Annotated in this window: 47 protein-coding genes and 2 pseudogenes (1 of these 49 running past the window's edge); 47 read left to right on the top strand and 2 right to left on the bottom strand. The window is 40.9% G+C overall.

Annotation, left to right across the window (positions count from 1 at the left end; translation table 11 throughout):
* From cas8c to CLHUN_RS07355, 11 genes are all read left to right on the top strand, one after another.
* Nucleotides 1-1,409, top strand: the 3' portion of a protein-coding gene (gene cas8c / locus CLHUN_RS07410) for a type I-C CRISPR-associated protein Cas8c/Csd1 (RefSeq protein ID WP_080063951.1). Its footprint begins 361 nt before the window's first position; the window shows 1,409 of its 1,770 coding nt (coding positions 362-1,770); its start codon lies beyond the left edge, outside the window; it ends in the stop codon at nucleotides 1,407-1,409.
* A 14-nt stretch (nucleotides 1,410-1,423) separates the two neighbouring features.
* Nucleotides 1,424-2,308: a type I-C CRISPR-associated protein Cas7/Csd2 gene (cas7c, locus tag CLHUN_RS07405; RefSeq protein ID WP_080063950.1), complete on the top strand. Its 885-nt coding sequence runs from the start codon at nucleotides 1,424-1,426 to the stop codon at nucleotides 2,306-2,308.
* Nucleotides 2,305-2,973 carry a CRISPR-associated protein Cas4 gene (gene cas4 / locus CLHUN_RS07400; RefSeq protein ID WP_080063949.1) on the top strand — a complete coding sequence of 223 codons (669 nt, stop codon included), beginning with the start codon at nucleotides 2,305-2,307 and terminating at the stop codon, nucleotides 2,971-2,973. The genes cas7c and cas4 overlap by 4 nt, the downstream gene beginning before the upstream one ends.
* Entirely contained in the window at nucleotides 2,970-4,001 is a 1,032-nt protein-coding gene (cas1c, locus tag CLHUN_RS07395) for a type I-C CRISPR-associated endonuclease Cas1c (RefSeq protein WP_080063948.1), read from the top strand. The genes cas4 and cas1c overlap by 4 nt, the downstream gene beginning before the upstream one ends.
* A gap of 8 nt (nucleotides 4,002-4,009) precedes the next feature.
* A complete protein-coding gene (cas2, locus tag CLHUN_RS07390) occupies nucleotides 4,010-4,300 on the top strand; it encodes a CRISPR-associated endonuclease Cas2 (RefSeq protein WP_080063947.1) in 291 nt (96 codons plus the stop codon).
* A 589-nt stretch (nucleotides 4,301-4,889) separates the two neighbouring features.
* A complete protein-coding gene (locus CLHUN_RS07385) occupies nucleotides 4,890-5,687 on the top strand; it encodes a toll/interleukin-1 receptor domain-containing protein (protein WP_080063946.1) in 798 nt (265 codons plus the stop codon).
* Between the two features lie 666 nt (nucleotides 5,688-6,353).
* Nucleotides 6,354-6,908: a hypothetical protein gene (locus CLHUN_RS07375; RefSeq protein ID WP_080063944.1), complete on the top strand. Its 555-nt coding sequence runs from the start codon at nucleotides 6,354-6,356 to the stop codon at nucleotides 6,906-6,908.
* A gap of 327 nt (nucleotides 6,909-7,235) precedes the next feature.
* A complete protein-coding gene (locus CLHUN_RS07370; protein ID WP_080063943.1) occupies nucleotides 7,236-7,649 on the top strand; it encodes a nucleoside deaminase in 414 nt (137 codons plus the stop codon).
* Nucleotides 7,650-8,086: 437 nt separating this feature from the next.
* A complete protein-coding gene (locus CLHUN_RS07365) occupies nucleotides 8,087-8,638 on the top strand; it encodes a GNAT family N-acetyltransferase (protein WP_080063942.1) in 552 nt (183 codons plus the stop codon).
* 179 nt (nucleotides 8,639-8,817) lie between these two features.
* Complete coding sequence (locus tag CLHUN_RS07360; RefSeq protein ID WP_080063941.1) at nucleotides 8,818-10,476, top strand: peptidoglycan D,D-transpeptidase FtsI family protein; 1,659 nt, start codon at nucleotides 8,818-8,820, stop codon at nucleotides 10,474-10,476.
* Nucleotides 10,477-10,595: 119 nt separating this feature from the next.
* Complete coding sequence (locus CLHUN_RS07355; RefSeq protein WP_080063940.1) at nucleotides 10,596-11,024, top strand: zinc ribbon domain-containing protein; 429 nt, start codon at nucleotides 10,596-10,598, stop codon at nucleotides 11,022-11,024.
* A 528-nt stretch (nucleotides 11,025-11,552) separates the two neighbouring features.
* Here the strand turns inward: CLHUN_RS07355 and CLHUN_RS22105 are convergent.
* Nucleotides 11,553-11,699, bottom strand: a complete 147-nt coding sequence (locus tag CLHUN_RS22105) for a hypothetical protein (protein WP_165755696.1) — start codon at nucleotides 11,697-11,699, stop codon at nucleotides 11,553-11,555.
* Between the two features lie 222 nt (nucleotides 11,700-11,921).
* On the opposite strand from CLHUN_RS22105, the gene CLHUN_RS07350 reads away from it, so the two are divergent.
* The 36 genes and pseudogenes from CLHUN_RS07350 to tnpA all read left to right on the top strand — a co-directional run.
* Entirely contained in the window at nucleotides 11,922-12,671 is a 750-nt protein-coding gene (locus tag CLHUN_RS07350; RefSeq protein WP_080063939.1) for a threonine/serine exporter family protein, read from the top strand.
* 47 nt (nucleotides 12,672-12,718) lie between these two features.
* Nucleotides 12,719-13,177 (top strand): threonine/serine exporter family protein, encoded by a 459-nt coding sequence (locus CLHUN_RS07345; RefSeq protein WP_242656466.1) that lies wholly within the window; start codon nucleotides 12,719-12,721, stop codon nucleotides 13,175-13,177.
* Nucleotides 13,178-13,266: 89 nt separating this feature from the next.
* Nucleotides 13,267-14,043, top strand: coding sequence for an ABC transporter ATP-binding protein (locus tag CLHUN_RS07340; RefSeq protein WP_080063937.1), 777 nt, complete (start codon nucleotides 13,267-13,269; stop codon nucleotides 14,041-14,043).
* Between the two features lie 115 nt (nucleotides 14,044-14,158).
* Nucleotides 14,159-15,823 carry a hypothetical protein gene (locus CLHUN_RS07335; RefSeq protein ID WP_080063936.1) on the top strand — a complete coding sequence of 555 codons (1,665 nt, stop codon included), beginning with the start codon at nucleotides 14,159-14,161 and terminating at the stop codon, nucleotides 15,821-15,823.
* Between the two features lie 174 nt (nucleotides 15,824-15,997).
* The gene (gene thiS, locus CLHUN_RS07330) at nucleotides 15,998-16,192 is read left to right on the top strand and encodes a sulfur carrier protein ThiS (protein ID WP_080063935.1); all 195 of its coding nucleotides are present in this window, start codon (nucleotides 15,998-16,000) and stop codon (nucleotides 16,190-16,192) included.
* 3 nt (nucleotides 16,193-16,195) lie between these two features.
* Nucleotides 16,196-16,999 (top strand): sulfur carrier protein ThiS adenylyltransferase ThiF, encoded by an 804-nt coding sequence (gene thiF, locus CLHUN_RS07325; protein ID WP_080063934.1) that lies wholly within the window; start codon nucleotides 16,196-16,198, stop codon nucleotides 16,997-16,999.
* Between the two features lie 67 nt (nucleotides 17,000-17,066).
* On the top strand, nucleotides 17,067-17,834 hold the full coding sequence (locus tag CLHUN_RS07320) for a thiazole synthase (protein WP_080063933.1): 768 nt from the start codon (nucleotides 17,067-17,069) through the stop codon (nucleotides 17,832-17,834).
* A 65-nt stretch (nucleotides 17,835-17,899) separates the two neighbouring features.
* Complete coding sequence (thiH, locus tag CLHUN_RS07315) at nucleotides 17,900-19,045, top strand: 2-iminoacetate synthase ThiH (protein ID WP_080063932.1); 1,146 nt, start codon at nucleotides 17,900-17,902, stop codon at nucleotides 19,043-19,045.
* Between the two features lie 218 nt (nucleotides 19,046-19,263).
* Nucleotides 19,264-19,860, top strand: a complete 597-nt coding sequence (locus CLHUN_RS07310; RefSeq protein ID WP_080063931.1) for a thiamine phosphate synthase — start codon at nucleotides 19,264-19,266, stop codon at nucleotides 19,858-19,860.
* A gap of 151 nt (nucleotides 19,861-20,011) precedes the next feature.
* Nucleotides 20,012-22,399 carry a hypothetical protein gene (locus tag CLHUN_RS07305; RefSeq protein ID WP_080063930.1) on the top strand — a complete coding sequence of 796 codons (2,388 nt, stop codon included), beginning with the start codon at nucleotides 20,012-20,014 and terminating at the stop codon, nucleotides 22,397-22,399.
* Nucleotides 22,399-23,334 (top strand): ABC transporter ATP-binding protein, encoded by a 936-nt coding sequence (locus tag CLHUN_RS07300; protein ID WP_080063929.1) that lies wholly within the window; start codon nucleotides 22,399-22,401, stop codon nucleotides 23,332-23,334. Before CLHUN_RS07305 ends, CLHUN_RS07300 begins: the two co-directional genes overlap by 1 nt.
* Complete coding sequence (locus CLHUN_RS07295; protein WP_080063928.1) at nucleotides 23,331-24,227, top strand: ABC transporter permease; 897 nt, start codon at nucleotides 23,331-23,333, stop codon at nucleotides 24,225-24,227. The genes CLHUN_RS07300 and CLHUN_RS07295 overlap by 4 nt, the downstream gene beginning before the upstream one ends.
* Entirely contained in the window at nucleotides 24,224-25,834 is a 1,611-nt protein-coding gene (locus CLHUN_RS07290; protein WP_080063927.1) for a hypothetical protein, read from the top strand. The genes CLHUN_RS07295 and CLHUN_RS07290 overlap by 4 nt, the downstream gene beginning before the upstream one ends.
* Nucleotides 25,835-26,160: 326 nt before the next feature.
* The gene (locus tag CLHUN_RS07285; protein ID WP_080063926.1) at nucleotides 26,161-27,150 is read left to right on the top strand and encodes an AAA family ATPase; all 990 of its coding nucleotides are present in this window, start codon (nucleotides 26,161-26,163) and stop codon (nucleotides 27,148-27,150) included.
* A 30-nt stretch (nucleotides 27,151-27,180) separates the two neighbouring features.
* Complete coding sequence (locus tag CLHUN_RS07280) at nucleotides 27,181-28,065, top strand: DUF58 domain-containing protein (protein WP_242656465.1); 885 nt, start codon at nucleotides 27,181-27,183, stop codon at nucleotides 28,063-28,065.
* A complete protein-coding gene (locus tag CLHUN_RS07275) occupies nucleotides 28,034-29,929 on the top strand; it encodes a vWA domain-containing protein (protein WP_080063925.1) in 1,896 nt (631 codons plus the stop codon). Before CLHUN_RS07280 ends, CLHUN_RS07275 begins: the two co-directional genes overlap by 32 nt.
* Nucleotides 29,930-30,016: 87 nt before the next feature.
* The gene (locus tag CLHUN_RS07270) at nucleotides 30,017-32,878 is read left to right on the top strand and encodes a VWA domain-containing protein (RefSeq protein ID WP_080063924.1); all 2,862 of its coding nucleotides are present in this window, start codon (nucleotides 30,017-30,019) and stop codon (nucleotides 32,876-32,878) included.
* A gap of 178 nt (nucleotides 32,879-33,056) precedes the next feature.
* A complete protein-coding gene (locus CLHUN_RS07265) occupies nucleotides 33,057-35,453 on the top strand; it encodes a DUF5050 domain-containing protein (RefSeq protein WP_080063923.1) in 2,397 nt (798 codons plus the stop codon).
* A gap of 220 nt (nucleotides 35,454-35,673) precedes the next feature.
* Nucleotides 35,674-36,465 carry an alpha/beta hydrolase gene (locus CLHUN_RS07260; protein WP_080063922.1) on the top strand — a complete coding sequence of 264 codons (792 nt, stop codon included), beginning with the start codon at nucleotides 35,674-35,676 and terminating at the stop codon, nucleotides 36,463-36,465.
* A gap of 397 nt (nucleotides 36,466-36,862) precedes the next feature.
* Nucleotides 36,863-37,912, top strand: coding sequence for a CobW family GTP-binding protein (locus CLHUN_RS07255; protein ID WP_080063921.1), 1,050 nt, complete (start codon nucleotides 36,863-36,865; stop codon nucleotides 37,910-37,912).
* A gap of 64 nt (nucleotides 37,913-37,976) precedes the next feature.
* On the top strand, nucleotides 37,977-39,596 hold the full coding sequence (locus tag CLHUN_RS07250) for a permease (protein WP_242656464.1): 1,620 nt from the start codon (nucleotides 37,977-37,979) through the stop codon (nucleotides 39,594-39,596).
* A 58-nt stretch (nucleotides 39,597-39,654) separates the two neighbouring features.
* On the top strand, nucleotides 39,655-40,497 hold the full coding sequence (locus tag CLHUN_RS07245) for a TIGR03943 family putative permease subunit (RefSeq protein WP_080063920.1): 843 nt from the start codon (nucleotides 39,655-39,657) through the stop codon (nucleotides 40,495-40,497).
* A gap of 396 nt (nucleotides 40,498-40,893) precedes the next feature.
* Nucleotides 40,894-43,476 carry a glycoside hydrolase family 44 protein gene (locus CLHUN_RS07240; protein ID WP_080064066.1) on the top strand — a complete coding sequence of 861 codons (2,583 nt, stop codon included), beginning with the start codon at nucleotides 40,894-40,896 and terminating at the stop codon, nucleotides 43,474-43,476.
* Nucleotides 43,477-43,978: 502 nt separating this feature from the next.
* Complete coding sequence (locus tag CLHUN_RS07235; RefSeq protein WP_080063919.1) at nucleotides 43,979-46,594, top strand: dockerin type I domain-containing protein; 2,616 nt, start codon at nucleotides 43,979-43,981, stop codon at nucleotides 46,592-46,594.
* 1,145 nt (nucleotides 46,595-47,739) lie between these two features.
* The gene (locus tag CLHUN_RS07225; protein ID WP_080063917.1) at nucleotides 47,740-48,075 is read left to right on the top strand and encodes a hypothetical protein; all 336 of its coding nucleotides are present in this window, start codon (nucleotides 47,740-47,742) and stop codon (nucleotides 48,073-48,075) included.
* Nucleotides 48,072-48,422, top strand: coding sequence for a hypothetical protein (locus CLHUN_RS07220; RefSeq protein ID WP_080063916.1), 351 nt, complete (start codon nucleotides 48,072-48,074; stop codon nucleotides 48,420-48,422). Before CLHUN_RS07225 ends, CLHUN_RS07220 begins: the two co-directional genes overlap by 4 nt.
* A gap of 271 nt (nucleotides 48,423-48,693) precedes the next feature.
* On the top strand, nucleotides 48,694-49,227 hold the full coding sequence (locus tag CLHUN_RS07215; RefSeq protein ID WP_080063915.1) for a phosphotransferase-like protein: 534 nt from the start codon (nucleotides 48,694-48,696) through the stop codon (nucleotides 49,225-49,227).
* Between the two features lie 336 nt (nucleotides 49,228-49,563).
* Entirely contained in the window at nucleotides 49,564-50,622 is a 1,059-nt protein-coding gene (locus tag CLHUN_RS07210) for an Ig-like domain-containing protein (RefSeq protein WP_080063914.1), read from the top strand.
* A gap of 873 nt (nucleotides 50,623-51,495) precedes the next feature.
* Nucleotides 51,496-51,648 (top strand): hypothetical protein, encoded by a 153-nt coding sequence (locus CLHUN_RS22100; protein WP_165755695.1) that lies wholly within the window; start codon nucleotides 51,496-51,498, stop codon nucleotides 51,646-51,648.
* A 540-nt stretch (nucleotides 51,649-52,188) separates the two neighbouring features.
* Nucleotides 52,189-52,326 carry a hypothetical protein gene (locus CLHUN_RS22095; RefSeq protein WP_165755694.1) on the top strand — a complete coding sequence of 46 codons (138 nt, stop codon included), beginning with the start codon at nucleotides 52,189-52,191 and terminating at the stop codon, nucleotides 52,324-52,326.
* A gap of 190 nt (nucleotides 52,327-52,516) precedes the next feature.
* Nucleotides 52,517-53,296: a Fic family protein gene (locus CLHUN_RS07205; protein WP_080063913.1), complete on the top strand. Its 780-nt coding sequence runs from the start codon at nucleotides 52,517-52,519 to the stop codon at nucleotides 53,294-53,296.
* Between the two features lie 113 nt (nucleotides 53,297-53,409).
* The gene (locus tag CLHUN_RS07200) at nucleotides 53,410-53,871 is read left to right on the top strand and encodes a hypothetical protein (RefSeq protein WP_080063912.1); all 462 of its coding nucleotides are present in this window, start codon (nucleotides 53,410-53,412) and stop codon (nucleotides 53,869-53,871) included.
* Between the two features lie 93 nt (nucleotides 53,872-53,964).
* Nucleotides 53,965-55,221 (top strand): pentapeptide repeat-containing protein, encoded by a 1,257-nt coding sequence (locus CLHUN_RS07195; protein ID WP_080063911.1) that lies wholly within the window; start codon nucleotides 53,965-53,967, stop codon nucleotides 55,219-55,221.
* Nucleotides 55,222-55,559: 338 nt separating this feature from the next.
* Nucleotides 55,560-55,790: a hypothetical protein gene (locus tag CLHUN_RS22090; protein ID WP_165755693.1), complete on the top strand. Its 231-nt coding sequence runs from the start codon at nucleotides 55,560-55,562 to the stop codon at nucleotides 55,788-55,790.
* 242 nt (nucleotides 55,791-56,032) lie between these two features.
* A complete protein-coding gene (locus tag CLHUN_RS07185; RefSeq protein WP_133051097.1) occupies nucleotides 56,033-56,491 on the top strand; it encodes a hypothetical protein in 459 nt (152 codons plus the stop codon).
* A gap of 195 nt (nucleotides 56,492-56,686) precedes the next feature.
* Nucleotides 56,687-57,068: pseudogene (gene tnpA, locus CLHUN_RS07180) on the top strand (IS200/IS605 family transposase); the annotation flags it as partial.
* A 447-nt stretch (nucleotides 57,069-57,515) separates the two neighbouring features.
* Here the strand turns inward: tnpA and CLHUN_RS22500 are convergent.
* Nucleotides 57,516-57,671: pseudogene (locus tag CLHUN_RS22500) on the bottom strand (IS256 family transposase); the annotation flags it as partial.

Genomic DNA, 57,671 nt, shown 5'->3' with positions numbered 1-57,671 from the left:
CCGAAGCAAAGTCTCTTTTGAATTTTATAAATAAATGGGATATTGATAATGCTGCAAGTCATGTTGAATTAAAGGACTATTTGGAAGACATTTATACTGGGGCAAATATTGTATTCAGACTTGACGGAGGAGGATACATTCACCAGAATAAAACTATTTTAAAGGCATGGGAAGAATACAAGAATAATTCCGAAGGCTCCAAAAGGATGCAGTGTCTGGATAGCGGCGAATATGCAAATGTAGCCAGGCTTCATCCCAATATTAAAGGTGTCAGAGGTGCTCAAAGCGTTGGTGCGGCAATAGTATCCTTTAATGATAGAGCCTATGAATCCTATGGCAGGGAAAAAGAACAAGGGCTGAATTCTCCTGTAAGTGAATATGCTGCATTTGCCTATACCACTGTTTTAAACAATATGCTTTCAGATAACGCACATAAGCAATATCTGGGAGATACCACCGTGGTTTTTTGGGCCGAAAGTCCCAAGAGATATTATCAGGACTTTGCATCTATGTTTATTGACCCTGATGAGTTCAAAGACGGTGATAATTCCAAGTTTGAAAGAGATAAGGGTGCGGCGGCAGAAGTAAAATTAATTTTTGAAAAAATATCCAATGGAGCAGCCAGAGGTGATTATTTAAGCGGTTTTGACAAGAATGTGAAATTTTATATTTTAGGTCTTGCGCCAAATGCCGCCAGATTGTCCATACGATTTTTTATTATGGACAGCTTTGGGGGCTTCATCGAGAAAATAGCCAGACATTATGAAGATTTGTGTATGGAAAAGCAGTTTCAGGATGAACAGGATTTATTTTCATTGTGGAGGCTGTTGAATGAAACTGTTTCTCCCAAATCAAATGATAAAGCTGCGTCTCCGATACTTTCAGGGGCTGTTCTCAGAGCAATTTTGACAGGCTCACCCTACCCCGCGGCATTATTTAATTCGGTAATGGTCAGAATTCGAGCGGAACATTCTATTAATCATTATAAGGCTGCTATCATCAAAGCATATCTTTTAAGAAATTCAAACAAATATAAGGAGGTTTTGACAGTGTCATTAAATGAACAAAGTAATAACAGGGCGTATGTGCTGGGCAGACTTTTTGCTGTTTTGGAGAAAGCACAGCAGGATGCCAGCGACGGGCAATTAAAAGCAACAATTAAGGACAGGTATTTTACATCTGCCTGTGCAACACCAGCAAGCGTTTTTCCTATTTTATTACGCCTCTCGCAGCATCATATATCGAAAGCTGAATATGGTAAAGCCAACGATATAAAGGTTTCTAGAATTCTAGATATGCTGGATATTGAGCAGAATCCAATTCCCGCCCACCTGTCACTTGAGCAACAGGGAGTTTTCGTTTTAGGTTACTATCATCAAAAAAATGCACTTTATAAGAAAAATAATTAAAAGGAGATTTGAAAATGAGTGAAGTTATTAAAAACAGGTATGAATTCACAGTTTTATTTGAGGTAAAGAACGGCAACCCCAATGGAGACCCGGATGCGGGAAATATGCCAAGAATTGATCCTGAAACCGGATACGGAATAGTGACTGATGTGTGCTTGAAAAGAAAAATAAGAAACTACATCGAAACAGTTAAAGAAGATTGTACAGGCTACCGGATATACATAAAGGACGGGGTTCCTTTGGAAAGAAGCGATAGAGAAGCTTTTACCTACTTAGGTGTATCCGATGAAAAAGAAGCCCAGTCCAGAAAGGAAGAAATTGATGTCAAGATAAGAGATTTTATGTGTAAAAATTTCTTTGACATCAGAACCTTTGGGGCGGTAATGACTACCTTTGTAAAAGCAAAACTGAACTGCGGGCAGGTCAGGGGACCTGTGCAAATAGGCTTTGCAAGAAGTGTTGACCGGGTAGTACAGCAGGAAATAGCCATAACCAGAGTTGTTGCAACTACGGAGAAAGATGCCGCTAAAAAAGAAACCGAAATGGGAAGAAAGTACATAATACCATATGCTCTCTACAGGGTTGATGGATATATATCTTCAAACCTGGCAAAAAAGACTACAGGATTCAGCGAAGATGATTTGGAATTGTTTTGGAATGCTGTCATAAATATGTTTGAGCATGAGCATTCGGCAGCAAGAGGAAATATGGCTGTTAGAGATTTGATTGTTTTCAAGCATGACAGCGAATTTGGAAACTGTCCTGCATATAAGCTCTTTGAGACTGTTTCAGTGTCCAGAAAGGATGAAAGCAATCCTCCAAGGAGTTTTAACGATTATATTGTCACTATTGAAGAAAAAGCTATTCCTGCAGGAGTAGAGTTGATCAGAAAAATATGATGGAATATAACGAAGAAGACTTCCTGCTCTTATCCGGCATTCAGCACTTTGCCTTTTGCAGGAGACAGTGGGCGCTGATACATATCGAGCAGCAGTGGCAGGAAAATCTGCGGACGGTTGAAGGCAACATACTTCATGAGAAGGCACATGACGACGGCTTTTCTGAAAAGAGAGGAGACATTATTATTTCCAGGGGTATGGCTGTTTTCTCAAGAACACTGGGAGTCAGCGGGGTATGTGATATTGTGGAGCTGCACAAATGCGCCGACGGTGTGAGTATATTTGGAAGAGAAGGCTTGTACAAACCTGTACCTGTTGAGTATAAGCGGGGAAAGCCAAAGGAAAACGAAGCTGATATATTGCAATTGTGCGGACAGGCAATGTGCCTTGAGGAAATGCTTTTGTGTGAGATAAAGGAAGCATATATGTTTTACGGTGAAACCAGGCACAGGCTGAAAGTCATACTGGATGAGGATTTGCGCCGGAGTGTAAAGGACACTGTACAGGAAATGCATGATTTGTACAGCAGGAGGTATACCCCTGTGGTAAAGCCCTCCAAGAGCTGCAAGGCATGTTCCCTGGAGGATATTTGTATGCCGAGGCTGTGCAAGCAGCCCTCTGTGTCCAAATATATTAAAGACAGTCTTAAAGAGGTAGACATATGAGGAAACTGTTAAACACTGTTTACATAACCTCACCGGACAGCTACCTGTCGCTGGACGGGGAAAACCTTGTTGTACTGAAGGGAGAAAATGAGGCCGCACGGCTTCCGCTGCACAATCTGGAGAGCATCATTGCCTTTGGCTATACCGGCGCCAGCCCGGCCTTGATGGGCGCATGCGCAAAACGCAATATTTCATTGAGCTTTATGACACAGAGCGGTAAATTTTTGTCGCGAATCGTTGGAGAGGTCAGGGGAAATGTAACTTTAAGGAAAGCTCAGTACAGGTTGTCCGACAGTATGGCCGAGAGCACGAAAATAGCCAGAAATTTTATATTCGGCAAGATTTATAACGGCAGATGGGTTGTTGAACGAGCAACCAGAGATTATCCTGACAGACTTGACACAGACAAGCTGAAAAGGGTATCAGTTGGACTGGCCAATTCCCTGGGTTTTGTTTTGGGGAGTGAAAGCCTTGATGAGCTGCGAGGCTTTGAAGGAGAGGCGGCAACACAGTATTTCAATGCCTTTGACCATTTGATACTTCAGCAGAAAGAAAGCTTTTTCTTCCACGGAAGAAATAAGCGTCCTCCTCTGGATAATGTGAATGCCATGCTGTCATTTGTATATACACTGCTCGCCCATGATACTGCTGCCGCATTGGAAACTGTAGGGCTCGACCCATATGTGGGGTTCATGCACAGGGACAGGCCGGGAAGAATATCTCTGGCTCTGGATTTAATGGAGGAACTCAGGTGTATTTTTGCCGACAGGTTTGTGCTTTCTCTTATAAATAAAAGGGTAGTCAATTCTACTGGATTTACTCAAAAGGAGGATGGTGCTGTCATAATGGAGGATGATACGCGAAAAAACATTCTACAGGCCTGGCAGAGCAGAAAGCAGGAAAAAATAACACACCCGTTTTTACAGGAGAAAATTGAATGGGGTCTGGTGCCTTATTCGCAGGCAATGCTTCTGGCCAGATTTATCCGTGGGGACTTGGATGAATATCCTCCATTTTTGTGGAAGTAGGTGATTTGATGCTGGTGCTTATTACATATGATGTAAATACGGAGACCGAAGCCGGAAGAAAAAGGCTGCGGCATGTTGCAAAACAATGCGTAAATTATGGACAACGAGTACAGAACTCCGTATTTGAATGTGTTATGGATGCAGCAAAGTGCAGGGAAGTTAAAAATAAGCTGGAAAAAATTATTGACAAGGACAAGGACAGCCTCAGATTTTATTACCTTGGAAACAACTATCAGAATAAGGTTGAGCATATAGGTGCTAAGGAATCCTTTGATATTGAAGGTACTCTGATAATTTAGTGCGAATGTGAAGTGAACATTAAAAGCCAGGTACATTCGCACCAGATTTTGGACATACTTTTATGAAAACATATAATAATTTATATTAGTAGTATGCAAAAGCAATTGAAAACCGCTTTGTTATTATATACTTTATACAATAAAGATAAGCGGTTTTTGTTTACTTTTGCTGTCGCTCCTTGCGTAGGAGCGTGGATTGAAATGTCTGCTCTTATGCCGACAAAACAAGCAGTCAAGTCGCTCCTTGCGTAGGAGCGTGGATTGAAATTAGTCTCTTTTTCAATTACAAAATAATAAGGAGTGTCGCTCCTTGCGTAGGAGCGTGGATTGAAATTGTGCTACATTGTTTATCAGTTGAAAATCGTGCGTCGCTCCTTGCGTAGGAGCGTAGATTGAAATAGTACTAACAAAGGCTGAATTTTGTTGACATGGAAATTTTTCGTTTGCCAAGTCGCATTTTGCATAGCAGATTCAGTAGGCCATGGTATTAAATCTGATAGCACTAAAGAAGTAGAGATTTATTCTATTGACTATAGTAATCAATGAATATAGAATAATATTGTAAAATTATGTAATTTGGAGGAGTCTCATGAAGGTATTCATCAGTTGGTCAGGGGAAAGAAGTAGGGAGGTCGGAGAATTACTTGATGAATGGCTGCAATGTGTATTACAAGCAATAGAGCCATGGATGTCAAGTAAAGATATTGACCGGGGCTCCCTATGGTTTTCTGAAATAACAGACCAATTGAAGGATACTACTATCGGAATAATATGCCTTACGCAGGAAAATATAAATAAGCCATGGATTTTGTTTGAAGCCGGTGCTTTGGCAAAAGGATTGACATCCAATAGGGTATGTACTTTACTTATTGACTTGCAAGCCACAGATATAATTGATCCCTTAGCTCAATTCAACCATACTACTCCAGACAAAGCAGGCATTTGGAATTTAGTTAAAACTCTGAATTCTACATTAGCTGGCAATGCCTTAAGGGAAAAAATCTTGGAGCAAGTTTTTGAAACATATTGGCCACAGTTTGATAAACAGTTTAATGAAATTATTAAAAAAGTACAAGCTACAGATATACCGAGAAAAAGAACCAATGATGATATGCTAGTAGAACTGTTATCCATTATAAGAGGACTTGATAGAAGAATTAGAAATATGGAAACAGGTGGAATTAACAATACGAGGTTAGAAGAAGAAACTGTTAAAGTTACATCCGATACAAATATTAATAAATATCCTAAATATATTATTGCAAGTTCTGTAAAAGCAGGGCTTCCTGATAGTTTTATTGTTAACCAAATGAAAAACTATGGTCTTGCACCTGATGTGATTCGCAGTAGAATAGATGAAATAAAAAAAGAGTTAAATACTAAATAAGTATACATTGACTCCAGTTAATTCCAAATATAGTATAGATGTAATGGGTTTTTGATTTAAGTCAGAGTTGTATAAAAGTGTGCATATAGACAATTTATATTGTCTATTATTATATAGGAGGCGTTTCGATTGCTTGAATTGGCGCTCGCTTTATGTGGAATAATAGTTTTTTTGTTTTTGATTTTACTTGTTTCTATATTGTTAAAATGGAAAAAACAAGATTAATTACAGGAATGCTAATGTCGTTAACCTCTATAATTGCGATGATACTATTTGTTAATGTTCAAAAAGCTAATGGAAATCCAGATGCAGGAATGGAATTTGAACAGTTTTATTTTACTATATTAGTTTTTGTTGTATTTATAGTAATAGGATTTGTATCTTCAATCAAATTGGTTAAAAAATGATACAACTGTGGGCACAATCAATTGCTCATGCCGTACGTATCTTTATATGTCAAAAATCAATCTATTACCGCACATTCAGTTAACGAAGTGCGGTATTTTTATGTCCACAATTCAGTCGCAATTTAAGAATTTTGCGAAGCAATAATTTTGCACATTGGAAACTGGTTAGTTCGGTAAAATGAAACTTGAATTGCTTCCCAGTATAATATATATTAAAACATACAATATTTTGGAGATAAATATATACGAGGTAGGCAATATGAAAAAAACCAGTGTTTTATTTTCGATTGGTTCTGTAGTGCTTATAATGCTTGTTATAATTGGATGTTTTGTTACGGACTACTTATATGATACAAATAAAATTGGCGGGATTGAAAAAAAAGCAAGTTCGATTCTGTCTAAACAAGCAATAAAAGACGAAGAAAGATTTAAATCAAATCGGGAGTTATTTATAAACGTAGCAAAGGAAATTGAAAGTCTCCCCTCATCAATTACAGACATACAAATTTACAATAATAAGATTCAAAATATTACTCTAGATGGTACTAATTATGGTGGAGAGCAACTGATTAGCGATATATCAGAACAATTGGAACTAGCTATTTTAAAATTTAATAGCAATGTAATTGATTCTATCATAAGTAAGAATCATTACGATAATGATATATCATTTGCTATGTTTTACGACTCAGATGAAGAATGTTGTTATGGGATTGACATTTGTTATTCAAAGAACGAAAAACATACCAATGAAGATATTATTAAATTGGAAGATAACTGGTACCTAATAAAAAGTATTAATTGGGGAACGTAAAATATAAGAAGGAATTTGATTTATATGACATTACCTCGATTTGATGGACACATCGAATGGCTGGTATAATAAAACCAGTTGGAGAGGTAAGCATCATGAAACGCAATGAAGAGAATATATAAGAACATACCGGCAGGTCGGCCAGTAAATCTATTGCGACATAAACATTTGGACTTTGAAAATTGAATAGTGAGGTAAGGAGTGAAAGTTGACATATTAATCTTCTAAATATAGCATTATATGTAATTGAATTGCTTTTAAATAATAAAAAGGGGAGTGAATGATATAAATTTTAATTCCAGTATAAAACACCCAAGCGAAGATATTATGAAAGAATTAATAAAAGACCAATGGACAAAGGATTCAATTTTTGCTGCGGTTATAGATGCTGAAGGTAATATAGTTTCAAAAGGGAAAACGACAGTTCGAGCTGACCATGATCCTACGGCACATGCTGAAATAAATGCTATAAGAAGTGCCTGTAAGCGACTAAAAGTAGATGTTTTACCTAAAGGATATTGGCTTTATTCAACATTTGAGCCATGTCCTCTATGCGCTGCAGCTATAATCTGGGCTGGATTTGAAGGTGTGGTATATGCTAACAATCCTGATCACAGAGGAAAAGAGATTAATTGGTCATTTATAAAGTGTAGCGATGTTTTACAATCAGGTAAGTATATAAAAGATGTAGCACTAGTTGAAGATTTTTTAATTGATGAAATAAAAGATTACTTTAAATAAATATATTATCTATCTGAATAACGTATTTTTTATATATCAGGTGTCTTTCAAATACCGCACATTCAGATAGAAACAAAGTGCGGTTTTTTCATGCCCGCATTTCAGTTGCAAAATGAATAAAAGGTGCAGCTATGAGCTGCCGGAAGGGTGTAAATTATGAATAAAAATAATGAAACATGTCCTGCGTGCAAAGATGGTGCAATGGAGGTTTTCGGCTACTATTGAAAAGTATGATGTAACAAAAAGAGTATGTAATAACTGCGGTCATATAGAAGAAAATTAAACCGCAGTTTAGTTTAGATAGAGAATGAGCATATGAACATGGATAACTGAATAGCGCGGTACTTGTTATGACAAAAATACTATTAATGGATTTACCTGAATTCGGGGTTGCTTGTAAATGTATGCTTTAGATTATTTATATTAGGCGGTGTATTATGAAAACGTTGGAAACTGAAAGACTGATAATGAGAAATTGGAAAGAATCTGATATATTTGACTTTTATGAATATGCCAGTGTTGAAGGTATCAGCGAAATGACCGGGTGGCCGCATCATGAAAATATTGAAGTTACTGAAACAATATTGAAAGGCTTTATTGATAATGACATAGAATATGCTTTGGTATTAAAAGAAGAAAACAAGGTGATCGGTTCTTTAGGTTTTCATAAGAGAACTGCTGACTCAAATTATAGAGCTGATAAGCAAAGAGAGATTGGGTATGTTTTAAGCAAGGCATACTGGGGCAGAGGGCTTATGACCGAAGCTGTACGAGAAGCAATCAAATATGCTTTTGATGAGATTAAAGTAGATGTTTTGTGGTGTGGACATAAATCGTTTAATCATCAATCGAAAAGAGTAATCGAAAAAAGCGGATTTAGATATTATTGCGAAGGTACATATGAGTCCTTTGACAAAACTTATGAGGCAAAAAAATATATTTTGACTAAAGATGAATATCAAGTGCTGCTGGAAAAAGGAAGAGCATAATACGGAGCTAAGTTTGAGTACGATATTTTTCAAGGTACCCTTATTTCATTAATCTTCTCTGCCGGGAGAAAGATAATTTATAATGCCCGCTTAAATATACAAAAACACAATGGTATAATTTACCTCTCCATCTGGAAACAATGTATATATCACATTATTTCATATGAAGGGGTTGTTTTATGTTTAAACGAATCAGAATAATATTCTTTGTTTTCCTGGCCATATCTGCAGGCCTGATGACAAGGCTGTTTTATTTGCAGGTGGTCGGTGGCGGAGATCTATCCAGAGCAGCCTCGGCACAGCGGGTAAATAACGTACAGATTGAAAGTGCCAGAGGAGACTTTCTTGACAAAAACGGAATAAAGCTCACCGGCAGAACCCAGAAGATAACTGCAGTACTGAAGCCGGCACAGCTAAGGAGCCAACCGGAGGCTATAAATGAGTTGTGCCGGATGCTTGGCCTGGAACCGGATAAAACCCAGGAGGAGATACAGAGAAAAAACACCCCCATTTTGATGGAGGTGGACAAAGAGACAAAGGCCTTATTGACCTCCATGAAGCTTGAAGGGGTATCCTTTGTCAACTCTCTGAGCAGATACAATACGGATACAAAAGCAAAGCATCTGCTGGGCTATCTCAACAAGATTGACCATGTGGGCAGCAACGGACTTGAGAAGCTTTTTGAAAAGACCCTGAATTATGGTGAGGAGGATAGTATAGCCGTAATCACCGACGGAGGAAATGATTTGATTAAGGGGCTGGGCTACAGGATAATCAAGGACGACGACAGGCGGAACAGGAAGTTGGATATAAAACTCACCCTGGACTATCATATCCAGGAAATAATTGAGAATGCCCTGGACAGCAGGAACCTGACCGGTGCGGTTGTGGTTGAAGATGTAAAAACCGGTAATATTGTAGGCATTTGCAGCAAGCCTGACTTTGATCCCAATGATATAGAAAAATATCTTTCAAATAATAAAAAGCCGCTGTTTAACCGGGCTGTGGCTCAATACAACATGGGTTCCGTATTCAAGCTGGTTGACCTGGCCGCGGCATTTGAAATGCACCCCGATTACAATATGGTATTCAGTTGTCCGGGCTATATACAGATTGGTGACACTGAATTCAAATGCTCCTCCTATGAAGCGGGAGGGCATGGTACGGTTGATATATACAATGCACTGGCAAAATCCTGCAATGCATATTTCATAAATATGTCTCTGGAGCTGGGTGCCCAACCCATACTGGATATGTGCAAAAGGCTTGGACTTGGTGAAAATACTGCCTTGACCTTACAGGGCATAGATGAGGCAAGGGGAATAGTCCCCGCAAGGGCCGATCTTAAAAACTCCGGTGATATAGCAAATATGTCCATAGGACAGGGGCAGATAATGGCCACACCTGTGCAGGTGGCAGACCTGGTTGCAACTATAGCCAACGGCGGCTTGAAAAACAATGTAAATGTAATAGACAGCGTAGTCAACAGCAGCGGCAATAAGGTGAGAGACTTAAAGGAGACCTCTCAGGAGAGGGTAATGGCCAAGACCACTGCAGACCGCATAAAGTCATTGATGGAAGGAGTCATCAGCGAAGGTACGGGTAAAAAGGCCAATATGGATGAATACGGCGGAGCGGGAGGAAAAACCGGCAGTGCCGAAACGGGCCAGTACATCGACGGGCAGAAAATCATACAGGCCTGGTTTGCAGGCTATTTTCCCGCAGCAGCCCCCAGATACTCGGTAGCGGTATTCATTGAAGACGGAAAAAGCGGAGGAGAAGCCGCCGCGCCTATTTTTTCAGAAATAGGCACAGAAATAATGAAACTGGGTTTGTAAATAATATATGCAAGTTAACAATATTACCCTATAATGTAATATAGGAATGATATTTGTGAGCCGATGGCAATTGGCTTTTGGATTGTTTTATGATGTCATGATTCAGGGGGGTATTATATTTGAAAAGTGTAAAGCCTGGTCGCGGGCCGTCAGCAATGGGTGCTATAGGAGGTGTATTGACTGCGGTTTTCGGCGTATTCTGGATAATATTTGCTGTCAATATAGGTGCACCGGGAATTTTTCCGCTATTTGGAGTGATTTTTATAATAGCTGCACTGGTGAGCGCTGTGTACAACTTCAAGAATGCATCGGGGGCAAACCGTATGTCCGTATTCGATATCACTGACGAAACTGAGGAGCCTGACCCCTTGCAGGAAAGGTTTCACAGAAAAACCGGAAAAGCTGGCAGCACAGCCAACAGCGCGGAGGTACCCGAAACCTCACAGGGAGGGGAGGACACCGTAAACTTCTGCCCTTTTTGCAGGTGCGAATTAAAGGAAAATTTCAGATTCTGTCCCAGATGCGGAAGCGATATCAGCAATATATAACATACTTAAACAATAAAGCTGGATTAAAAGACAAACAGGGATTCTAAATTAATAGAATCCCTGCTGTCTAGCTAATGATTTAACTTAAAGTTAAGAAACTACCGAACTGCTTTTCATTTCCCTGCATTTATCCAATTACTGCTCTTGTTAACTGCGGCCACCCTCTTGGAGCAGATGCAGTACCTCGAGCACTAATGGGACGCAAGAAATTTTCAATTACGGGTATGGCAGAAAAAAAGTTTTCAACTATCAACTCAATCATCTCCCAATGCTCGACATTAAAAACAACTTGCACGTCCTATAATGCTAAAATACAAAGGTACGTTAACACTACAAAACACAATACCAGACTACGTCAACTGAGAAACAAAGAAGTCCAAAGGTATCATCTCCCAACTTTTTTGGTCAGCTAAACCTTTGCTAATGGATAACCATGTATCCACCGGATACACTTCCGTATCCAGTAAATATTATTGCTCTTATGCCGATTTCTATTCAGGAAAAAATTTGCTTTCCTGCTTCCAATATCTAGAACCGGGGCTGATTTTCAGGCTTGACATTATTTTTGTTATTGAAATCTGAACCCTGGTTTTCAGGATTGATATTTTTTTCAGATTTATTTGTTGATTTTGTTTTTGATGACTTCTTGTGTTCCTTGCTTCCCTTTTGACTCATAACATGCTCCTTTCTTTTTAGCAGGTTTAATAATATCTATATATTTTATATTCCGATGATTTGTCTATTTTATTCAATTTTAAAAATATATATAAATAGACCATCAATAATCAGTTTGTGAGAATATTTTTTAAGTATTTATTTTGGAGATATTAAAGTCAGTTAAGAATTGATATAATTGATAGTTGTTATGTAATTTAATAATTTTACAGAGGTATTTTTATGGAAGCTAAAAAAGTGGCCGAAATTGCCACGGCAGCGGGTGAAATCCTTCTGAGCAACGGTGCCGAGGCCTACCGTGTGGAGGAGACTATTAAAAAGATTTGTTCATCCTATGGATTTTCAGGAGAATGTATTTCCACGTCCACAGGTATATATATATCAATTTCCGATTCCCAGGGGGAGCTGGTTACCACTGTAAAGCGGATCAACCAACGGCGTGTGGACCTGTACAGGGTGGAGCTTATAAATTCTTTTTCAAGAGGCCTTGCACAAAGCCCTCTCACCTATGAGGAGGCTCGAAGGAAGCTTGACGAAATATATAATGCGCCCAATTTTTCACTGGGTATAAGACTTCTGGCTTCCGGATTTACGGCCTTTGCATATACCCTGTTTTTCAACGGGGGCATATATGATGCCGTGGTTTCGCTTGTAATAAGCTTTGGAATATATCTGCTCCTGGAATATATTTCTAAAATAGGTTCCTTCCAATTTCTGGAGTACTACCTGTCAGGCTTTATTATTGGTGCTGTAAGTCTGGTGGCGGCTTCCCTGCTTCCTGTCATAAACAAGGACAATGTAATCACAGGAGCCATTATAGTGCTTCTGCCGGGAGTAGCCCTTACCAACGGGATTAAGGACCTGCTGTATGGGGATTATGTCTCAGGTTTTGCCAAATTCGGAGAAGCCATTCTGATTATAGTTGCAATGGGAGTGGGGATAGTGACGGCACTTTCAATAATAAGGATATGAATTTAAATGCTGCGGAACGCTGGATATTTTTAGCTATGGAGGATTCTATGTCAACTTCACAATTGATTCAGGTTGTTATTGCTTTTTTCGGAAGCATATTTCCTGCGGTTCTATTCAATATTGACAGGAGAAAGATTGGTTGGGCGGGTCTTAGCGGTGCCCTGGGCTGGCTTGTATATAGCCTTGTCTTTAATAATACCGGCAATGCCATATCGGCCACCTTTATAGGTGCCGTAGCAGTGGGCTGCTACAGTGAGTCCCTTGCCAGAAAGCTTAAAACCCCGGCTTTTGAATTCCTGATTCCGGGGATATTTCCGCTGGTGCCTGGATTTACCGCATATACCTCTCTTAGATATATAGTGGAGAACAACATTTCCCAGGCCCTCAGCAAAGGTATCCTGGCCCTGGCAGTAGGTGGCAGCATCGGATTCGGAATCATGCTTTCCACAGCCATCTTCAAGTTTATCACAAAAGTCAGGAAAACCAGGCTGCCCGGGAATGGTTGATAGTATGGCGTATTTGCAATATAATGTAAGGATTAGGTTCGTGGAAAAAGTTTAATCTTATTTTTTGAGGATTAAAGGGGGAGTGTGAAATGGAAGAAGCGGCAATAGCAATTGGAGACCTGTATATGAGCTATGGAGAAAAGCAGGTTATAAACGGAATAAGCATCCAGGTTCCAAAGGGACAGATTATTGGATATATAGGCCCCAATGGTGCGGGGAAGAGCACAACGGTAAAAATACTGCTGGGACTTATTAATAATTATAAAGGCAGTGTAAAGGTATTGGGAGAGGATATTTCCAACGGCAGTGTGGAGTATAAAAGAAAGATAGGCTATGTTCCCGAAACAGCAGAAATTTTTGACAATCTTACCGCAAGGGAATACATAACCTTTCTGGGACAGATGTACGGGATGGACTATGAGGAGACTGACAAGAAAGCACTTAAGCTTATGGAGCTGTTCGGAATCCAGCAGGTATATGATTCCAGAATAACCTCCTATTCAAAGGGTATGAAACAAAAGGTGCTGCTAATATCCAGCCTGATCCACAACCCTGAGGTGCTTTTCCTGGATGAGCCCTTGAGCGGACTGGATGCAAACAGCGTGATGGTTTTCAAGGAGATAATGAGCCACCTTGCCGAGCAGGGAAAAACCATATTCTATTCCTCTCACATTATGGAGGTTGTTGAAAAAATAAGCCATAGAATCATATTGATAAATAATGGAAGCATTGTTGCGGACGGAACCTTCCAGCAACTGAAGGAGCAGAGCAAGGAAGGCAGTCTTGAGGATATATTCAATCAGCTTACGGGCTTTGACAAGCACAAACAGCTTGCCGGAGAATTTGTGGACGTTATTGGCGGCTGAAAAACTTGAAGTTTCACTGCCGCAGTTTGGAGTTAGCGTGAAATATACATTTGGTAAGTCAGGGTGTCTTTCATTAATATTTGTGTACACGCTATGCGTGCAGATGGGAGGTAGAATGAAAGAGTTTGTTTTGTTAAGGCTGCTGGATAAGGCTGCCGCAATTCTGAAAAAAAATGACGGAGATTATTCCCAGTTGAGAATGATACTCAAGGTAAAACTTACTCTTGATTCCAGAAATGTACCCACATTGCTGTCCAACAAAAAGGATATCGAGAGCAGGAACATACCTTTGCTTTCCATGTTAATATACGGTTTCATGGGACTGATGATTTCAATTTTTGTCTGGATACCCTTTCAAACCTTTTATAAAATGAATATTGTGCTGGGTATGATTATTTTTATGATACTGGCCACCATGATATCGGATTTTTCAACGGTACTGCTGGATGTAAAGGATAAGAACATACTGCTGCCAAGACCGATTAAGGAAAAAACCATCAAGCTTGCCAAGACAATACATATTCTGTATTATCTGATGAGAATAACCCTTACCCTTTCAGGTCCTACCATGATTATGTGCATTTTCAGATATGGGTCGGGTTTCTTCCTGGTACTGTTTCTGGAGATGATACTCATATGCTGTCTGGTAATGTTCCTGACTTCAATATTTTACTATATAATCCTGAGCCTGTTTGACGGTGAGAAGCTCAAGGATATCATCAACTATTTTCAAATAGCCCTGATGATATGTATGACTATAGGCTACCAGTTCATAAGCAGGATGTTCAACATTTCTCAAATCAATATAAGCTTTACTCCAAAGTGGTGGAACTATTTGATTCCTACCACCTGGTTTGCGTCACCGCTTGCCATGCTGACGGAGCAAAAAGCCACCGGCTTCTATCTGGGTTCAACAGCTCTTGCGGTGGTGGTGCCGGTGCTGGCCTTTGCCATCTACATAAAATTCATTATGCCATACTTTGAAAAGAATCTTCAGAAGCTGAACAATAACGAGGGCAAGGGTAACAAAGGGCGAAGAAACTCAGGCCTTCAGAGACTGGTTTCAGAATGGCTTTGTCCTGACAGGCAGGAGAGAGCTGTCTACAACTTCACCCGGGATATGATATCCAGTGAAAGGAAGCTGAAGCTCCAGCTTTATCCAAGTCTGGCCTTTGCTTTTATCATGCCGCTTATCTTTGTATTTATCAGCTTCTCCCACGGCAGTTTCGTTGAAGCCTACAAAGGATTGAAAACCAGCAGCAGCTTTTTAAGCATGTATTTTGGCGTGGCAATGGCAAGTATCTCTGTGAGTTTTATAAACAGAAGCGAAAAATTCAAAGGAGCATGGATATACAGGGCATTTCCGGTAGAAAAGCCCGCACTTATCCTAAAGGGGGCCCTTAAAGCCTTTGTATTTAAATACAATATTCCTCTGATGACTTTTCTGAGCATTATATACATTTTTTTATACGGTGTACGGATAATACCCGACGTGCTGTTGATGCTTGTAAACATGCTGCTGCTGCTCTTATGCTTTTTTAAGGCGGCCAACAGGCAACTGCCCTTTTCACAGGATTTCAGCAATATGCAGCAGGGAACCAATGCCAGCATGAGCTTTCTGCTGATGCTTGTAGCCGGTCTTATGGCTGCGCTGCACTTCGGCGCAGGCTTCATACCATTTGGTGTTACAGCAAACATTGCAGTTTCGGCAGTTATTACAATTATAGTCTGGAACTATTCCTTCAGAACTACCTGGAGGGACCTGGAGACGGACTCCTGAAGGCGGCCTTCAGCGTTTCAGAATAGGCAGCAGCTCCTGTATTGACAGCAGGGGTATGATGCGGTAAAATTTAAGACAATTAAAAAAGCACAAAATGGGGAACACCACCGAAAGGGTGTTTCTTGTTTTGTGCTTTTTTGTTTAGGTCCTATATTACTCCTGGGAGGGAAAACGATGAAATTAAACGGACAGTACATAAAGCTTGAAGAAACGCAGCACCTTGACAATTTTTTAAAAGCTTCCGGCTACAATATTGATACCATAGCGGTGGAGCTTAACGGAGAGATTATTCCAAAATCAGTCTATTGCGATACCCTGGTGGATGATGCAGCCGAGATGGAGGTTGTGAGATTTGTGGGCGGAGGCTGACATATGAAATTCATACTTAACGGCAGAGAGGTTCAGGCTGAAGAGACTACGGCATACAAGGTCCGTGAGAAATACGGGAAGCCCACGGATATCATAATCTTCAACGGCTTTCAAATAGACGGGGACCGCCCCATAACCGAAAATGATATTCTGAATATAATCACAAAGGGAGCAATGCCGCAAAGGGAAGAGCTTGAAAGCATGCTGGCGGCAAGACACACCCCCGGGGTACACAGCAGGATAAAAAGCGGCAAGGTGGCTATTGCGGGCCTAGGGGGCCTGGGCTCCAACATTGCAGTGATGCTTGCCAGAATTGGGGTGGGACAACTGCTGCTGGTGGATTTTGACATCGTGGAGCCCAGCAATCTTAACAGGCAATGCTATAATATCGGCCATCTGGGGCTGCTCAAAACCCGGGCACTGAAAAGTCAGCTTGAAGCTATTAATCCTTTTATAAGTGTTAAGACAAGAAATGTCAGAGTGACAGGAAGCAATGTCAAGGAGCTTTTTGAAGGCTATGACATTATATGCGAAGCCTTTGACAGGCCTGACTCCAAGGCTGTCCTTGTAAATACTGCACTCAAAGAACTGAAGACTGTAAAGCTTGTGGCGGCATCGGGTATGGCGGGCTATGACAGCTCCAACCTCATAAGAACCGTCCAGCCCATGAAACGCCTGTATGTATGCGGGGACCTTGAGAACGGAGCCGGCGTCGGAAACGGGCTGATGGCTCCAAGAGTCATGATATGTGCGGGACATCAGGCAAATATGGTACTGCGCCTGCTGGTGGGTGCGGACCAGGTTTAGGGAATAATTTCAGGCCCTCCCCCAATGGGGCTCGGGCTATACCATAATGAAAGGAAAGGAAGCGTAAATGAATGATACATTAGTAATAGCAGGCCATGAATTCAATTCAAGATTTATACTGGGTTCGGGCAAATTTTCTCTTGAAATCGTAAAAGCAGTAATAGAGCAGGGAGAGGCAGAAATATTGACCCTTGCGCTGAGACGGGCAAATATGGGGGGAGAAGAAAATATTCTGGACTACATACCAAAAGGCATTACCCTGCTGCCCAATACCTCCGGAGCAAGAACTGCGGAAGAGGCTCTGAGGATTGCCCGCCTGTCAAGGGAACTGGGCTGCGGCAGCTTTGTAAAGGTGGAAGTAATCCGCGATTCCAGGTATCTCCTGCCCGATAACTATGAAACCATAAGAGCTACGGAACTGCTGGCAAGAGAAGGCTTTACAGTGCTGCCATACATGTATCCCGACCTGAATGTGGCAAGGGAGCTGCAAAATGCGGGAGCTGCTGCAGTTATGCCGCTGGCCTCTCCCATAGGCAGCAACAAGGGCCTTGTAACAAAGGAATTTATAAAAATCCTCATTGACGAAATAGATCTGCCCATTATTGTGGATGCGGGCATAGGCCGCCCTTCCCAGGCCTGTGAAGCCATGGAGCTGGGGGTCGCAGCAGTGATGTGCAATACAGCGGTAGCCACGGCTGGAAATGTGGCACTTATGGCAAGGGCTTTTAAACAGGCCATCAGGGCGGGGCGGGATGCATATCTGGCAGGCCCGGGAAGAGTTCTGGAACACAGTGGGGAGGCCTCCAGTCCGCTGACGGGCTTTCTTGAGGATTAAACCGGCGGGAGGGCTGCCAGGTTGCAAAATGCCAGTGTTTCAGCGGAGCAGAGAGGGAGGATAAAATGGAAACAGGTCATATGAGCTATGCAGACGGTATGGAAGCTGTTGATTCGGATATTATGGGCCGGGTGCTTTCCATGCTTTCAGAATTTGATTACAACGGATTTTCAGGAAGGGAGGTGGAACAGGCCCTGCACAAGGAGAGACTCACGCCCTTTGATTTTGCAGCCGTCCTGTCACCGGCGGCGGAGCCATATCTTGAGACTCTGGCACACAAGGCCCTGGGAAATACCAGAAGGTATTTCGGGAACTCCGTAAGTCTGTTTACGCCGTTATATATATCAAACTATTGCGAAAATGAGTGTGTGTACTGCGGCTTCAACTGCAGCAATAAAATTCACCGGGGCAGGCTGTCCATGGAGGAAATAGCCGAGGAACTGCAGACTATTTCGGCTACCGGGCTCAAAGAGATTCTTATACTGACGGGAGAATCCCGGACAGCTTCAGGTACGGAATACATCGGCGAAGCGGTGAAGCTGGCCGCCGGGTATTTTTCAACCGTGGGCATTGAAATATATCCGTTAAATTCCCAGGAGTATGCCTATCTCCATGAATGTGGAGCAGATTTTGTTTCGGTTTATCAGGAAACGTATAATACCGGCAAATATGAACAGGTGCATCTGAAAGGGCCCAAAAGAGTATTTCCGTATCGCTTCAACGCACAGGAGAGAGCCTTGCTTGGAGGAATGCGGGGCGTGGGGATAGGGGCACTGCTGGGACTTGATGATTTCAGAAGGGATGCGTATGGGGCAGGACTCCATGCTTATTTTTTACAGCAAAAGTATCCCCACGCAGAAATAGCTTTTTCAGTACCTCGTCTGAGGCCTTATATAAACAGCCGGACCGGCAACCCAAACCATGTGCATGAAAGACAGCTTTTGCAGGTCATGCTGGCCTACCGGCTTTTCATGCCCTTTGCAGGAATTACTATTTCCACCAGGGAAAAGCCGAAATTCAGAGATAATATCATAGGTCTGGCAGCTACAAAAATTTCGGCAGGTGTCAGTGTTGGCGTAGGAGGGCACAAGCAGCCCGGGAAGGGAGACGGGCAGTTTGAGATTTCAGATTCCCGAAGTGTGGCCCAGGTGCATGAAATGATTGAGAGAAGAGGGCTGCAGCCGGTTTATAACGACTATATCAGAGTATAGCACTAATGGTCCGTAACATTTGAATTCATACATTGCCGGCGGTTAAATTTCTCCAGGACGTCGTTGTCGTTAGTTGTAATAAAACAATTATTCCGCCCTCCTCCGCCTGGTCCTGAAAAAATTTTCCTGACCGGGCAATATAAGTTTTAGGTGTTACAGACCACTAGGCTGACGGAGCCGGGAATGCAGGGGTGAAAAAAGTGAGTGCAGGAGAGAGTATGCTGATAATTGTAACCGACAGGAAGCTTTGCAGGGACCATTTTCTGGACCGTATCAGACAATTGGCCCGGGAGGCCGGGCCTCGTGCAATATTACTCCGGGAAAAGGATATGGAAGACCGGGAGTATGCATTGCTGGCAAGACAGATAAATTCAATTTGTCTTCAATATAAGGTGGATTTTATTGTAAACCATAAGGTTGAGGTTGCCTTGAGCTTGAAGCTTCCCTATTTGCACCTGTCAATGCCTGAGCTGAGACAGCACAGGGACAGGATAAGCACTTTCAGGTGCACAGGTGCTTCGGTACATTCTGCCCAAGAGGCTCTGGAGGCCCAAAGTCTGGGAGCAGGCTACCTTATAGCGGGACATGTATTTCCCACCGAATGCAAGAAGGAGCTGGCTCCAAGGGGCCTTGACTTTCTTAGGGAGGTTTGCGGGGCTGTACATATACCTGTATACGCTATAGGAGGTATGACCGTGGAAAGGTCAAGGGCAGTTCTGGAGGCGGGGGCAGGAGGTGTATGCGTTATGAGTGAGGCAATGACCTGTGTACAGCCCTCAAGCCTGTCAGCATTCAACAATATTACAGGTTTCTGATTTCAGCAGCCTGAAAGTGTAAAGAAAATAGAAATGATTTGTTAAGGAAAAATTAAGACTCTGTAACTTGGTGGGCTATCCACAATATGGTATAATAGGGAGGGCTGGACAAAGAAGCACAAAAGACAGAAAGACAGAAAGAGAGAGTCAGATGAAAAATTTATTTAAAGTTTTAGTTGCGTCAGTTATTATTTTTTCCGCAATTTTTTCGGGTTTTTCCGCCGGGGCTGCCGAAACAGCCAAGGATGAAAACAAACTTGAGGTTAAACTCAATGTTGGATTTAACGACAATTATAAGATTGGCTTCTCAACACCTGTAAATATCAGCATTAAAAACAACTACAAGGACATTGACGGTGAAGTGGAAATCCGTGTTCCAAGCTCGCCGGGCAAGTATATGAGCTATGTGAAACCCGTGAGCCTTCAAAAGGGCGCCGAAAAGCTCATTACCATAAATGTTCCCATCGGAAACGACAACCGTTCCAAGTATTCTGTAAACATTTATGACGGTGACCACAAGGTATATGAGGATTCCATTACAACTGTGGCCTCAAATAACATCACAACTTTTATAGGGATTTTAAGTGATGATTTCGACAGTCTTTCCTATATCAATTCAGCTCCTGCTTCTACAGGAATGTCTTTGATTACAAAAACCATAAAGCTTGATGAAAAGAATTTTCCAGAGGATATTTTTACACTGAAAGCCTTTAATATTCTGGTAATTAACGATTTCGACACCTCCCGTCTGAGCAAGGGCCAATATGAAATTTTAAAACAGTGGGTGAAAAACGGCGGAACATTAATCGTGGGAACAGGGTCTAAGTATAATAAGACCTTGTCGGCTTTCAAGGACGATTTTATTCAGGGCTCCCAAGGAAGTATGCAGGAGATAGCCACCTCGAAAATTTACGAGCTTGCTACAAACGGTGATAACAAAAATGAAGCCAGGCTGGACGTGCTTTCTCTTTCAGTAAAAGACAGTGCGGTTTTATTGGAGGACAAGAATGTAAGCCTTGTGCAGGCTAATGAAAAGGGTACGGGGGTTGTGGGAATTCTGGCCTTTGATCTTGGAAAGGCCCCCTTTGTAAACTGGAATAATAACACTGTTTTTATGGAAAAAATCCTGGCACTTGTAAATCCGAGCCTGACAAGTACAAATAATATTAACAATGGTGTGACTTATTTCAATAATGATATTTATGGCCTTCAGCAGGCCGTGAACATGTTTTCAGAGATGGCAACCGCAAGAACCTCCAGTTTTTATCTGATTTTGCTTGCCTACATACTGGTTGTAGCCCCGTTGAGCTATTTTATACTTAAAAGGCTGGACAAACGTGAATGGATGTGGCTGACAGTGCCGGTGCTGGCTGTGGTTTTCGCCGGGATAGTGTATATAACAGGCAGCGGCACAAGATTGGGCAAAATAACCACAAACGTGATTTCATATATAAATATTGACAATAAAGGAAATGTCTCCACAGACACCTATGCCGGCATATTGAACACAAACAAATCAAAGGTCAAACTGACAAGCCAGAGCGGTGACCGTTTCATTCCTGTTGCAAATAATTATTACAGTGACCGTGAAACTAAAACAGAGGTGCAGGAAGCAAAAATCCATACAGGTGAAGACAGCGGAATAGAGTATAAAAACAGCAGCCTGCTGGAGACCAAGATTATACAGATACAGGAGGCTTCTCTTGAACTGGGCAGGCTTGAAACAAATCTGAGCTTAAAGAACGGTAAAATCTCAGGTACTATTAAAAATTCCACTGCCATGGATTTGGAGGATTGCCTGCTGCTGCTGCCTGACGGCTACTATATAGTCAGAAGCCTCAAAAAAGGAGAAACCGTTGATTTGGCAAAGCTTAATGCAAACAACCACTTTGGCAATATGTACGAAATAGTAAATGATGTCTATTTCAGGAATAATGCGGGTCTGACGGGACAAAGCACCGTGGACCAGAAGAGAATGATGGATCTGAGGCAGGAAGGGAACATACTTCAGAGATTGTATAACTATGGAAGTTCACAGATAGACGGCATTAAATTTATTGGTTTTTCCAAGACCCAGGTTCACAGTACTATGCTGGTAAACGACGTACAGGCCAAAAAGAATGAACGGAATATTCTTATAATGCCGGTAGACATCAGGTTCGCGGACGGAGATACACTGGAATATCCCATGGGCTTTGTGCCTTATGAAGTGATTAACACCTCAAATGTTAATTTTGATATGAACACCAGGAGGTTTTTTGGAAACGGTTCTGCTGAAGTGGTGTTCAGGATAGATAAAGCCATGCTTGTGGAGGAGATGGAAGTGAAGGCCTCTGGGAAAAATACCAAGGCCACCAATTCCAGCTATATGATATATAATATCGGTGAGGAGATATACGAGCCTGTGGACGATATTAAAATCAGCGGAGAAAAACTCAGGGCTTATTTGTCTTCCGACAACACAGTAAAGCTCAGACTTGAAGTTACCGACGGTGAAATAGGGCTGCCTCAAATGTCTGCAAAAGGGAGGAATAAATAATGCTCAGAATAGAGAAGCTTTACAAGAATTATGGAAGATTTCGTGCTGTTGACGGCTTGAATCTTCATATACCAAAAGGAGAGATATTCGGCTTTGTAGGACCGAACGGAGCAGGCAAGACAACCACCATGAGAATAGTATGCGGACTTTTGGATGCAACCTCCGGAAAGGTATATGCAGATGGTATAGATGTAATAAACAAACCCAGGGAGCTGAAGCGGAAAATAGGCTATATGCCTGACTTCTTTGGAGTTTATGATGATTTGAAGGTAATGGAGTACCTGGAGTTCTATTCATCTATTTACAATATTACCGGCAGCGAAAGTAAAAAGGTGTGCCAGGACCTGCTGGAGCTTGTGGATTTGTCGGACAAAAGGGATTTTTATGTAGACTCCCTGTCCAGAGGAATGAAACAGCGTCTCTGCCTGGCCAGAAGCCTGGTGCACAATCCCGACCTGCTGATTCTGGATGAGCCTGCTTCAGGCATGGACCCCAGGGCAAGAATTGAAATGAAGGAAATACTGAGAACTTTGAAAAGTATGGGGAAGACTATAATAGTCAGCTCCCATATCCTGCCGGAGCTTGCAGAACTGTGTACAGCCATAGGCATAATAGAAAAAGGCAGAATTGTAATGAGCGGTACGGTAGAGGAGATTACCCGCAAGGTATATCATGCTCAAACCATCAGGATAAGGGTTATAGACAAGCTTGACGAAGCCGTAAGAATTCTTCAGGAATATCCTGATTTGGATGGTGTGAACCGGGTGAGTGAAAACGAAGTGGAGGCTTCCTTTAAAGGTGACGAGCATTTCATGAATGCTCTGCTGGTGAGGCTGATCCAGCAAAATATACCTGTAACTGCTTTTAATCAATTGGACGGAAACCTTGAAGATATATTCATGAAGGTAACTGCTACCGGGGAGGAAAAACAATGAGCACAAATGTAAACAGACGGCGTTTTCGAATAAATCCCGTACTGCAAAAGGAACTCAAGGTCAAGATGAGAAGCTGGAAAGCCGCCATCTTGATAGGTGTTTATAACCTGGTTTTATTATTATTGACCATATTTATTTTAAAGATGACTATTGCAAATGGTGCCGGAGTTCCCACTCAATCAACCATATTTGGAACGTATGCTTTTCTGGTGGCCGCACAGTTCGGACTGATTGCGCTTATAACTCCCGCATTGACTGCCGGAGCTGTATCAGGAGAGAGAGAGAAGCAGACCCTGGATATACTTTTGTCCACGACTTTGAATCACGGCTCAATAATAACGGGCAAATTGTTTGCATCTTTAAGCCAGGTAATCCTGCTTCTGATATCTTCAATACCCGTATTCTCAATAATATTTCTGTACGGCGGTATAGGTTTTGTACAGCTTATTCAGGTTTATCTGTTTTTTATTGTTGTGGCAATAACACTGGGAAGCATCGGTATATTCTTTTCAACCTATATTAAGAAAAGTACCGCCGCAAATGTTCTGACCTATGCTGTGGTTGTATTTCTTGGCATTGGGACTCTTCTCATCTCAATCTTTTATGTACAGATGGTAATAGTTCCGGGTAATCCTAATACACCCTACGAAGGTACCTTCTGGCTTTTCAACCTGAATCCCGGACTGGCTCTTGTTTCACTGGTTGCAGACCAGTTTCAGGAGGGGGCGGGACGTATGTTCCCCGGCTTGAATCTGACGGTTCAGGAGGGAAGTCTGCACTTGTGGCATATTAATGTTATATTTAATATTTGTTTATCTGTCCTTCTGCTGTTTTTAAGTGCCATAAAGCTTAATCCGGTAAAAAGGAAGCTGTTCAAAAGGAGCAACGGATGATATCAGAGAACCCTTACAGTAATATTTTCAATAAGTTGGGAAAAGTCCGAAAAAGAATCATACTCAAACTGATTCTTCGCAACGGAGCGGCAGGCATATGCCTTTCTCTGGCGGCAGGTACCGTTATGGGACTGCTCTCACGGTTTATACCTATATACAGGGTATACCTGTTATGGGGCTATGTCTGTGCAGCAATCTTGCTGCTTTCCCTGATAAGTGTTCCCTTTTTTATTCCCAGGCAGCGGAAGCTGGCACAATTGCTGGATTCCTTCGGGTTTCATGAAAGGCTCTCGACTTCTTTGGAACTGGAAAAGGAAGAGTCTCAATATAAGGAACTACTTTTGAAGGATACTGTAAGTAAACTGGATACAATTGATTATAGAAATAAAATAAAGCTTTTGCCCCAGAAAAAAATTATGATTGCATTAATTATTCTTTCTCTGGTATTCGGAGCATCTGTATTTCTGCCTCAGCCTTTGCAGGAGGAAGCCAGGCAGGCTCATGAATTGAACGTATATAAAAAGGAGCAGAAAAAGAAGGTTGAGAAGACAGAAAAGCAAATAAAGGAAAATCCAAAAATTTCCGAAGCTCAGAAAAAAGAATTATTGGATAAGCTAAATGCTTTAAAACAGGAGCTCAAAAAGGCACAGGATACCAAAGAAGCCGATAAGGCACTGGAAAAGCTGGCTAAGAAACTGGAGCAGAAAATAGACCCTTCAAGGGACCAGGATTTGAAAAATCTGGCGGAAAAGCTGGCCGGAAATAAGGATTCCAAGGCTTTGGCAGATGCCCTGAAATCTGAGAAGGCAGACGATATCAAGAAAGAGCTTGATAATCTGAAGGATAAAATCAGCTCAATGAATGCTGAGGAAAAGAACAAGCTGAAGGATGCCTTGTCAAAGGCTTCAGCTTCTGTGAGCAGCAGTGAATTGAAGGACAGTCTGGACGGCTTGGGCAATGCTGTAAGCAGTGGGGATGAAAATGCCATAGGCAAAAGTGTGGACAAACTGGGCGGAGCTGTTGGCAGCAGCCTTTCTCAGAAGAATATGAACAACGCGTTGGCTCAGGCTCAGAATAACTTGCAGCCCAACCCTCAAAATGCTCAAGGCCAAGGCCAAGGCCAAGGTCAAGGCCAAGGCCAAGGTCAGGGTCAAGGCCAAGGCCAGGGTCAGGGTCAAGGCCAAGGACAGGGTCAAGGCCAGGGCCAGGGTCAAGGCCAGGGTCAAGGCCAGGGTCAGGGTCAGGGGGGCAGTGGCGCCGGCAGTGGCAGCGGGAACGGAGACGGCGGAGTTACTCCCTACGGACAGGGCGGTATTGCAAACAAGAGCCCATCCCCGGGGAAGGAAAAGGAATATGAGAAGGTCTTCACGCCTTCCAGATTGGGCGGCAGCGGTGAAGCCTCTGTAATTACCGGCAAGGGCAATAACAGCGGAAAAAGTGAAACAACCATAACCAATGATGCAAACGCAGCCCTGGGTGAGCTCAAGCCCTATAACCAGGTGGTGGGGGAATACAGTGAAAAAGCTATGGAAAGTATGGATAACTGGTCTATTCCCGGTGGTATGGAGGACATAATCAAGGACTATTTTTCATCGCTGCAGGATTAAAATGAACCAACTGCTTGCAGCAGTAGTTGGAGGATAGTACAACATTCGGTAAATAGGGTGCATAAATTTGGAGAAGATTTTTTAGAAATACAAGGCGGAGGAGTGCGGAATAATTGTTGTATTTCAATCAAGAATAACTATGTTATTCTTTTCGACAACGATGTAGTTCAAAAAAATATACCCAAATTATGTGCCAGGATTTACCGGATGTTGTACTAGAGTGAAAGATACATGTGGCAAGTCAAAGTGGATTTCACGCAGCGAAAGCCACTGCGTGTCTTTCATTACTATTTGTGTACGCGCTATGCGCGTAGATGGGAGATAATATGGACGAAAAGGAAATCGCAGGTATAGTAAATACCATAAAGACAGTTGAAAATGAGGTAGGGAAGGCCATTATCGGTCAGAAGGATATTATTCGCCAGGTGCTCATAGCCGTATTTACCGGCGGAAATGTACTTCTGGAAGGGTCACCGGGGCTTGGCAAGACTCAGCTTGTAAAAACTCTCTCAAGGGTTCTGGATCTATCCTTTTCAAGGATACAGTTTACTCCCGATCTCATGCCGGCCGATGTGGCCGGTACAAATATAATAATGAAGGATGAAAAGGGCAACAGCAAATTTGAATTTCAGAAGGGTCCTGTATTTGCCCACCTGGTACTGGCGGACGAAATAAACAGAGCCACTCCAAAAACTCAGTCTGCCCTGCTGGAAGCCATGCAGGAGCATACTGTGACAGTGGGAAACGGCACCTACCATCTGGAGGAACCTTTTATGGTGCTGGCAACCCAGAACCCCCTTGAAAACGAAGGCACATACCCTTTGCCGGAAGCTCAGCTTGACAGGTTCCTGTTTAAGCTTCTGGTGCCCTATCCAAATCTGGAGGAGCTTAAGGGCATTATTGGTGTTACGGTAAACAACCAGGCCTCGGAGCTTCAGAAGATAATAAACAGGTCTCAGATACTCGAAATAAGAGATATGTTAAAGCAGGTTCCAATGTCCAAGCTGGTGGAGGAATATGCCCTTAAGGTAGTTCTTGCAACCCATTCGGACTATGAAAGGGCTCCTGAACTATCCAAAAGATATATCAGATACGGAGCAAGCCCCAGGGCTGCTCAGGCCATTATTTCCACGGCCAGGGTGAGGGCTGTGATGGAGGGGAGATATAATGTATCCTTTGACGATATCAGGTATGTTGCTCCATCGGCCTTGCGCCACAGGTTCTTTATGAATTTTGATGCTGTCGCGGATGGAATTACTGCCGAAAAAATAATTGATGAGATACTTGCAAGCCAGTTGGATTCGGTAAAGGTTTAAGGCAGGCCCAAATTTTTGCAGGAAGGCTGAATGTTACTTGCTATGATGGAAAAAGTGTTTGACGAGGATTTTTACAGAAAACTTGAAAGTATATCAATAAAGGTTCGCATGACTTTGACGGACGGAGCCGCAGGCGGAAGAAAATCAAAAGCCAAGGGCAGTTCTGTGGAATTTTCAGATTTCAGGGAATATACGCCCGGAGATGATTTCAGAAGGGTAGACTGGAATGCCTTTGGACGTTTTGACAAGTTATTTTTAAGACTGTTTATGGAGGAAAGGGAGGCCCTGCTGAATATTTTTTGCGACTGCAGCAAGTCAATGGATTACGGTGAAAAAAACAAAGCTGCCATGTCTTTGAGAATAGCAGGCATAATGACTTATCTGGCACTGAACAACCTGGACAGGGTATGCCTGAACAGGCTTACAGAAAGCACTCTCGTCCCGTCCAGTTCTTTCATGGGTAAAAGCTCTTTTAAGAAGGCCCTTCAGTTTCTTGAGTCAGGCAGCTTTACAGGAAATACAAATCTTGCTGCAAGCCTGAAAAGAAAGGATTTGAAAAGCAGAGGAATTTCCGTGGTTATTTCCGACTTTTTTACCTCCGGTTCAATTGATGAAGTAATAAAATACCTGGCTTTTAAAAAGCAGCAGATAATTTTAATACAGGTACTGAGTGAAGATGAAATCAATCCGCAATTAGGCGGACAGGTACGGTTGGTGGACAGCGAGACCGCAGAGGAGATGAATCTGACCATAACTCCAAAACTGTTGAAGACTTACAACCAAAAGCTGAAAACGCTGCAAAGCGGAATAAAATCCTCAGCCAAAAAGTACGGAGGAGTGTTTTTTCAGCTATCAACCTCAGACAGCCTGGAGAAAATCGTGTTTGAGGATTTTACCAGAGAGGGCATCGTTTGAAAGGAATATTACCGGTATGAGACTTATATCTCCAAACGGGTTATGGTTTTTAACCCTTATCCCGATTTTTGTTCTAATGTATATATTGAAGCAGAGATACGAAGAAACACAGATATCAAGCCTGTATCTCTGGCAGCAGGTTGTTATGGATCTTGACGCTACCAGCCCGTTCCAAAGGCTGAAAAGAAATCTGCTGTTTTTTTTGCAGTTGCTGGTATTGCTATTGTGCATTTTTGCACTTGCCAACCCTTTCATATGGTGGAAAAACAACAATTATCAAAATATTGTCATGGTGGTTGATGCCTCCGGAAGCATGAGCGCTTTGGGGGAAAAGGATAAAAAGTTGGAAGAGGCAAAGCAGAAGGCGGAGGACTTGGTAAATTCCTTATCGTCGGGAACTAAAATGACACTTATCTCAGCGGCTAAGAACATCAAGGTCGAAGTCAGCGGGAGCACCGATAAAAAGGAGGTTCTGAGCAGGCTGAAGGGAATAGCGCCCACAAATAGTGAAGGCAGCCTGGAAGACACCTTTTCACTGGTAAAAGCTATCAGTGAGCAGTACCAGAGCTGCAGAACCGTTTATTTTACCGATTATAATCCTGATTTGAAGGAGTTGGACGGAGAAGTAGCAGTGCTTGGCCCCCAAAGGCCAAATGTGAGCCTGGACTATATTGCCGCTTCAAGAGGAGACCAACTGCTGAAGGTAATGCTGCGGGTGACCAACCACGGAACAGCCGCCACAGATGCAGAGCTCTGCCTGTATGGAGAAGAAAAGCTTATTTCCATCAAAAATGAAGAATTAAAAGCCTGTGAAACAAAAACAGTTTATTTTGATAATGTTCCTGCCGGCAGTAAATATATTTATGGTGAATTATCAAAAGAAGACGGTCTTATGGAAGACAACAGGGTATATACGGTAATCAGGCAAAAGGAAGCCAAAAGAGTTTTGCTTTCAACCGGGCAGAATGTTTTTATGGAAAAGGCCTTGAATACCTTAAAGGATATTGAACTGTTCAAGACACTTCCGGATGAGAAAATTGAAGAGGGCTTTGATCTGTATATTTTTGACGGAGAGTACGCAGGTAATCTGCCTCAAAAGGGCAATATACTTTTTCTCGATCCTCAGAAAAGCAATGGCTTTTTTAAGACAGGAGAAGGGCTTATAGGCGGTAAAGCTGAAATATCCCCCCATTCTGTAACAAAATATATGAACAACAGTGATTTTGTCATATCCCAAATAAGCTCTCTGGAAATGCCATACTGGGCAAGCCCTTTAATAACGGTAGGCGACAGGGAGGCAGCTTTTGCGGGAGAATTCAAGGGACAGAAAATAGCCGCTCTGGGGTTTGACATACACAACTCGGATTTCCCTCTTACGCTGGAGTTCCCTATTTTCGTAAATAATCTGATTTCATATCTTATTGACAGGGATACCATGGCAGCTACCCAGTATAGCTGCGGACAGGAAATAGCTATAACTCCTTTGCCTGAAGCCGAAAAAATATATGTTAAGACTCCCGAAGGGCAGAGAACGGAATTAAGCTCGGAATATCCTGTTAAACCCTTTGAACAGACCAGTCTTTCGGGAATATATGATATAAGCCAGAAGGTGGGAGAAAAGGAAATTGAGAAACTTGTAGCGGTAAACTTTCCTGTCTCAGAAAGCGGTTTATACAATAAGGATGACTATGAAAATGCCGGGAAGGATACTCCGGCAGCCGGCACCACGGCCGATAGCCGCCTACAGGAAGACAGCCGGGTCAATGACCGCGGAGGCATCAATCTTTTAAACATATTGCTGGCGGCTGCTCTTCTTATGGCAATTGCGGAGTGGATGGCATATGTCAGGCAATACAGGGTATAGTCAATTCCTGAAGGTCTCTGCAAAGGAATATTTTATGGGCTTGTTTCACTTCAAGCTATTCAGATGCTTTAAAGAAAGGATATAGTTATGGGCCTGAGCTTTGAAAGACCATATTTGCTGGTTTTAATTCCAGTGCTGTTGGGACTGGTCATATTATCAATCAGATGGTTAAAAAGGATGAACAGGAATAAAAAAACCTGGATAACGGTCTTAAGGTGTGCGGTGCTGGCATTGCTCATTTTGGCCTTAAGCGGCACGAGTCTCACATGGAAGCTCAATAATGTGACAACTCTCTTCCTCATAGATGCATCGGATTCAACCCTGTCAGGAAGGAGTCAGATGGAACAGTTCATACGTGAGGCCTATAAGCTTAAAGGACCTAAAGACAAGCTGGGTGTAATATCCTTCGGCGACAATGCACAGGTGGAGAGCTTTGTCAGCGACGAGGCCAGTTTTTCCAAGATTGAAGGCAGGATAAACGGCAATTACACAAATATTGAAAATGCGCTTGCCACCTCACTTTCACTTTTGCCCGGCAACAGCAACAAAAGAGTGGTGCTGCTTTCAGACGGAGAGGAAAATTCCGGAAGTGCGGCCAGGATAGCTATGTCCTTGCAGGAGCAGGACATAGACTTTAAATATTATAAGGTTGAGAAAAATACCGGGGAGGAAGCCCTGGTTGAAAAAATAGAAGTACCTGAAAGACTGGCTCTGGATGAGGAGTTTAATCTTGTGGTGACAATAAACAGCACAACGGTTCAGCAGGCAAAATTAACTCTTGTCAGCGACAGGACCAAATTATCCGAGCAGACGGTACAGTTGCAGAAGGGCACCAATAAATTTGTATTCAGAGACAGAGCGGTTTCAGGAGGGTTTAAAAGCTACAATGTATTGATTGAACCGGAAAAAGACAGCCTGCCTCAGAATAACGAGGCGTCCGCTTTTACAAACATTGTGGCAAAGCCAAAAATACTTGTGCTTGAGGATCAAAAGGGGGAAGCCGAGGAACTGATAAAAATGCTCAAGGCCTCTTCCATGGATTATACTCTGGTGGATGCAAAAGCGGCGCCTGGAAATGTTCAGGATATGAACGCCTATAAAACCATCATTACCTGCAATGTACAGATAGATAACCTCAACAGCGGCTTTAAAAATTCCCTGGAGAGCTATGTAAAAGATTTCGGAGGAGGTTTTATTGCCACCGGAGGTGACAATTCCTTTGCCCTGGGAGGGTATTCCAAAACTCCTTTGGAAAAGGTTCTGCCGGTATATATGGATATGCGGGGCAAGAAGGAGGCACCCAAGATGGCACTGCTGCTGATAATTGACAAATCAGGCAGTATGTCCGAGGGGGTTGCAGGCATAAGCAAGGTGGATATGGCAAAGGAGGGCGCTATAAGGAGCCTTGAATCCTTAAGGGCGGGTAAGGATGAAATCGGAGTCCTTTCCCTGGACGGAGCCTATAGCTGGGTTGTAAAAAGACAGATAATAAATGATCCCAAGGCAATTGAGGAGGACATAGGCTCCATTCGCGCAGACGGAGGCACCAGTATAATACCTTCACTTAAAGCTGCATATGAATCTTTGAAGGAAAGTGATGCAAAAATCAAGCATATTATTTTGCTCACTGACGGCCTGGCTGAAAGAGTGGGTTATGACAGCCTGCTTCAGGATATCAACAAGGAAAGCATAACCGTATCTACCGTTGCAGTAGGGCAGGATTCCGATAAAGCTTTGCTGTCCATGATAGCCAACAGTTGCAGCGGCAGGTTTTATGTTACCGATGCTTATTCAAACATACCCTCAATATTCACGAAAGAAACCTTCATGGCTGCCAGAACCTATTTAAACAACAGGGAATTCACCCCTGTGATAAATTATGAGCATTCCGTATTAAAGGGAGTGGCAGAAGGCGGACTGCCGTCACTGCTGGGCTATGTTGGTGCATCCCAGAAGGAAACGGCAAGAGTGGTTTTGAGAAGCGACGAGGAAGATCCTATTCTGACGGTCTGGCAATACGGGCTGGGGAAGGCTGTTGCCTGGAACTCGGATGTTACCGGCAAATGGAGTTCAAATTACATTCCCTGGGAGAAGAATATCAAGCTGTGGCAGAACATTATAAATTTTACTGTTGAAAACTACAACAATGAAAATGCCTCCCTGGAAATATCGCAGCAGGGTTCCAAGGCAACCGTAACCTTAAAGAACAAAACTGCCGACAATGAATTGAACACAAAGGCAACCGTACTTACTCCTTCGGGAGAGACTGTGGAGGCACAGCTTAATCCTGTGGCTCCCGGCGAGTATTCCGGCACTTTTGATATAAAGGAAGATGGAGTGTATATGGTAAGCGGAAAGCAGGAGAAAAATGGGGAGCTGGTGAATGCTTTGATGCAGGGCCACGCGGTCCAATACTCTCCGGAATATAAAATAAACAGCGGCGACAATATGGAAAAGCTGACCGCTGATGTGGGCGGAAAGCTGATAAAAGAACCTGAAGAGGTTTTTGCAGGGGATATAAGGCATAAAACAGGACAGAGGGATCTGACGGCTTACCTCATATCCATGTTCCTGATTTTATTCATGCTGGACATCGCTTTAAGACGACTGAATCTGAATGTAAACAGACTGCGTGCTGCCGCAGTGAAGCTGGGCGGCAGGTTTTACCCGGGCAGAAGTCCTGAGGCTGTTTCAAAGGCTCAAAGTAAACCGGCAGGTGGAGCTTATAAAAATGTTAAGCCGGACTTAAATGAAGGCAGCCGTCAAGGAACCTCAAGACCCGTTAATCCGGCGGGAAGCTATGAAAATATCGACCGCTATTCGGAAACAGCGGAAAGGGAGGAACAGAAAAAAGCCGGGCCCGATATGGATGAAACCGGCAGGACTGAACCCCGGCAGACGGACACTCTGGATACCTCACAACTGTTAAAGAGGAAAAAGTTTAAGTAGGTTATATAAAAGCAAATAAAGCAGCATAATGGCGAATCTTGTTGAAACATATCCAGAATTATACTATAATTGGATAATATTCACGCCGCCATAATTAAGGCGGTTCCATATACCGGCAAAGGTTCAATAATTAATAATGGCTTCATGGCAATCATAATTCCAATACTGGAGGATCATTATGCATTCAAAAAAAAGTAAGTATGTCATACTGCTCATGCTTTTTGTTTTCACCATCATTTCTTCAACCTGTGCAAATGCTGCAGTACCTTCCATAAAGATTAATTTCAGAGGGGAACCTCTGACTCTCGGCACTTCCCCGGTTTCAGATGCCGGAGTCCTGATGGCTCCTATGAATTCAATACTGGACAGCCTTGATACGGTTTACGACTTTAATACCAAAACGAAAACCATTGCAGTGTCAAAGGAGGGCAAGAACCTTCAGATGACGCAGGGCAGCACAAAAGGGCTTTTGAATGGAAAGTCCGTCAAGCTGCCAAAGGCTCCCGGGGTAATAGGCAAACAAATGTTTATCCCCCTTGAATTTGTGTGCAATACCTTTGGATTTGATTTCAACTGGAACAAAAGTACAAACACTGCAAGTATCTCCTTAAAAAATTCCGAAAAGGGGGGAAATACCTCCGGCAATATATCAAATTACGGCTATGTAGCTCCGGGTGGGGAATGGTCCTATGTTTCCCTTGATAACAGCGGACTTTATAAGATAAAAAATGATGACAGTCAGAGAGTAAAGCTTTTGACCCCCACTGTAAGCTGCTTGAACATTTACAAAGACTGGATATATTATGTAAATGATTATTATGCATCTGCGGAGGAAAAGCTGCGCCTGTATAAGGTAAAAACTGACGGGAGCTCAAAAACCAAGCTGTTGACAGACAAGATATCATACCTCAATTTATCAGGAGAATGGCTTTATTACATAAATGAAAGCGACAACAACAAGCTTTACAAAATGAGAGTGGACGGAAAGGGTAAAAAAAGGCTGGGCAATGACTCCCTGACCGGTATGATTGTGGAGGATGGCTGGATATATTATCAGAAGTCCAACGATAAAAACCTGTTTAAGATGAGAACCGGCGGGACTGATGTCAAAAAGCTGGCAGAGGATGCTGTCATCGGCACTATTATGGTCAAGTCAGACAATTGGATATATTATGAAGCATATGACGGCGTAAAATATACCATTAACAAGGTTGACCAGAGCGGCAGGAATAAAAGCTCCATAATTCAGGCAAGGGTAAATGCTATGAATAGCATAGGAAAAACCATATACTACTCGGATTTTTCGGGAAACCTGTACAGGCTGGATGAAAATCAACGTGTCAGGACCAAAATAGGTTACTCCATGGGAGAATACCTCAACCAGTCCAATGATTGGCTGTATTACACCATTTTTTCGGAGGATTATGAGGGGCTGAATACTGAGTACAGGATAAAAGCGGACGGACAGCTTAAACAAAAGTTTGACTTGACAGGCAATACTGTTGATATACTCAGGCTCGCAGACTCCCATATATTGCCTGAATATACTCCAGGGAACCTGACGGCACCAAATCCTGAAACAGGACTTTTAGCTGCAAAGGAAATTGCCAGGCAGAAAAATGCGGTAGTACATATCAAAATATTTGATGATAACGAAAATTTAATTGCCTCTGGCAGCGGCTTTAATATTCAGGAGAACGGGGTAATCGCCACAAACTTCCATGTTATAAGCGGAGCAGCCGCCATAAAATGTATATTTGACAATAATTCCAGTTATGAGGTTGACTATGTGCTCAATTACAGTGAATTGAAGGATATAGCACTATTGCACCTGAAGGACGCAAAGGGCTTGCCTGTTCTCAGACTTTCAGACTCAGACAGAATAGAACTGGCTGAAGATGTACTGGCAATCGGTAATCCCATGGAGCTTCAGAATACGGTATCCAACGGTATTGTCAGCGGCAGGAGAAAATTCTTTGGCATTGATTTCATACAGACTACGGCTTCAATATCCGCAGGAAGCAGCGGCGGACCGCTCTTTAATATGAGCGGAAATGTTATAGGCATTACATCCATGACTCTTTCGGGAGCACAGAATATTAATTTTGCTATTCCCATAAACTATATCAAGGAGCTGTATAAATCTTCCCGCGCCATACCCTTAGGCATCGTCAACAACTATGACAATACCTTGCAGGAATTTGAGAATAACAACAGTATTCCTGCGGCCAACTACTTCTTGCCCGACCAGTCCATAAGCGGCAATATTGGTGATGGGAAGGATGTAGACTATTTTAAATTTACATTGGAAAAGGATACCTCCGTTTCCTTCTTCGGACTTTTTGTTTCAGGGGACAGTACTTCAGCCGCTAAAGCCATGAACCTGACCCTGTTGGACAAGGACGGCAGAGAGTTGTCTAAAAGTACCCTTGCTGTGGAGGAAGGGGAGTACAGTGTTCAGAAAATAACTGCAACCTTGTCCGGGGGAACTTATTATATTTCAGTTAAGAAAAATACAGTTGATAAAGCTGCATTAATTTTGGACAATTATTCAATTCTCACTGTAGCGGACTAAAGAGAGGCTCATATGATCGGTAATCAGACTAAAATAAAGCTCCCCGCCTGATAAGCGACGGCATGGTATTACAAAGAAATGCAGAAATAAGGATATGGGGCTGGGCTCCTCCTGCTGAAAAATTACTTGTAAGGTTTATGGACAAGGTCTATAAGACCTCTGCCGATGCAAAAGGAGAATGGTTAAAATTATCATAAATTTTAAATAAGGAGAATGAAAAATGGCTTTTTTGCAGGTTAATTATTTTTCCAAGGCCTTAAACAGGCATGTGAGCTTTAATGCTCTCATTCCTGTGGACGACTATAACACCCCGGAGCAGGAAAAGGAAATAAGGCCTTTCAGGTCCCTCTATCTTTTGCATGGGTATACAGGCAGTTACATGGATTGGATTTGCGGATCGAGAATCCAGGAGTTTGCGATGAAAAACAACCTGGCGGTTTTCATGCCTTCGGGAGATAATAATTTTTATCTGGACGACACAGACATAGGGGCTCTGTATGGTGAGTTTGTGGGTAAGGAGCTTGTTGAGACCACCCGTCAGATGTTCAGGCTGTCCGAAAAAAGGGACGATACCTATATAGGAGGCTACTCCATGGGCGGCTATGGAGCTGTCAGAAACGGGCTTAAGTATTCTGAAAACTTCAGCAGGATTATTGCACTTTCATCTGCGCTTATTACAAGGGGCATTGCCGGAATTCCGGTTGATTTTAAAGGTCCCGTAGCTGATTATCCTTATTACAGAAGAGTTTTCGGGGACCTGGACCAGCTTATTGGCAGTGACAAGGACCCGGAGGCTCTCATAGATGAGCTTAAGGGCAGGAAGGCAGAGATTCCCCAAATATACATGGCTTGCGGCACCGAGGACTTTTTGCTGGAAGAGAACAGGCAGTTTCATGATTTCCTGGTTTCCCGCAATATCATGCATACCTATGTGGAGGATTCAGGAGTACATGACTGGAATTTCTGGAACACCTATATCGAAAAGGGAATTTCGTGGATTGTTGAAGGGTAGCCTGCAAGCGGTTGCAGGTATATTTATCAGGTCATAAAGCGATAATCGGAGGAAGTCTTTTGATTTCTGCCGCTACCAGCTTTTATCATAAGGATTTTGAAGCCCAATGTCTGAAACAATATCTGCTGGGAATAATAACTGCATTTCCCGGAGGAAAAGCCCCACAATAGGGCAAATACGGTAACTGTCATTCCGGTAGGAAAGCAATTTTTATATAAAAGCCTTGCATATTTCACGTTGGTAAATTATATTATATATAAATGCAAATGATTGGCATTTGCATTTATATATAATTTTTTTATGCGGAGAAATAATTGAAGAAATAAAATCCATAATGGACAAATAGAATATAAGAGGGCTGCTAACACCCTTTTAGCCATAAGGAGGCTTATATCCCATGAAAACGAAAGTTGATATCATATCCGGGTTTCTGGGCGCAGGAAAGACCACATTGATAAAAAAACTGCTGGAAGAAGCATTATACAAGGAAAAGGTCGTTATTATTGAAAATGAGTTCGGAGAAGTGGGGATTGACGGCGGCATCCTTAAAAACTCAGGCATCCAGGTTAAAGAAATCAATTCCGGCTGTATTTGCTGTACTCTTGCAGGGGATTTTGGAAAGGCTGTTGAAGAGGTTATCCGGCAGTATGCTCCTGACCGGCTTATAATTGAGCCCTCGGGGGTAGGAAAGCTCTCAGATGTGGTGAAGGCCTGCAAAGCACCTGGATTACAGGATTTGGTTGAGCTTAATATGGTTATTTCCGTAATAGATGTACTCAAATATCAAATATATATATCCAATTTCGGTGAATTTTACGAGAATCAGGTCAAGAACGCGAAAACAGTTGTTTTGAGCAGGACACAGAAAGCAGACAGCAATAGGCTTGAAAAAACGGCGGATAGTATCAAAAGCTTGAATCCCAATGCAAATATTATAACAACTCCCTGGGAAAGCATCCCTGCAGAACTGGTAATAGGTGTGGCAGAACAGGATGCGGCACTGTCTCTTGAAAGGCAGTTGATGGAAACCCGGAAAGTGGCCATCAAGAGGCATAACCATACGGCAGGCTGCAAATGCGGCTGCGGAGGCAGTCATATCCACCACCATGGACATGACCATACCCAAGACCACAACCATACCAGCAGCACTCATAATCACAGTGCCGATGACTTTTTTGAGGTTTGGGGCGTTGAAACGCCAAAGGAATATAGTGAGGCAGCCCTAAAGACTGTTTTAAATGCTCTGGCAAATGAGAAAGACTATGGGATAATATTGAGGGCTAAAGGTATCCTCAAGACAAGTGAAAACAAATGGATACAGTTTGATTATGTGCCAGGTGAGATTGAAATAAAAAATGCGTCCGCAGACTACACTGGCAGGTTGTGTGTAATAGGCAGGGATTTAAAACGTGTGGAACTGAGCAGCTTGTTCAGAGTTTGTGCCTGAGGGCGTATGGGCCGGAAGGCCTTTAAATGGGATAATGGAGTACAGGGAGTAAGCAGAGGTAAGTATGAAAATGAAAACACAAGTGGATATAATTACAGGCTTTTTGGGGTCGGGAAAAACTACTGTTATAAATAAATTGCTGGAAAATGAAGAAATACAATCCCGCAGAACTTTTATAATTCAATGTGAAATGGGTGAAACCGCAATAGATGGGAGCCTGTTGCAGGGGAAGGCCATTGACACCGGGTGTGTAACAAGGGGAAACAATATGGATGTGAAGTATATCCTGGGAATTATAAAAACCTGCCAACCAGAAAGGATTATAATCGAGCACAATGGAACAGGGAGCCTGGAGCAGCTTTTGGAGGTATTCCAGCACCGCAGCATACATAAGTATTGCATTGTAAATAAAATAATCCATATGATAGATGCAGACACCTTTGAGCTTTTTATGAGCAACATGGGAGGCATCCTGACCGAGCAGATCTTCAACAGCGATTTTATTGTTATAAATAATTCCTGTGACATGGAAAAAGATAGGCTGAAGCATATGGAAAGAGCCCTTAAGGCCATTAACAAATCGGCTGTAATTATAAATAACTCTGAGGGTGTTGAACTTGCCGCCCAGAAAGAAATTTTTTCAGAGGGTGCAGGAAAACCAAATAAGCCTTTAGAGACCATCACAATGATATTTCTGGCCTTTGCTGCAGTCTATCTGGCGTCTATTGCCTTAAGAACCGCAGGAACCGGGCCTGTTAATATTGACTTATCACGTTTTCAGACATTGAATACGGTATTTTTAAGCATTTTGATCCAGGCTTTCCCATTTATATTGATTGGAGTACTGGTTTCCTCCGTTATACAGGTTATTATTCCAGGAGAAAAACTGGTGAGCCTGTTTCCCAGAAGGACAGGACTGGGTTTTATTGCTGCGATTCTTGCAGGTTTTCTGTTTCCGGTTTGTGACTGCTCTATTGTGCCTGTAGCTGCAAGACTTGTGAAAAAGGGAGTTCCCCTTCACACCGCAGTAACCTTCATGCTGGCTGCGCCGCTGGTTAATCCTCTGTCAATAGCGTCCACCCTGTATGCTTTCCCGGGACAACCCTCCATTGCTGTTTACCGGGTTTTTTTAGGTGTAGCTGTGGCTTTGGCAGTGGGTGTGACCTTTTGGTTCTTTCCCGAGGAAAGAAAAATTACAATAGACGGGTATGCAAATTATTCCTGCAGATGCGGTTACTGCATGGACAATACGGCTATAACCGGGCCTAAAGGCAAGGTTGAGGCGGTTTTCAGGCATGCAGGTGCGGAGTTCTTCCAGGTGGGAAGGTTTCTTATAATTGGAGCGCTGCTTTCCAGTATAGTTCAGGTAATGGTGCCCAAAAATATTTTTTCGGATTTAGGCGGAGGCTATGTAGTTTCGCTGCTAATTATGATGCTGGCAGCGTTTGTACTTTCAGTATGCTCCACCTCTGACGCCTTCATAGGCAGGACCTTTATAAACCAGTTTCCCATAGGAGCTGTTATGGGCTTTATGGTACTCGGGCCAATGCTTGACATAAAGAATTTTCTTGTACTGCTGGGAAATTTCAGTAAAAGGTTTGTATTTAAGCTGGTATTTGTGTTATTTGTATTGGCGTTTATTATACTTTTATTTTTAACCACAATAATTACAGTGATTTTATAAAGTCAATTACTATCGGCTGAAAGCCGGTAGTAATTGACTTTGGTGAGGAGATGGGTTTATGGTTAATTCACCCTGGGTCAGGATAAATCTGGATGCATTGCTGAGAATAGCTGTTCTGTCAGGATTTGCGCTGTTTTTCTTTATACTGGTTCAAAATGGCAGGATACTTTTGTATGTGAATCCCAGAATAGTGCCCTATGTGAAATTTGGAAGCCTGGTAATGGCAGTTACGGCTTTATTTTTTATTAAAGATGTTTTCAAGCCCAAAAGGAAGATAAATATTACTCCATATTTGTTCTTCCTTATTCCGCTGCTGTTTGCATTTTTATTGCCGGCAAAATCACTGGACTCTACTGCAATGGCCTTCGGAGACGTAGAGATAACAAGCCGGAACGCAAATGCCGGCAATTCCGGTGCGGTTGTTCTCCAAAACTCTGAAACAACAGATACACCTGATTATTCTGCTTCTGATTTTACTGATTCTACTGATTCTGATTCTACTGCAATTGAAGAAGACGGCACTGCGGGATTGGACCCGGCCGCTCCGGTAATCGTAAATGATGCTGATTTTGTTTACTGGCTTCAGGAAATAAACTATAATATGGAAAAATATGAAGGGAGAGAGGTGGAGGTTACCGGTTTTGTATTTAAAAGCAAGGAGTTTTCCCATAACGAGTTCGTTCCAGCCAGGCTGATGATGGCCTGCTGCACTGCCGACCTCCAGCCGGTAGGCCTGCTGTGCCGGTATGACAAGGCTGCGGAGCTCCCGCAGGATACCTGGCTGAAAGTGACAGGCATAATCAAGGCTGTTGACTATAAGGGGGAAAAGATTCCGGCCATTATTGCCGCTAAGGTTGAGGAAGCAAAAAAGCCGGATAATGAGTATGTTTATCCATATTGACAATATTGACAATCAAGCTGTCTTTTCAAATAGTTGGCTCATCACTGCGGATAAAACTGTGATGAGCCATTAACATTTCAAAGATTTTTTACCAGGTTCTTTTCTTGTCTTTTGAGTACAGAATTCATTCCTGCCAGCTAAAAAAAATCAAAAATACAGAATAATTTACAATTTCTAACTTTATAATATGCTATAATTTATTACAACATAATGTAAATATGTAAATCATTTACATTATGTAAATACAGTTCATTGTTGAAGCCTTGAGAAGAAATTTTTACAAGAAAAGGAGTGGTTTAAGTTTAAGGACAGGTACAAGTACCCAGTCTGAGAGTTTTTCTTTCAAGGAGCCGTACAGTGAATGAATACAATATAAAAAAGGAGACATTTGAAAAGATGGTAAAAGCACAAAGAATGAGAAAGACAGGAGCATTTATTGTGGGAGCTGCAATGCTGCTCACCGCTGTGCTCCCGGCGGGTATTGCCGCGGCTGCGGATACAGGTACAATCAGCATCAGCATTGATACAACCGCAGAAAGAGCTGCAATCAGCCCTTACATCTACGGAGGAAACTGGGAATTCAACAATGCGAAGCTGACTGCAAAAAGATTGGGCGGAAACAGGATAACCGGTTACAACTGGGAAAACAATTTCTCAAGTGCCGGAAGCGATTGGCAGCATTCCAGCGATACATACCTGTTATCAAATGGGAATATACCTGCTGACAGATGGGCAGAACCGGGTGTTGTTGTCACAGATTTTCATGACAAGAACCTACAGGCTGGTGAACCTTACTCACTGGTGACTTTACAGGCGGCAGGCTATGTTTCGGCTGATGCCAACGGTACTGTTACCCAAGCTGACACAGCACCATCAGCCAGATGGAAGGAAGTTAAATTCAAAAAAGACGCGCCTTTGTCACTGACACCTGATACAACTGACGGATACGTTTATATGGATGAACTTGTAAACCTCCTGGTAAACAAGTATGGGAGCGCGTCTACCGCCACTGGTATAAAGGGCTACGCCATAGATAATGAACCCGCTCTCTGGTCAAATACTCATCCCAGAATTCATCCTCAAAAACCAACCTGTGCCGAGCTGGTTGAAAAGAACATCAATCTTTCAAAGGCTGTTAAGAGTGTAGACCCTGCGGCAGAAACCTTTGGACTTGTGGCATATGGATTTGGAGAATATAATGATTTCCAGACTGCAACCGACTGGGCTGCCCTAAAGGGGAATTATACCTGGTTCCTGGACTACTATCTTGATAGTATGAAAAAGGCTTCAGATGCCGAAGGAGAGAGATTGATCGATGCTCTGGACCTGCACTGGTATCCTGAAGCAAGAGGCGGCGGAGAAAGAATATGCTTTGGCGAGAACTCCGCAAACATAGAGTGCAACAAAGCCCGTCTTCAGGCACCAAGAACCTTGTGGGATCCCACATATACCGAAGATAGCTGGATTGCTCAGTACTGCAGCTTCGGGCTTCCTTTACTGCCGAAAGTACAGGCGTCTATAGACCAATACAATCCCGGCACCAAGCTGGCATTTACTGAATATTCATATGGTGCGGATGACCATATTACCGGAGGTATCGCTGAGGCTGATGTATTGGGCGTATTCGGAAAATACGGTATATACCTTGCTACGGTTTGGGGTGGCGGAAGCTATACTGCAGCCGGTGTAAATATGTACACAAATTATGACGGAAACGGCTCGAAATACGGGGATACAAAGGTAAAAGCAGAGACTTCGGATATTGAAAACAGTTCTGTTTATGCATCAATTGATGGAAATGATGATTCAAAATTACATGTTATCCTTATTAACAAAAACTATGACAGCCCGGAGACAGTAAGTTTTGACATAAATAGTACAAAGAATTATACTTCCGGACGGGTATGGTCCTTTGACAGAAGCAGTTCAAATATCACTGAAAAGTCGCCGATTAACCATATAAGCGGCAATAAGCTGACTTATACCATTCCTGCTTTGAGCGTGTGCCACATTGTACTGGATTCTTCTGCCGCTCCAATCCTTTATGGGGATGCCAACGGTGACGGAACCCTGGACAGTCTGGACCTGCCAAACTATAAGAAGTTTTTGATGGACCCTGAACACGGGTACAAAAAGGAACTGGATTTAAATCTGGACAATTCGGTTGATGCTGTGGATTTTGCATTATTCAAGCAGTACCTGCTGGGAATAATAAATAATCTGCCATATGTAATTGTAGTGGGCAACAACCCTCCTGTACCAATTTTCAATGTTTCACCTAAGGAAGCGTTTACGGGAGATGCAATACAATTTGACGCCTCTGCATCAACAGATGCCGATGGCAGCGTTACTGTCTATGCATGGGACTTCGGTGACGGTACCGAGGGCACAGGGGCAAAGGTTACACATAAGTACAAGTCCCCGGGAATATATACTGTCAAAATGACTGCAATTGATGATAAGGGTCTTCCTAGTTCAATTACAGATACAGTAACAATTTCCACTGCAACCGGAGACAGTACAAAGGTCAACTTTGAAGACGGAACACTGCAGGGCTTTACTTCAAATACCACTGCAACTACTTTGTCTGTTACCAATGAGAAGGCCTTCCAGGGAACAAAGTCTCTGAAATGGGATATTGTGGCCAGCACCGACGGTAAAGTGGATGCTGAAATAAACAGCAGCGTGCCTGTATTGGAACCCGGACAAACTATGACCTTCAGAGTTTGGATACCTGAAAATGCACCCATTAAGACCCTTCAACCGTTTGTGATGCCTCATGATGCTGCCTGGTCCAAAACAGAATGGTATTCTGCATGGAAGAGCTATGATATGGTAAACAAAGGCGCATGGAATGAATTCACAGTTACACTTCCGCTGACCGCCGATACTACATTGACCCAGGTACAGTACGGTATACAGGTTGAAACATCAGCAGAAGGCAATTTCACCATGTATGTTGATTCAATAGACTGGTAAGTAATAAAGATTAATAATCTAAAGTTAACCATAAACAATTGCAAGGTAACTAACAAAATTTTGAGCTGATACCATTTGAAATTGGTATCAGCTTTTTTTTGTGCTAGGAATGTATAAATTTTTTAGGGTGTAAAAAATGTCTCAAAGCAGAGCAGTCTGGCAGTACAAGAATATTGTAAACTATTTCTAAGACAATAAAAAAATTTATGCACGTGTGAGGATTTCGTCGAAACATAAATACTAAAAAAGTTTAGAAGAAGGAAAGAACACAGTGTGACCGACAATGGTCACATCGCGCTAACAAAGTGGCTATGCCACCTTTCTTGGACTGGGTCACGATTTAATCATATAAAACAATACTCGCACAACTAATTTATATTAGTGTACGTTTACGTTTACGACTGTAAAGTGAAACAGAATATTTAATTGACAAATAAATACAATAATGTTATAAATACTATGTTATTACAAATTATTCCATATAGTGCATAGGAGGTCATAAATGATAAAGGTACTAAAGAAGACATGTATATTACTAGCTCTTGTAGCCTTAATACAGGCAATGTTTTTTAACTCCGGGTTTGCAATTTCTAAAGTTAATGCAAGTGCAATAATTAATAAGAACTATTGGAACTACAAGAATATAGGTCAAACCAACGAATACTCATCCGCTGATATTTTGTCGACAAACACTGTTATTGTTTCTGGCAGCGGAACAGGAGAATTCAGCACTGAAGATTCGTTTACCTATGCCTACATACCTGTACAGGGAGATTGTGTAATTAAGGCAAAGCTTGCCTCGCAAAGCGGTTTAGATTCTCTATCAAAGGCGGGTTTGATGATAAGAGAAAGCCTGAATACCGACAGCAGGAACACATTTCTTGCTGTAAAGCGAAATAATGAAATTTTATACCAGAACAGAGCTTTAACAGGCGGACAAACTACTGCTTCTTCCATTACCACTGGCAGCATCCCCGTTTTTTTAGAATTAAGAAGGACTGGAAATGACTTTGAAGCTTTTAAATCAAATGACGGTACTACTTGGACAAAAATCGGTGATACTCAAACCATAAATATGGATTCTAAAGTGTATATCGGTTTTGCTTCTACAACCTCTACCCCGGCGACGTTGTGTACGGCCAGGTTTGAAAATATTGATGTTCAATATACAGATGAAACTCCACCTTCAGCTCCAACAAACCTGATATCATCTGATTTTTTTGAACCTTATTGTTTATTGAAATGGGATGAGGCCGATGATAATGCAGGAACTGCATTGTACGAGGTATACTCAAATGGAAAGCTATACGGCAGTACAAGCAATTGTTACTATAAATGCGGGAACGTTTATTTTGGCAATACTATTAAATACTCTGTAGTAGCAGTAGATGCTGCAGGGAATAAATCAATACCCAGCGATGAAATAAACATAATTACACAGAATGCAACAGTTGCATCTACGGATGTAAAAAATATTCGCTTGAACTCTATTGGTCTGGGCCGGTTAAATTCCAGCCGTCAGCTGCAAAACAAACCTTTAGTGGAAGTTGACCCGGTTCAGGTGGGCGAAGAGGTATTGACAGACGGTACACCAAATAATGTGAATGTTCAGGGGAATTCTATAGATTTGAATACAATATACGCAGAGTCACTGCCTGCTTTTATTGACAACAGCACCTTACCGTGTTTCCCTCAGATAGGACATCAAATATATGGAGATTGTACCATTTGGTCCAGTACATATTATACAATGACGCATATGGTAGGACTGGCAAAAATCAACGCAGGTGAAGAGTGGGATGCGAAGAACGACACATCCGGGAGTAAGACTTTTTCTCCAAAATTCGCTTATAGTATTGGGACATCACCATACGGTAATCCAATAAACGGAATATTTAAAACGCTTATGGAGTCGGGTAGTGCAACACTAGCCGATGTACCATATGTAGATGACGGAGAAGAAGGTGAAAAAGTATGTACCGACCTGAATGCATGGGAGAATGCAATTAACTACAGGATGGACAAATGCGGATATATAGACGCCGATGAAGACAACCTGAGTCATATAAAACAATTACTGAATAATGGATATGTCCTCTCCTTCGGTACTTTCATACATAGTTTCGAGCAATATCCGGACACTATACTGGATAATCCAGACCCCACAGTAAATGACGATTACATGGTCGGGAAGAATTTCTTTTATAGACTTAATGGGGGTGATGGGGGTCACCAGATGACCCTTGTGGGCTATGATGATAATATATGGTGGGGTGACGTAAACGGTGACGGAATGCCACAGCCAGAAGAAAAGGGCATTTTCAAAATAGCTAATAGCTGGGGAGAGGATTACGGCGAAAATGGTTATTATTATGTCACTTATGACAGTATGTACCGGAGTTCCCAATTCAGTCAATTCAATACCCCCACATGGAGACCGGTTTTTAGCAATAATTTGGTATGGATCACTCCTAAAAGGAATTATCAGCCACAGTTGATTGCAGAGTTTAAAGTGAGCCATGCATTAGCGAAACAGCTAAGAATTGCTGTAGGTTATTCCGAAACAGACAAAACATTACCGGAAGCATATTTTTACCCCAGCAGTTTGAATAATCTGCGGTATGAAGCACCTTTTGACTTCAACCCTGAAGGAACAGCCAGTGACGGTAGTTTTGCTGTAGACCTGACAGATTTTATTACAAAGTTTAATTTGGAAGACAATAAGGAATACAGATGGTATCTACTGGCGGGCGATAAAAATGCTGATGGTTCACCAGTGACTATGAAAAGCTTTAAGGTTCATGACAAAAGACATGATACATACGCTGTATATAGCGGGCCAGTGCTTCAGAATGATGGGGGTAACAGCTTTGCTTACATGGATTATGGCTGGCTGACTCAAAAAGTAGGGGACTTAGATGGGAATGGCAGTGTTGATCACGCTGACTATTTACTTATAATAAGTTATATTCAGAGAACAATAGATGACTTCCCTGTAGAACACGATATGTGGGCTGCGGATGTTAATGGGGATGGTATTATAGATGTATTTGATGCTGTTCTGATATGGAACTATGAGCTTGGGAATATAACAGCTTTCCCAAAGGAGCAGCGCTGATAAGAAAACAAAATTTCTACCAAGTCAGTTGAAGCCATAAAATAAAAATCGTATAGTATATAAGGAAGAATGTAGTTTTTATTATCTCAAGATAATACTTAACATAAAGTAGTCTCTTTAAATAGGGGACTACTTTTTTATGTGTGCCCAGTATGGGTGCAATCTACCGGGTGAAAGTCCCGAGTGCAGTCTGGCAGCGCCAAGCGCATAGCCGAGAGCAAGGGTGTCCTCGGCGAGGTGGAATCTGAAGAAAGCTTAGGGGGAAGTTCCTAGGTCTACTTACTGTATGATATTCTGCAAAAGCAGGAAAAGCGCAGAAAGAACCCCCAATAACATTATACCGTTTGTAGAAGGAAAAATTTCTTCGGTGCCTACGAAATTGGTTTAAGCTTGATTCCATAGACAGGCTAGAATAATAGTGTTACTTCTGGACTAAAAACAATTATTGTACTAGAAAATTGAAAGTAATAATAGGTGATGAACAAACAACATAGGATTGAGTTATTGTTGCAGACCTGTATCCGAAGATGGGTAAAATCCAGAGGGAATGGTTTATTCAGTGCTGGCTCTCATAGCATATTCTATATGTTTGAAAACTTTAATAAAAGATAGTATAATTTCCATATAATTGAAAAGGGGTGTTTTCTACATGAGAAATAGGTTCATTCGTGGGAGAAACATGATAATAAGTATTTTTAGCCTGCTGATGCTTTCTGATATTATTTTATTAATAATCTCATTATATCTATTTAAAAGTATAAACATTAAAATATTTATGTACTTATTAATAAAAGGTGCGTTTTTAATTAACATGTTGAGAGGTATAAAGTGGACGAGAGAACTTAGCGCAGGAATATTTCTTATGACTGCAATTTACAATTTTGATATTAATTTATTCAAGGCAAACCTGACTACTGTTATGTTTTTTCAAAATAGCATGCTATTATTAAATTTCATTGCTGGGTTGATGTTGTTTTTTTCTCCAAGTATCATGGAATATTTTAAAGTTAAGAAATTTGATTTCAGTAAAAAATAAAAATAGCCTGTAAAAAATACTTTTACCGCACATTCAGTCAACATGATGTGCGTTTTTTGTTGTGCAAAAAAGAATTAGGTTGCAGCTGATAGCTGCGGAAGGAGTAAACATGGAAAACACATTAAAAATCAGGTATGAAAAATTATTAAACCAATTTGCCCACATTTTGTCGAAACACGTAATCTCTGAAAATTTCGATGTTAAGCAAGATGAACTTTTTGAAGAAATCGACGGTAAATTAGTGTTTGTATATGATGAGGATTCGGGTGGTGAAATATCATTAAGCTTTGGTGAAGATGAGACAAGCTCATACATTGAAGTCTCAGCAGAGCACACATTTGATGCTACCCTGATGTATGAATTAATTGAATTGGTAATAAATAGGGTTGAAGTACAGCTCACTGTCCAAAACTTACTGCCATATCGGAGAGGAGGGAATAAATGATGATAAAGGTCAAGTTGGAGGGGGATTCTGAAAAAATAAAAGAGTTTCTAAGCAATTTAACTAAAGAAAATTTCTATTACATGAATGCTGATGATAGCGGGAGTTCAGAGACAAATACTTATCTATTCAGTGAGTCTCTAAGGGAAATGCCTGATGAAGAAGAATTCAGCTTCAGGGGGTTCATAGCTCAGTGGGTCAGACAAGGGTTAATTTCGTGCCTCAAAGATTTCTTATATATTTCTGATAGGGGTTCAGTCGTATCTTCCAGAAATATGAATGAATTTAACAGAATCTATAGTTTCATGAAAGCAAACTTTGCGGATGATAATGAATGTTATTTATTGTAGAACTGTTCAAAATGATATTAAATTAGTAGAGAATCAACGCCTTTCTGGAAAATTGCGAATGCGGAGTAAAGCCATATATTTATAAAAGCCATGACGTGTTTATTAAAGAAAACAAGACTGCTTACATATATGTATGCCTTGTATGTGGAAGCGGTAAGGATTGAAACTTGACGTAGAAACGTGCCAGATGTAGTATTATAAATGCGTTCTGTTAATCGGTATCGTTGGCAATTACGAGCTAGATATTATTTATATAAGGTGAGGTATAACAGTGAGCGATTATGGTAACATTGTATTTCTAAATGGATTAACAAGTTCAGGAAAGACTTCAATAATAAATGAAATCGTTGCACGCAAGACTAATATGTTTTTTGTGTTAGGCTTTGATTTGTTTGAAGAAACAATTCCTGAATGGGCTGCGGACATTCCTGTATACTATGCAAATGCCATCATAGCAATGTATTATGCGGCACGTAGTTTTTCGGAACAGAGCCAAGATGTGATTATCGATGGATTAGTTATGAATATTTCTGGCTTGGAAGAACATTACAAAGTATTGAAAGAAATATTTAAAGGGTATCCATTAAAAATGGTTGATATCCACTGCCCATTAGATATATGTAGGCAACGGAATATTTCACGTGGAGATAGAAGAGAAAATCAATCTTCTGAACAAGATAAGATTGCAGAGAAAGATATTCAATATGACCTAAACATTGATACAAGCTTGTATACTGTTAAAGAATCCGCAGATTTGTTATTGTCGAAGATTCCGTTCCGAATATATAAGCATAATATGAAGTAATGTTGGAGCGATATCTTTATATATTTCTATACCGCATATTCAGTAAATGAAAATGCGGTTTTTTACTGCCCATTTTAGGACGCAATTTGAATAGAAAGAGTCGGAAATAAAGGAAAGACTGGACATTGAAAACTGAATATTGCGGTGGGATGGGATATGTTGACAAGTAACTTTATTTCATTATAATTAGCTATGTAAGACTAGGTTGTGTTTTAAGGAATGTCTAGACTTACAAATTATACAATATGGCGTGCAGAACCTGCACATAAATTAAGCTCTCTTCATTATACGTAGACTTACGCAACTCTAACAACCAAAGAAAGGAATTGGGGGATTATGAAAAGAGTAAAGAAGTTTTTAACTGTAATGTTGGTATTTGCAATGGTGATTGGAGTATTTCCTACTATGTCGGCAAGTGCTGCTACAAAGACCATCAAGGATTATGTGGAGACTTCAAATGATGGTGTGGTTCATTTGGGTATGAACAACAAGAAGCTTGAAGACTATGCACTTGAAGATGGTAAGCCATTTATGTCAGGAGATGTAGAAGAACATGGAGAGAGTGACTTAGTTAAAGTTACTTTTAAGGAAGATGGGTTTTTCTTCTTGGGGGGTAGTGTAACATCAAACTCAGTAAACTTATCTACTGGGTATGCTTACATCTATGCGAATGCTTCTAAGTCAAATGTTCTGTGGAAGAGTGAAATAATGCGTAAAAAAGGTGGTTGGGAGTTGGGTGGGATACCGGTAAATAAAGGTGAATCTATCTATATTAGCTGCTACGGGCAAACTGGGTTTGGTAATCCTACTAAATACAATTTCTATGCGTCTTTTACACCTGCCAGTTACATTGCTAAGCCAACTAAAGCGACTGTAAATAAAGACGGTACAGTCGATCTTCACATATCTAATGTACTTAAAGATTCAATTGGAATGAGAGTTCGGTATGCAGTGGGGGCAGTCGATACTTTGAGAGTTGCAAGAAATGAGGTCAAGTTTTTTCAGACTGATAGAGAAGAAGAACCTGGTAGTATTATCACCCTTCCAAAAGCGGGTACATATACACTTTATGTTAGTTGTAATTTTCTCAATAACGCATATACCGATTGTGTTCTGATTGTAAACACAAACGATTACATTCCTAAAACAACTCCAAAACCAGCAGCACCTGTTGCGATGTATGCCGGTACAAAGGTTGTTATTGGTGTAGCAGAGCCGGGTGCTACTGTTGCAGTTAAGTACAATAATAAGACTGTTAATGTTACAGCTGACAAGAAGACTGGCTTGTACATTGCTAAAATTGCCACTGCTTTAAAGAAGGGTGCATCTGTAGATGTAGTACAGACAGTTAATGGAATTAAATCGATAAGTTGTACCGTTAAAGTTACAGAATAAACTATTGAAAGCAGGCGATTGATAATCAATTGTCTGCTTTCATGAAACTACGAAGCACAACTTCACATGACGGACGCCACACAGGCTGACAAACGCAGGCTGACAAACCACATGGGAGATGTTTGTTGTAAAGGGCGTTAAAGTAAATATGGCACGAAAGTAAATCCAGGATTTTTTTTGTTCTTCAATTCCCTACAGTAAATTGACTCAATCGCGGTAAGGAATGAAACTTGACATAGTAATCTTCTAGATGTAGCATTATTTGTAATGAATTCACCTTTAAACCGATATTGTTTGAACTGTGAATCTGTTTGGATTTTACTATATATGGGGGCGTAACTTTGAACATATATCAAAGAATTTTAAATATAGCTTCATAGCAAGCGTGGATAAATCATTGTATGACTATTAAATTAAAATACAAAGATAAGTGGTTAATGAATGGGACTCCGATGAATCATCCTATTCATATCGCTTTTGTAGCAGAGTTTTCCAAACCAGGGTATAACAAATCAGAAAAACAATTACAAAAATTTAGATGACCTTAATCTATTTATAAGAAGAATGATTAAGGATAATGAAATAAAATATTCTATACTTTTTAATGAGGACATTAAATAATTATTATATAAAACATAATTTTCATTCGTACTTTCATATGTCAAGAATCAATCTTCACCGCACATTTCAGTTAACTGAACTTGCGGTATTTTTATGTCCAAATTTCAGACGCAAAATAAGAATTTTGAGAAGCAATAATTTTGAACATTGGAAGCTGGTTAGTTCGATAAAATTAAACTTGAATTGCTTCCCAGTATAATATATATTAAAACGTACAATAGTTTGGAAATAAATACATATGAGGTAGTCAATATGAAAAAGACCGGTGTTTTATTCTCAATTGGTTCTGTAGTGCTTATAATGCTTGTTATATTTGGATGTTTTCTTGTTGACTACTTATATGATACAAATAAAATTGGCGGGATTGAAAAAAAGCAAGTTCGATTTTATCTACACAAGAAATAAAAGACGAAGAAAGATTTAAATTAAATCGGGAGTTATTTATAAATGTAGCAAAGGAAATTGAAAGTCTCCCCTCATCAATTACAGACATACAGATCTACGATAATAAAATTCAAAATATTACTCTAGATGGTACTAATTATGGTGGAGAGCAACCGATTAGCGATATTTCAGAACAATTGGAACTAGCTATTTTTAAATTTAATAGCAATGTAAGTGATTCTATCATAAGTAAAAATCATTACGATAATGATATATCATTTACTATGTTTTACGATTCAGATGAAGTATGTTGTTATGGGATTGACATTTGTTATTCAAAGAACGAAAAACATACCAATGAAGATATTATTAAATTGGAAGATAACTGGTATCTAATAAAAAGTATTAATTGGGGAACGTAAAATAAGAAAATACCTAGCTGGAGCTTATAAATCTGCATCGGGCTGAGCAGTACCAAAAAATGAGTAATGAAGTCCAAAACGGTCAGGCGCAACCGCAGGATGTTGATGAGCTTGAGGAGGCAATGCAGGAGTGAGGGATATGAAAATGAGGAAATTTTTCTTTTTCAGTATCATTTCTGCGGAGTTTTACCCTGAAAAAACAGGGGTATGGGAAGAAATCCCGCAAATTCCGTACAAAAAACGCGCTTTTGGGGGCGGATATGTACGGCAGGAATAGTCGGGTGACACACCTGACAGAAAACAGCCTGCCAGCGAAGCTGGCAGCGGGTGGTATGGGAAAATTCGGGTGACAAAAGCCGGGAAAGCAGATATAATATACGATATAAGAGTTTAACCTAAGTGCAAAAATCTTATATAATAAATTATATAAATAAAATGAATCTAAGTTTTGATTGGAGGAATTCTCAGTGGGAAAGTTGAAGGAATTGTTAACTGAAATTGATGCTTTGCTTAAAGAGCTGAATAGTTACCGACCTCTCACAAAAAGTGAAGTCACTAGACTCAGAGAAGAGTTCCTGATCAATTTCACATATAATTCAAATGCTATTGAAGGTAATACCCTCACATTGCAAGAGACGGCATTGATAATAAATGAAGGGTTAACAATCGGAGAAAAATCACTTAAGGAGCATTTTGAAGTAATTGGACATAAAGAGGCTTATTTATTTATAGAAGAATTGGTACAGAAGCAGGAAGCGTTAACTGAAAAAGTAATCAAGGACATTCACAGCCTGGTCTTGATGGAGCAGAGGGAGAACAGGGGAGTGTACAGGCGTTTGCCTGTAATGATCATGGGTGCTGTGCATTCACCACCACAGCCTTACTTGGTACCATTGCAAATGGAACAATTATTAAATGTGTATACAAAAAATACTGATGAACACATTGTAACAAAAGTAGCAAAGTTTCATCTGGATTTTGAAGCTGTTCACCCGTTCATAGATGGTAATGGAAGAACCGGCAGGCTTATTTTAAACCTTGAACTGATGAAGCAGGGCATCCCTCCAATTAATATTAAATTCAGCGATAGAAAAAGTTACTACAACTGCTTCACAAGTTACCATACAGACAAAGATTCGAAGGAAATGATTTTCCTTATAGCAGAGAATGTAAAAAGCGAAATACTAAGGTATATTGAAATAATAAAAATGGCAAGTGACATAACCGAAGGTAAGTACCCAAAATAATAATTACACAGGTCTGATAAAAGTCAGTAATACTAATTTGGACAAAGTGAGAGCTTCGAATACCGCAGCTCTTATTTTTTTGTCCCTGAGAAAACTTGAGGAGGAAAGAGCGAATGGAAGCTAAGAGGACAAGTGAGGATAAAAACAAAAGATCAATCCGTTTTGAAGCTGGTACCATGAAGGAACTTAAAAAGTTTGCTGGACGTACAAATGTAACGGTATCTGATATTGTCCGTGAATATGTCAAAAAGGGCTTGACAATAGACAGCTATAAGGAGGACACTCATCTTATACGAGAAATTGTCCGGGAGGAGCTGAAGGATGCTCTGGAACCCCAAGTTAACAGAATAGTAAAGATGCTTATGAAGATAGGGAAGGTTTCTGCCGGTACAATGTATTCAACACTTAACCTGATTCAAACTATCTCTAATCAGGAGCAGCAAGAAGATTTTGAAATGGTATCAAGATGTTTAAAGCTGGGGGTTGAGTGTATGAAGAAGAAGGATATTGAAATCGATAATTATCTTGGTGAAGTAACTAATTTAATCAAAGATAACTATAAGATGAAGTGGTAATATTATGTAAGTTATTAGAAAATAATACATAATATATATAAATTGTTTGTATGTTGGTGGTATAATTAAAATAAAAGTCATTGCGAGGGTTATATGTCAACAGAAGATATTGAAAAAGTAATTTATAAAGGTGCGAATGCATGGAATATGTATAGAGATTTAAATCCGGATACATTATTAGATTCACGTTCTGGAGAATGTGTAGCACGACTGTTGTCAAAAACACGTACAGAGAATAATTTAGGTATTGACTTTACAGGATATAATTTTAGTGGATTGAATTTTGCAAAAGCTGATCTATCATTATTAAAACTTAATGCTGTAGATTTCAGAAATACAATTTTAACAGATGCAAAGCTTTTGTACACAGAATTGAGAGATGCAGATTTAAGAGATGCAACACTCCAGAATGCCTCGCTTCAAGAGGTAATATTTATAGGAGCTGATTTAAGGAATACCAATTTTATTAATGCTGTCCTTTCAAATGCAAACTTGCTTTATGCAAAGTTAGATGGCGCAGATTTTACTATGGCTAGACTTGATCGTTGCATTTGTAATATAGATGAATTTAGAAAGACTAAAAATGACAATACAGATGAAAGTACGATGATATTTTATTCATCAGAGTATGAAAAAAATAATAGAATTATTAAGTCAATTGTATTTCTACCTGAACATAAACAAGCCGGAATAGCTATCTTAGAATATTTTAGTGAAGTACTCAGACAGAAATATCCGTATATGGAAGTCAAAATTACAATTGAGCAACTTGATAAAAAAGTCAGGATGATTATAGATCCTCCTGAAGGTGAACAAGAAATTATTGAAAGAACACTAGAAGAGTATGGTATGGTTATATCAGGGAAAATGAAACCTGAAGAGTTTTTAGAAAATCCAATGGAAGTTTTGCGATTAAAAAATAAACTTGAAATAGCAGAAATGGAATTAAGACAAGAGCGAAGGATATTTCAACTTACGGAAAATCACTATGGTAATAGAATACTATCATTAGAAAACGAGATAACAAATTTGTATGGTATTATTGGCCAAGCGTTTGGTAATTCAAAAGAGACAAATAATATTATGAAAACCCTTGTCGAAAAATATCATGATAGCGAAATAGCACTGTCTGCATTAAATCTTATAGAAGAAAAAATCGAGACTGGTATTAGTGATGAGGATGCAGAAAAAATATACAAATTGCTATATGATGCAAGGGAAAAAAAGCCGGGGATAATTACTGACTTGAAAACATTTATTATTGGGAGTATGAGCGGAGCAACAGGAAATATGGTGGCTGATATTATTCCAAAGCTATTATTATTGTTACCAATAATCAATAAATTTTAATATGTAATGAATTTGAAAATATACAAGCGGTGGTAATTTATATCTATGAAATAACAGATTCACAAGGGAGTTCTGATATCTCAAAAAAGTTAAGATGTTATTTAGTGACATTTTTTATTTTTTAATACACGATTATATAATTGTTAAAATATCTTCTACTTAGTTAATTATAACGTATAGGGTTATTTTTTTTATACCCAAATGTTACTCAAGGCAGGTGATCCTCATATCAGTACTGATATACAAACAGCGCTTCAATGGGGTAAATTACAAGAGTACCCCTAACAAAAATGCAGAGCACATCAGATACATCGGCACCAATCCCGGTGTTATGAAAAATGAAGGTCAGAAGCACGGGCTTTTCAGCAACATTTACAATAAATTCCAAAGGAAATATAATGTATTATGTCTATGATCAGAGGGGAAATATTAAACAGTTTTCAGAGCTTGTAAACGGGTCTAATTTCAAAACACAATTTACTTTTGATGAGGATAACAGGCCGAAGGATATAACCTTTAATGCAACCAATAAAGTAAATATAGTTACGCCGAACCAAGCTCAACAGTGAAGCTTGACAGGCTTACAAGTACAAAAGTAAATGGTTCTGTGGGAGAGCCTCCAAAGGAAGTAAAAAATGAACTAAAGGACATGGGATGGGATTGGAATGAAAATGCTGATCACAGGGTAGTTCGGTTTATACCTTCATTATTATCTCCTTTCTGGTGGACCATACCATTTAACGCTGCGTGTCCATAAGTTTTTTTGTAAAAATTATAAAGGAAATGATAAATGTTAAAGGAGGTATACTTGGTGGATATCAGTAACGCATTTACTGCATTATTAGATTCAATAAAAAATAATAATGGATTTGAAGATAATGTATTTGATGAGTTTATTTCTAGGTCTGAAGATGAATACAAAAAGTGCGAAGATAAACTTTCAAAGAAATTTGTATCACTTTTAGTGAATAATGAATTTTTACATGATTCAGAAATTATTGGATTATCAGTTAAAAGCTACTTTTCAAATCAGAAATACTTATGTGATGTAGACATACAAATAAAAACTTCTCAGAAGAAAAAATTGCATACAATCACATATAAACAAGTTAGTCCGTTTATTATTGAGAGATATGAAGAAAGTAATAGCAGATGGACTTGGGGATATGGTTATATAAAAAAAATGGAGGATAACCATATTGAGCAAAACATTATATGCTTTCCATGTACTCTTATTAAAATGAAGTGTAAAAAAATAATAATTAGCTGAGTATGTCAAAAACTTTGGCGGGGCTAACTCTTTCAAGGATTTTATTGTTAACGAATACCACACGTAAAACGTGTGGTATTGACTATGCTTGTTTCTTAGATGCTATTTCAGAATGTACCGCCAGGTCGGCCAGCAAGTCTATTAGCTAGTGCATGTTGGTGGAGCAAGGAACTGCCGGAAAGTTAAAGGAGGTTATCCAAATGGAACTGCAAATATCATATAGTCTTTGCGCCAAAGTACAGGAGAAAGGTTCTCTTTAATAGGAAAAGAGAAAAGGTAGGTGCAATTTTAGGTAGCTATGTAAAATGGAAAGGGGTAAATATAATAGAGGCAGAGGTAGGCCCAGACAAAGTGCATATGCTGGTAGAAATACCACCAAAAATCAGCATATCAAACTTTATGAGATTTCTCAGGTAAAAGTAGCTTTATGATATACAAGCAATGGGGTAATATGAAATTTAAATATAGGAACAGAGAATTTTGGTGTAGAGGATATCACGTAGACACTGCTGGGAAAGATGCAAAAAGAATTAAATATATACAAAGACAATTAAAAGAAGATGAATTAAACGGTTAGCTTACGTTAGAGGAAGGCCGCCCGTTTACGGTAGCAAGTAACAAGCCTGTCGCGTGTGGCAGACCGTGCCAACCCCTTTAGGCATGGCGAGTAAATAAGGGCTACGACCGTTAAAGAAAAACCTCCGGCTAGGCCGGAGGATACTATTGACTATTTCAGGCAGCCGGGTGTACTGTCAGCAATCCATAATTCCTTTACCGGACAAAAGATACCTGGGGCTCTGTGAGATTTTTTCTGTAAATCGCTCTCTGTGACGATAGCAAAATTGGTTTTTGGAGCCAGAGGTGCAGAAACCAGCCACCGCGAAGCGGCGTGGCCTTGATTACGCTCTTGGCAAATGCTACACTTTATAAACCGAGCAGGCGATTACAGAAAATTGGTTTTCATCGCCTTCGGTTATCTTAAAAATAGCATCTGATGGGAGTGTTGTCAAGGCTGGCGGCCAATCTAGCTCAGACGTCCGGGATACATGATCGCCAGTTCGTTATGCACTATACCCCATTCCCGAAGGGTACCCGTCCATTTCTTTGTCAATTCAAATGTTGCCAGATATAGTGCCTTTAAAAGAGCCGTACTGCTCGGAAAAACACTTCTCTGGCGGTT

Origin of the sequence: Ruminiclostridium hungatei (assembly GCF_002051585.1) — a bacterium.
Lineage (GTDB): Bacteria > Bacillota > Clostridia > Acetivibrionales > DSM-1351 > Ruminiclostridium > Ruminiclostridium hungatei.
Note: the sequence above shows the minus strand (reverse complement) of the source record. Positions and strands in the feature narration are given on the sequence as shown.

What these genes read in the sequence shown, in the direction of transcription:
- CLHUN_RS07270 (WP_080063924.1), top strand. Translation starts at nt 30,017, where the DNA reads ATGGGCCTGAGCTTTGAAAGACCATATTTGCTGGTTTTAATTCCAGTG.
- CLHUN_RS07350 (WP_080063939.1), top strand. Translation starts at nt 11,922, where the DNA reads ATGGAAGCTAAAAAAGTGGCCGAAATTGCCACGGCAGCGGGTGAAATC.
- cas2 (WP_080063947.1), top strand. Translation starts at nt 4,010, where the DNA reads ATGCTGGTGCTTATTACATATGATGTAAATACGGAGACCGAAGCCGGA.
- CLHUN_RS07385 (WP_080063946.1), top strand. Translation starts at nt 4,890, where the DNA reads ATGAAGGTATTCATCAGTTGGTCAGGGGAAAGAAGTAGGGAGGTCGGA.
- CLHUN_RS07290 (WP_080063927.1), top strand. Translation starts at nt 24,224, where the DNA reads ATGATATCAGAGAACCCTTACAGTAATATTTTCAATAAGTTGGGAAAA.
- CLHUN_RS07335 (WP_080063936.1), top strand. Translation starts at nt 14,159, where the DNA reads ATGAAAGAGTTTGTTTTGTTAAGGCTGCTGGATAAGGCTGCCGCAATT.
- cas4 (WP_080063949.1), top strand. Translation starts at nt 2,305, where the DNA reads ATGATGGAATATAACGAAGAAGACTTCCTGCTCTTATCCGGCATTCAG.
- thiH (WP_080063932.1), top strand. Translation starts at nt 17,900, where the DNA reads ATGGAAACAGGTCATATGAGCTATGCAGACGGTATGGAAGCTGTTGAT.
- thiS (WP_080063935.1), top strand. Translation starts at nt 15,998, where the DNA reads ATGAAATTAAACGGACAGTACATAAAGCTTGAAGAAACGCAGCACCTT.
- CLHUN_RS07265 (WP_080063923.1), top strand. Translation starts at nt 33,057, where the DNA reads ATGCATTCAAAAAAAAGTAAGTATGTCATACTGCTCATGCTTTTTGTT.
- CLHUN_RS07250 (WP_242656464.1), top strand. Translation starts at nt 37,977, where the DNA reads ATGAAAATGAAAACACAAGTGGATATAATTACAGGCTTTTTGGGGTCG.
- CLHUN_RS22095 (WP_165755694.1), top strand. Translation starts at nt 52,189, where the DNA reads ATGAAAATGAGGAAATTTTTCTTTTTCAGTATCATTTCTGCGGAGTTT.
- CLHUN_RS07280 (WP_242656465.1), top strand. Translation starts at nt 27,181, where the DNA reads ATGTTACTTGCTATGATGGAAAAAGTGTTTGACGAGGATTTTTACAGA.
- CLHUN_RS22090 (WP_165755693.1), top strand. Translation starts at nt 55,560, where the DNA reads ATGAAGGTCAGAAGCACGGGCTTTTCAGCAACATTTACAATAAATTCC.
- CLHUN_RS07365 (WP_080063942.1), top strand. Translation starts at nt 8,087, where the DNA reads ATGAAAACGTTGGAAACTGAAAGACTGATAATGAGAAATTGGAAAGAA.
- CLHUN_RS07245 (WP_080063920.1), top strand. Translation starts at nt 39,655, where the DNA reads ATGGTTAATTCACCCTGGGTCAGGATAAATCTGGATGCATTGCTGAGA.
- CLHUN_RS07240 (WP_080064066.1), top strand. Translation starts at nt 40,894, where the DNA reads ATGGTAAAAGCACAAAGAATGAGAAAGACAGGAGCATTTATTGTGGGA.
- CLHUN_RS07210 (WP_080063914.1), top strand. Translation starts at nt 49,564, where the DNA reads ATGAAAAGAGTAAAGAAGTTTTTAACTGTAATGTTGGTATTTGCAATG.
- CLHUN_RS07255 (WP_080063921.1), top strand. Translation starts at nt 36,863, where the DNA reads ATGAAAACGAAAGTTGATATCATATCCGGGTTTCTGGGCGCAGGAAAG.
- cas1c (WP_080063948.1), top strand. Translation starts at nt 2,970, where the DNA reads ATGAGGAAACTGTTAAACACTGTTTACATAACCTCACCGGACAGCTAC.
- CLHUN_RS07305 (WP_080063930.1), top strand. Translation starts at nt 20,012, where the DNA reads ATGAAAAATTTATTTAAAGTTTTAGTTGCGTCAGTTATTATTTTTTCC.
- CLHUN_RS07310 (WP_080063931.1), top strand. Translation starts at nt 19,264, where the DNA reads ATGCTGATAATTGTAACCGACAGGAAGCTTTGCAGGGACCATTTTCTG.
- CLHUN_RS07235 (WP_080063919.1), top strand. Translation starts at nt 43,979, where the DNA reads ATGATAAAGGTACTAAAGAAGACATGTATATTACTAGCTCTTGTAGCC.
- CLHUN_RS07285 (WP_080063926.1), top strand. Translation starts at nt 26,161, where the DNA reads ATGGACGAAAAGGAAATCGCAGGTATAGTAAATACCATAAAGACAGTT.
- thiF (WP_080063934.1), top strand. Translation starts at nt 16,196, where the DNA reads ATGAAATTCATACTTAACGGCAGAGAGGTTCAGGCTGAAGAGACTACG.
- CLHUN_RS07195 (WP_080063911.1), top strand. Translation starts at nt 53,965, where the DNA reads ATGTCAACAGAAGATATTGAAAAAGTAATTTATAAAGGTGCGAATGCA.
- CLHUN_RS07340 (WP_080063937.1), top strand. Translation starts at nt 13,267, where the DNA reads ATGGAAGAAGCGGCAATAGCAATTGGAGACCTGTATATGAGCTATGGA.
- CLHUN_RS07225 (WP_080063917.1), top strand. Translation starts at nt 47,740, where the DNA reads ATGGAAAACACATTAAAAATCAGGTATGAAAAATTATTAAACCAATTT.
- CLHUN_RS22105 (WP_165755696.1), bottom strand. Translation starts at nt 11,699, where the DNA reads ATGAGTCAAAAGGGAAGCAAGGAACACAAGAAGTCATCAAAAACAAAA.
- CLHUN_RS07200 (WP_080063912.1), top strand. Translation starts at nt 53,410, where the DNA reads ATGGAAGCTAAGAGGACAAGTGAGGATAAAAACAAAAGATCAATCCGT.
- CLHUN_RS07260 (WP_080063922.1), top strand. Translation starts at nt 35,674, where the DNA reads ATGGCTTTTTTGCAGGTTAATTATTTTTCCAAGGCCTTAAACAGGCAT.
- CLHUN_RS22100 (WP_165755695.1), top strand. Translation starts at nt 51,496, where the DNA reads ATGAAAAAGACCGGTGTTTTATTCTCAATTGGTTCTGTAGTGCTTATA.
- CLHUN_RS07360 (WP_080063941.1), top strand. Translation starts at nt 8,818, where the DNA reads ATGTTTAAACGAATCAGAATAATATTCTTTGTTTTCCTGGCCATATCT.
- CLHUN_RS07220 (WP_080063916.1), top strand. Translation starts at nt 48,072, where the DNA reads ATGATGATAAAGGTCAAGTTGGAGGGGGATTCTGAAAAAATAAAAGAG.
- CLHUN_RS07300 (WP_080063929.1), top strand. Translation starts at nt 22,399, where the DNA reads ATGCTCAGAATAGAGAAGCTTTACAAGAATTATGGAAGATTTCGTGCT.
- cas7c (WP_080063950.1), top strand. Translation starts at nt 1,424, where the DNA reads ATGAGTGAAGTTATTAAAAACAGGTATGAATTCACAGTTTTATTTGAG.
- CLHUN_RS07375 (WP_080063944.1), top strand. Translation starts at nt 6,354, where the DNA reads ATGAAAAAAACCAGTGTTTTATTTTCGATTGGTTCTGTAGTGCTTATA.
- CLHUN_RS07295 (WP_080063928.1), top strand. Translation starts at nt 23,331, where the DNA reads ATGAGCACAAATGTAAACAGACGGCGTTTTCGAATAAATCCCGTACTG.
- CLHUN_RS07345 (WP_242656466.1), top strand. Translation starts at nt 12,719, where the DNA reads ATGTCAACTTCACAATTGATTCAGGTTGTTATTGCTTTTTTCGGAAGC.
- CLHUN_RS07370 (WP_080063943.1), top strand. Translation starts at nt 7,236, where the DNA reads ATGAAAGAATTAATAAAAGACCAATGGACAAAGGATTCAATTTTTGCT.
- CLHUN_RS07320 (WP_080063933.1), top strand. Translation starts at nt 17,067, where the DNA reads ATGAATGATACATTAGTAATAGCAGGCCATGAATTCAATTCAAGATTT.